Origin of the sequence: Pantoea sp. AN62 (assembly GCF_050432985.1) — a bacterium.
In the GTDB taxonomy this organism is placed as follows: Bacteria; Pseudomonadota; Gammaproteobacteria; order Enterobacterales; family Enterobacteriaceae; genus Pantoea; species Pantoea brenneri.
The window spans coordinates 57672-113709 of record NZ_JBNPYB010000002.1 but is presented as its reverse complement, the minus strand read 5'-3'; the positions used below and the strand labels follow the sequence as shown (position 1 = coordinate 113709).

Annotated in this window: 55 protein-coding genes and 1 pseudogene (1 of these 56 running past the window's edge); 29 read left to right on the top strand and 27 right to left on the bottom strand. The window is 56.0% G+C overall.

Going from position 1 to position 56038, the window contains the following annotated elements; genetic code table 11:
* On the bottom strand, positions 1-151 hold the 5' end (the start) of the coding sequence (locus tag FHW04_RS03520; protein ID WP_089561801.1) for a TIGR04028 family ABC transporter substrate-binding protein. Its footprint begins 1484 nt before the window's first position; the window shows 151 of its 1635 coding nt (coding positions 1-151); the start codon lies at positions 149-151; its stop codon lies off the left edge, out of view.
* A 570-nt stretch (positions 152-721) separates the two neighbouring features.
* Here FHW04_RS03520 and FHW04_RS03515 point away from each other — a divergent pair.
* The 14 genes from FHW04_RS03515 (at position 722) to FHW04_RS03450 (ending at position 15114) form a co-directional block, all read left to right on the top strand.
* Positions 722-1726, top strand: a complete 1005-nt coding sequence (locus FHW04_RS03515) for an MsnO8 family LLM class oxidoreductase (protein WP_069729311.1) — start codon at positions 722-724, stop codon at positions 1724-1726.
* A gap of 23 nt (positions 1727-1749) precedes the next feature.
* Positions 1750-2904, top strand: coding sequence for an amidohydrolase (locus FHW04_RS03510; RefSeq protein ID WP_089561800.1), 1155 nt, complete (start codon positions 1750-1752; stop codon positions 2902-2904).
* 83 nt (positions 2905-2987) lie between these two features.
* Positions 2988-4301 carry an LLM class flavin-dependent oxidoreductase gene (locus FHW04_RS03505; protein ID WP_031377699.1) on the top strand — a complete coding sequence of 438 codons (1314 nt, stop codon included), beginning with the start codon at positions 2988-2990 and terminating at the stop codon, positions 4299-4301.
* Positions 4302-4312: 11 nt separating this feature from the next.
* The gene (locus tag FHW04_RS03500; protein WP_031377698.1) at positions 4313-5254 is read left to right on the top strand and encodes an ABC transporter substrate-binding protein; all 942 of its coding nucleotides are present in this window, start codon (positions 4313-4315) and stop codon (positions 5252-5254) included.
* A 10-nt stretch (positions 5255-5264) separates the two neighbouring features.
* On the top strand, positions 5265-5777 hold the full coding sequence (locus FHW04_RS03495) for a GNAT family N-acetyltransferase (protein ID WP_031377697.1): 513 nt from the start codon (positions 5265-5267) through the stop codon (positions 5775-5777).
* A 9-nt stretch (positions 5778-5786) separates the two neighbouring features.
* Entirely contained in the window at positions 5787-6713 is a 927-nt protein-coding gene (locus FHW04_RS03490) for an amino acid ABC transporter permease (RefSeq protein WP_069729315.1), read from the top strand.
* Positions 6697-7491, top strand: coding sequence for an amino acid ABC transporter ATP-binding protein (locus FHW04_RS03485; protein WP_046289320.1), 795 nt, complete (start codon positions 6697-6699; stop codon positions 7489-7491). The genes FHW04_RS03490 and FHW04_RS03485 overlap by 17 nt, the downstream gene beginning before the upstream one ends.
* An 8-nt stretch (positions 7492-7499) precedes the next feature.
* The gene (locus FHW04_RS03480; protein ID WP_089561799.1) at positions 7500-8405 is read left to right on the top strand and encodes an ABC transporter substrate-binding protein; all 906 of its coding nucleotides are present in this window, start codon (positions 7500-7502) and stop codon (positions 8403-8405) included.
* Positions 8406-8572: 167 nt separating this feature from the next.
* Positions 8573-9133: a non-canonical purine NTP pyrophosphatase gene (locus FHW04_RS03475; RefSeq protein ID WP_031377693.1), complete on the top strand. Its 561-nt coding sequence runs from the start codon at positions 8573-8575 to the stop codon at positions 9131-9133.
* Positions 9130-9924, top strand: a complete 795-nt coding sequence (locus tag FHW04_RS03470) for an SIR2 family protein (protein WP_031377692.1) — start codon at positions 9130-9132, stop codon at positions 9922-9924. The genes FHW04_RS03475 and FHW04_RS03470 overlap by 4 nt, the downstream gene beginning before the upstream one ends.
* Positions 9925-10072: 148 nt before the next feature.
* Positions 10073-10414, top strand: a complete 342-nt coding sequence (locus FHW04_RS03465) for a YebG family protein (protein WP_031377691.1) — start codon at positions 10073-10075, stop codon at positions 10412-10414.
* A gap of 423 nt (positions 10415-10837) precedes the next feature.
* On the top strand, positions 10838-11671 hold the full coding sequence (licT, locus tag FHW04_RS03460; protein ID WP_031377690.1) for a BglG family transcription antiterminator LicT: 834 nt from the start codon (positions 10838-10840) through the stop codon (positions 11669-11671).
* Between the two features lie 170 nt (positions 11672-11841).
* A complete protein-coding gene (gene bglF, locus FHW04_RS03455; RefSeq protein WP_089561798.1) occupies positions 11842-13707 on the top strand; it encodes a PTS beta-glucoside transporter subunit IIABC in 1866 nt (621 codons plus the stop codon).
* Between the two features lie 12 nt (positions 13708-13719).
* A complete protein-coding gene (locus FHW04_RS03450) occupies positions 13720-15114 on the top strand; it encodes a glycoside hydrolase family 1 protein (RefSeq protein WP_089561797.1) in 1395 nt (464 codons plus the stop codon).
* A gap of 170 nt (positions 15115-15284) precedes the next feature.
* Here the strand turns inward: FHW04_RS03450 and FHW04_RS03445 are convergent, their stop codons facing one another.
* On the bottom strand, positions 15285-16415 hold the full coding sequence (locus FHW04_RS03445) for a Fic family protein (protein WP_069729319.1): 1131 nt from the start codon (positions 16413-16415) through the stop codon (positions 15285-15287).
* Positions 16416-16940: 525 nt separating this feature from the next.
* Between FHW04_RS03445 and FHW04_RS03440 the strand changes: the two genes are divergently transcribed.
* On the top strand, positions 16941-18881 hold the full coding sequence (locus FHW04_RS03440) for a methyl-accepting chemotaxis protein (RefSeq protein WP_031377686.1): 1941 nt from the start codon (positions 16941-16943) through the stop codon (positions 18879-18881).
* 51 nt (positions 18882-18932) lie between these two features.
* Here FHW04_RS03440 and FHW04_RS03435 read toward each other — a convergent pair whose 3' ends face one another.
* The 5 genes from FHW04_RS03435 to FHW04_RS03415 are packed head-to-tail and all read right to left on the bottom strand — an operon-like array spanning position 18933 to position 23962.
* On the bottom strand, positions 18933-20015 hold the full coding sequence (locus FHW04_RS03435) for an ABC transporter ATP-binding protein (RefSeq protein WP_069729320.1): 1083 nt from the start codon (positions 20013-20015) through the stop codon (positions 18933-18935).
* Between the two features lie 2 nt (positions 20016-20017).
* Positions 20018-20965 carry a carbohydrate kinase family protein gene (locus FHW04_RS03430; RefSeq protein WP_089561796.1) on the bottom strand — a complete coding sequence of 316 codons (948 nt, stop codon included), beginning with the start codon at positions 20963-20965 and terminating at the stop codon, positions 20018-20020.
* Between the two features lie 2 nt (positions 20966-20967).
* Complete coding sequence (locus tag FHW04_RS03425) at positions 20968-21807, bottom strand: carbohydrate ABC transporter permease (RefSeq protein WP_046289319.1); 840 nt, start codon at positions 21805-21807, stop codon at positions 20968-20970.
* A complete protein-coding gene (locus FHW04_RS03420; protein WP_069729322.1) occupies positions 21797-22705 on the bottom strand; it encodes a carbohydrate ABC transporter permease in 909 nt (302 codons plus the stop codon). The genes FHW04_RS03425 and FHW04_RS03420 overlap by 11 nt, the downstream gene beginning before the upstream one ends.
* 9 nt (positions 22706-22714) lie before the next feature.
* The gene (locus FHW04_RS03415) at positions 22715-23962 is read right to left on the bottom strand and encodes an extracellular solute-binding protein (protein WP_031374466.1); all 1248 of its coding nucleotides are present in this window, start codon (positions 23960-23962) and stop codon (positions 22715-22717) included.
* Between the two features lie 296 nt (positions 23963-24258).
* Here FHW04_RS03415 and FHW04_RS03410 point away from each other — a divergent pair, with 296 nt between their 5' ends.
* On the top strand, positions 24259-25434 hold the full coding sequence (locus FHW04_RS03410; RefSeq protein WP_069729341.1) for an ROK family transcriptional regulator: 1176 nt from the start codon (positions 24259-24261) through the stop codon (positions 25432-25434).
* A 36-nt stretch (positions 25435-25470) separates the two neighbouring features.
* Here FHW04_RS03410 and FHW04_RS03405 read toward each other — a convergent pair whose 3' ends face one another.
* The 3 genes from FHW04_RS03405 to FHW04_RS03395 form a co-directional block, all read right to left on the bottom strand.
* The gene (locus FHW04_RS03405; protein ID WP_089561795.1) at positions 25471-26745 is read right to left on the bottom strand and encodes a Glu/Leu/Phe/Val family dehydrogenase; all 1275 of its coding nucleotides are present in this window, start codon (positions 26743-26745) and stop codon (positions 25471-25473) included.
* Between the two features lie 481 nt (positions 26746-27226).
* Positions 27227-27616: a DUF1090 domain-containing protein gene (locus FHW04_RS03400; protein WP_069729324.1), complete on the bottom strand. Its 390-nt coding sequence runs from the start codon at positions 27614-27616 to the stop codon at positions 27227-27229.
* Between the two features lie 128 nt (positions 27617-27744).
* Positions 27745-28524, bottom strand: a complete 780-nt coding sequence (locus FHW04_RS03395; RefSeq protein ID WP_089561794.1) for a MerR family transcriptional regulator — start codon at positions 28522-28524, stop codon at positions 27745-27747.
* Positions 28525-28887: 363 nt separating this feature from the next.
* On the opposite strand from FHW04_RS03395, the gene FHW04_RS03390 reads away from it, so the two are divergent.
* Complete coding sequence (locus tag FHW04_RS03390) at positions 28888-29283, top strand: hypothetical protein (protein ID WP_031374461.1); 396 nt, start codon at positions 28888-28890, stop codon at positions 29281-29283.
* Positions 29284-29355: 72 nt separating this feature from the next.
* On the opposite strand, the gene FHW04_RS03385 is transcribed toward FHW04_RS03390, so the two are convergent.
* Positions 29356-29829, bottom strand: coding sequence for a DUF1348 family protein (locus FHW04_RS03385; protein WP_031374460.1), 474 nt, complete (start codon positions 29827-29829; stop codon positions 29356-29358).
* Between the two features lie 134 nt (positions 29830-29963).
* Positions 29964-30398: a 6,7-dimethyl-8-ribityllumazine synthase gene (locus FHW04_RS03380; protein WP_089561793.1), complete on the bottom strand. Its 435-nt coding sequence runs from the start codon at positions 30396-30398 to the stop codon at positions 29964-29966.
* 585 nt (positions 30399-30983) lie between these two features.
* On the opposite strand from FHW04_RS03380, the gene FHW04_RS03375 reads away from it, so the two are divergent.
* The gene (locus FHW04_RS03375; protein WP_089561792.1) at positions 30984-31691 is read left to right on the top strand and encodes a phage antirepressor KilAC domain-containing protein; all 708 of its coding nucleotides are present in this window, start codon (positions 30984-30986) and stop codon (positions 31689-31691) included.
* A 120-nt stretch (positions 31692-31811) separates the two neighbouring features.
* Here the strand turns inward: FHW04_RS03375 and FHW04_RS03370 are convergent, their stop codons facing one another.
* Positions 31812-32609, bottom strand: coding sequence for a MetQ/NlpA family ABC transporter substrate-binding protein (locus tag FHW04_RS03370; protein ID WP_031374457.1), 798 nt, complete (start codon positions 32607-32609; stop codon positions 31812-31814).
* 307 nt (positions 32610-32916) lie between these two features.
* Between FHW04_RS03370 and FHW04_RS03365 the strand changes: the two genes are divergently transcribed.
* A complete protein-coding gene (locus FHW04_RS03365; RefSeq protein ID WP_089561791.1) occupies positions 32917-33309 on the top strand; it encodes a cupin domain-containing protein in 393 nt (130 codons plus the stop codon).
* A gap of 23 nt (positions 33310-33332) precedes the next feature.
* Here the strand turns inward: FHW04_RS03365 and FHW04_RS03360 are convergent, their stop codons facing one another.
* The 4 genes from FHW04_RS03360 to FHW04_RS03345 form a co-directional block, all read right to left on the bottom strand.
* On the bottom strand, positions 33333-34016 hold the full coding sequence (locus tag FHW04_RS03360; protein WP_089561790.1) for a molybdate ABC transporter substrate-binding protein: 684 nt from the start codon (positions 34014-34016) through the stop codon (positions 33333-33335).
* Entirely contained in the window at positions 34016-35068 is a 1053-nt protein-coding gene (locus tag FHW04_RS03355) for an ABC transporter substrate-binding protein (protein WP_089561789.1), read from the bottom strand. Before FHW04_RS03355 ends, FHW04_RS03360 begins: the two co-directional genes overlap by 1 nt.
* A gap of 205 nt (positions 35069-35273) precedes the next feature.
* Complete coding sequence (locus tag FHW04_RS03350; protein ID WP_089561788.1) at positions 35274-35618, bottom strand: cupin domain-containing protein; 345 nt, start codon at positions 35616-35618, stop codon at positions 35274-35276.
* A 143-nt stretch (positions 35619-35761) separates the two neighbouring features.
* Positions 35762-36970, bottom strand: coding sequence for an aldose 1-epimerase family protein (locus FHW04_RS03345; protein ID WP_089561787.1), 1209 nt, complete (start codon positions 36968-36970; stop codon positions 35762-35764).
* Positions 36971-37377: 407 nt separating this feature from the next.
* Here FHW04_RS03345 and FHW04_RS03340 point away from each other — a divergent pair, with 407 nt between their 5' ends.
* The 4 genes from FHW04_RS03340 to FHW04_RS03325 are packed head-to-tail and all read left to right on the top strand — an operon-like array spanning position 37378 to position 40445.
* Positions 37378-37941 (top strand): peroxiredoxin, encoded by a 564-nt coding sequence (locus FHW04_RS03340; protein ID WP_031374452.1) that lies wholly within the window; start codon positions 37378-37380, stop codon positions 37939-37941.
* A gap of 24 nt (positions 37942-37965) precedes the next feature.
* The gene (locus tag FHW04_RS03335) at positions 37966-39204 is read left to right on the top strand and encodes a protein-disulfide reductase DsbD family protein (protein WP_069729332.1); all 1239 of its coding nucleotides are present in this window, start codon (positions 37966-37968) and stop codon (positions 39202-39204) included.
* A 58-nt stretch (positions 39205-39262) separates the two neighbouring features.
* Positions 39263-39814, top strand: coding sequence for a sigma-70 family RNA polymerase sigma factor (locus tag FHW04_RS03330; protein ID WP_031374450.1), 552 nt, complete (start codon positions 39263-39265; stop codon positions 39812-39814).
* Positions 39801-40445 (top strand): NrsF family protein, encoded by a 645-nt coding sequence (locus FHW04_RS03325; protein WP_069729333.1) that lies wholly within the window; start codon positions 39801-39803, stop codon positions 40443-40445. Before FHW04_RS03330 ends, FHW04_RS03325 begins: the two co-directional genes overlap by 14 nt.
* 73 nt (positions 40446-40518) lie before the next feature.
* Here the strand turns inward: FHW04_RS03325 and FHW04_RS03320 are convergent, their stop codons facing one another.
* On the bottom strand, positions 40519-40881 hold the full coding sequence (locus tag FHW04_RS03320; RefSeq protein WP_314919458.1) for a VOC family protein: 363 nt from the start codon (positions 40879-40881) through the stop codon (positions 40519-40521).
* A gap of 19 nt (positions 40882-40900) precedes the next feature.
* Entirely contained in the window at positions 40901-42064 is a 1164-nt protein-coding gene (locus FHW04_RS03315) for an MFS transporter (RefSeq protein ID WP_094106297.1), read from the bottom strand.
* A 141-nt stretch (positions 42065-42205) separates the two neighbouring features.
* Here FHW04_RS03315 and FHW04_RS03310 point away from each other — a divergent pair, with 141 nt between their 5' ends.
* Both FHW04_RS03310 and FHW04_RS03305 read left to right on the top strand, forming a co-directional pair.
* The gene (locus FHW04_RS03310; RefSeq protein ID WP_089561786.1) at positions 42206-42976 is read left to right on the top strand and encodes a DeoR/GlpR family DNA-binding transcription regulator; all 771 of its coding nucleotides are present in this window, start codon (positions 42206-42208) and stop codon (positions 42974-42976) included.
* Between the two features lie 98 nt (positions 42977-43074).
* On the top strand, positions 43075-43479 hold the full coding sequence (locus FHW04_RS03305; RefSeq protein WP_089561785.1) for a GFA family protein: 405 nt from the start codon (positions 43075-43077) through the stop codon (positions 43477-43479).
* A gap of 37 nt (positions 43480-43516) precedes the next feature.
* Here the strand turns inward: FHW04_RS03305 and FHW04_RS03300 are convergent, their stop codons facing one another.
* The 4 genes from FHW04_RS03300 to FHW04_RS03285 all read right to left on the bottom strand — a co-directional run bounded on the left by FHW04_RS03300 (position 43517) and on the right by FHW04_RS03285 (position 48500).
* On the bottom strand, positions 43517-44002 hold the full coding sequence (locus FHW04_RS03300; RefSeq protein ID WP_046289318.1) for a DUF1641 domain-containing protein: 486 nt from the start codon (positions 44000-44002) through the stop codon (positions 43517-43519).
* Positions 44002-46974: a formate dehydrogenase subunit alpha gene (gene fdhF, locus FHW04_RS03295; RefSeq protein ID WP_089561784.1), complete on the bottom strand. Its 2973-nt coding sequence runs from the start codon at positions 46972-46974 to the stop codon at positions 44002-44004. The genes FHW04_RS03300 and fdhF overlap by 1 nt, the downstream gene beginning before the upstream one ends.
* 326 nt (positions 46975-47300) lie before the next feature.
* Positions 47301-47804, bottom strand: a complete 504-nt coding sequence (locus tag FHW04_RS03290) for a helix-turn-helix domain-containing protein (RefSeq protein ID WP_082097616.1) — start codon at positions 47802-47804, stop codon at positions 47301-47303.
* Between the two features lie 315 nt (positions 47805-48119).
* Positions 48120-48500, bottom strand: a complete 381-nt coding sequence (locus FHW04_RS03285) for a DUF4354 family protein (RefSeq protein ID WP_031374444.1) — start codon at positions 48498-48500, stop codon at positions 48120-48122.
* A gap of 876 nt (positions 48501-49376) precedes the next feature.
* Here FHW04_RS03285 and FHW04_RS03280 point away from each other — a divergent pair.
* Positions 49377-49997 carry a response regulator transcription factor gene (locus FHW04_RS03280; RefSeq protein ID WP_031374443.1) on the top strand — a complete coding sequence of 207 codons (621 nt, stop codon included), beginning with the start codon at positions 49377-49379 and terminating at the stop codon, positions 49995-49997.
* 144 nt (positions 49998-50141) lie between these two features.
* Here FHW04_RS03280 and FHW04_RS03275 read toward each other — a convergent pair whose 3' ends face one another.
* The 4 genes from FHW04_RS03275 to FHW04_RS03260 form a co-directional block, all read right to left on the bottom strand.
* On the bottom strand, positions 50142-50534 hold the full coding sequence (locus tag FHW04_RS03275; protein WP_031374442.1) for a response regulator transcription factor: 393 nt from the start codon (positions 50532-50534) through the stop codon (positions 50142-50144).
* Between the two features lie 41 nt (positions 50535-50575).
* Positions 50576-50830 carry a XapX domain-containing protein gene (locus FHW04_RS03270; RefSeq protein WP_046289316.1) on the bottom strand — a complete coding sequence of 85 codons (255 nt, stop codon included), beginning with the start codon at positions 50828-50830 and terminating at the stop codon, positions 50576-50578.
* Positions 50827-51057, bottom strand: coding sequence for a DUF1427 family protein (locus tag FHW04_RS03265; RefSeq protein WP_031374441.1), 231 nt, complete (start codon positions 51055-51057; stop codon positions 50827-50829). The genes FHW04_RS03270 and FHW04_RS03265 overlap by 4 nt, the downstream gene beginning before the upstream one ends.
* Before the next feature lie 61 nt (positions 51058-51118).
* Positions 51119-51811 carry a hydrolase gene (locus tag FHW04_RS03260; RefSeq protein ID WP_031374440.1) on the bottom strand — a complete coding sequence of 231 codons (693 nt, stop codon included), beginning with the start codon at positions 51809-51811 and terminating at the stop codon, positions 51119-51121.
* Between the two features lie 302 nt (positions 51812-52113).
* Here FHW04_RS03260 and FHW04_RS03255 point away from each other — a divergent pair, with 302 nt between their 5' ends.
* The 3 genes and pseudogenes from FHW04_RS03255 (at position 52114) to FHW04_RS03245 (ending at position 56031) form a co-directional block, all read left to right on the top strand.
* Positions 52114-53991 carry an amidohydrolase gene (locus FHW04_RS03255; protein WP_089561783.1) on the top strand — a complete coding sequence of 626 codons (1878 nt, stop codon included), beginning with the start codon at positions 52114-52116 and terminating at the stop codon, positions 53989-53991.
* Between the two features lie 2 nt (positions 53992-53993).
* Positions 53994-54416 (top strand): annotated as a pseudogene (locus FHW04_RS03250) (DoxX family protein).
* Positions 54403-56031 carry an MFS transporter gene (locus tag FHW04_RS03245; RefSeq protein ID WP_089561782.1) on the top strand — a complete coding sequence of 543 codons (1629 nt, stop codon included), beginning with the start codon at positions 54403-54405 and terminating at the stop codon, positions 56029-56031. Before FHW04_RS03250 ends, FHW04_RS03245 begins: the two are co-directional and overlap by 14 nt.
* The last annotated feature ends 7 nt before the right edge of the window (positions 56032-56038 follow it).

Genomic DNA, 56038 nt, shown 5'->3' with positions numbered 1-56038 from the left:
GAGGATAGAGATTCGTATGTGCCTGCTGCTCCAGATAAATCAGCGTGCCGCCTTTGACCGGTGCGGCCACGGCATTAAAGGCAAAACTCCCGGCGAGTAAACTCAAAACCAGCGCCGGCGAACGCGGCGCACGGTGAAAAAACGTCTTCATAATGAATTCCTTTGTTATCAATTGTCTCAGCAGACGGAATCATCATCGAATGACGCAACACGCAGATAAACTAATGAATTGGTCAAAGCTTATCTGAAAAAAATCAATGCCCGGACAGGATGGCGTGTTCCGCCTTTATCCACTCGCCCGCTCCAATAATCTTCTGCACCGCACAACAACACCGCTGTTAAACCTCAACGCCGATAGCGGGCGTTAATAAAAAACAACGGGATATTCCCGCCGCCTTTACGGCAGCAGCCTTTTTAACCGCTGTTTTATTTAGCGATAAAGTGATCCGTGATTTGAAGTTCGCTTGTTGACTGCTTAAGACACTTTTCTGCAATCCATTGCCGATAATTTCGCTTTATGCCTGCAATAGCCGATTCATCAATATCTGAACAATTGATCAATAATCATAAGTATCTGTTTTTAATATTATTTATAATCCATTCACTTTCTCTTTTCGCACTGATATGAATAAACTAAAAATAGATAAAACAATATGATGTTTTACCAAATATAAGCCTCGCTCCACACTGGCCAGCAACCGGAATAATAAGGATCAGGTGAATGGCATATCGATTAAGTCTGTTAGACAAAGCGCCCGTCGTTGAGGGGGAATCGCCAGGCGCAGCATTGCAGCGCACCCTGCAACTGGCGCAGTTGGCTGAACAGTGGGGCTATCACCGCTTCTGGCTGGCGGAACACCACAACACCGCGCAGCTGGCCAGCCCGTCACCGGAACTGTTGATCGCGTGGATTATTGCCCAGACCCGGCATATCCGCGTGGGTTCGGGCGGGGTGATGCTCCAGCATTACAGTCCTTATAAGGTGGCGGAAAACTTCAATCTGCTGGCGTCACTGGCACCGGGCCGTATCGATTTAGGTATCGGCAAGGCGCCAGGCGGATTACCACTTTCTACCCGTGCGCTTCAGCTGGGTGTACAGCCGTCAGAGAAGGGCAGCTTTGCCGAACAGCTGCAGCTGCTGGATAGCTGGCTGAAACCCGACAGCCACAGCGGCGCTGATGACGATGAACGTTTGCAGGCGACGCCGCTGCCGTCACGGCCGGTGAACCGTTTTCTGCTGGGTGCCAGTGAAGAGAGCGCCCGACTGGCCGCCAGTCTCGGCTGGCAGCTGGTGTTCGCGGCGCATCTGAACGGTGACCGTCAGTTGCTGGAGCAGGTGCTCGGCACCTATTCCCGCCTCAGCAACGGTCAGCGCGCGCTGGTGGCCGTGCAGGTGGTGGTGGCCGATTCGCCCGCGGGTGCCGATCTGCTGGTGGCTAACCTCCGTCACTACCACGTAGCGGTGAAAAATGGTCCCGGCGTCAATGTTGCCAGCCTCGAACAGGCCGAACGGTATGTGCGCCAGGGGGGTTATCGTGATTACCTGATTGAGCCGCGTACGCCGTCGCTGCTGAAAGGCACCGCCGCGCAGGTTCATGCCCAGCTGGATGCGCTGCACCATAACTTTGGTATCGATGAGTTCATTATTGATACGCCGATCAGCGAACCGGTTGCACGTCACCATTCGCTGGCCCTGCTGGCAACGCATCATCTGGTCGCAGCCTGATCGCCCTTCAGCGGAGAATCATCATGAAGCCGAATGCATCACAACTGATTGAATGGCGGCGCGAGCTGCACACCTGGCCGGAGCTGTCGGGTCAGGAGTTTGCGACCACGGCACGGCTGCGCCACTGGCTGCAGGAGGCCGGCATCCGGCTGCTTGATTACCCGCTTGAAACCGGCGTGGTGGCGGAAATTGGACAGGGTGAAACGGTGATCGCCCTGCGTACTGATATTGATGCACTGCCGATTCACGAGGCGAGTGGCGTACGGTTTCATTCCCGTCATCCTGGCGTCATGCATGCCTGCGGCCACGATCTGCACAGCGCCGTGATGTTAGGCGCGGCGGTACAGCTTCGGGCAATTGAGCCACAACTGGCGGGGCGGGTGCGCATTCTGTTTCAGCCCGCCGAAGAGATCGCACGGGGCGCCCGTCAGTTTATTGACGCTGGCGTACTGGATCAGGTGCAGGCCATCTTTGGCATGCACAATGAACCGACGCTGCCGGTCGGCACATTCGCAACCCGCGGCGGCGCGTTCTACGCCAACGCCGACAAATTTATTATCCGCGTGACCGGCAAAGGCGCGCATGCTGCCCACCCGGAACAGGGTGTCGACAGTATCGTGGTCGCCAGCCAGATCATTCAGGCATTACAGGGACTCACCAGCCGCAGTTTCAGCGCGTTCGACAGTCTGGTACTGAGCATTACCCGGATTGATGGCGGCAAAACATGGAATGTCCTGCCTGGTGGCGTTGAGTTCGGCGGCACCGCCCGTACCCACGATCGCCAGCTGCGGGCCGAACTGGAACAGCGGGTGCGCACGCTGGTGGAAAACTTTGCCCAGGCGAGTGGTGCAGACGCGACGCTGAGCTGGCATCCGGGTCCGCCGGTGCTGGTCAATGATGATGACTGGGCGCACTTCAGCAGTGAGGTGGCGCAACAGCTCGGGTACCGGGTGCAGCCAGCCGGACTGCATCTGCTGGGTGAGGACTTTGCCTTCTATCTGCAACAGGTGCCTGGCGTGTTCGTCAGTATCGGCAGTGCCAGCGATTATGGCCTGCACCACGCCAGTTTCAATCCGGATGAAGCCCTGATCGCCCCTGCGGCAGACTACTTCGCTCAACTGGCCCAACAGGCGCTGCAACAGCTCAATGCGCGATGTCGGGAAGCCATTCTGACCTGATTTCACTATCTGCTGTCATTCCCTTGCGGCTGTCGTGACGACCGCCGTTCAGGCAGCGCTATGACTAAAAAAGAGAGAGCATCATGAGCACAAGACAACTTCGGCTGGGTACTATTCTGCACGGCGCGTCCGGGAACATGTCTGCCTGGCGTCATCCGGCGGCCCAGGCCGATGCCAGCATCAGCTTTGATTACGCCAGAAAGATCGCCCGCAAAGCGGAGCAGGGCAAGCTCGACTTTCTGTTTGTCGCCGATGGTTTATACATCAACGAAAAGTCGATTCCGCACTTTCTCAACCGCTTTGAACCGCTGACGCTGCTGTCGGCGCTGGCGGGCGTCACCGAGCATCTCGGGCTGGTTGGCACGGTTTCAACCTCCTACAGTGAACCCTTTACCGTGGCGCGCCAGTTTGCCAGCCTCGATCATCTCAGCGGTGGCCGCGCCGGCTGGAACGTGGTGACTTCGCCGCTGGAAGGCTCGGCTAAAAACTTCTCGCGTCAGCAGCATCCGGAGCACGCCTTACGCTATCGCATCGCCGATGAGTATCTGCAGGTGGTGAAAGGCCTGTGGGATTCGTGGGAGCAGGATGCCTTTGTGCGCGACAAGCAGAGCGGCCAGTTTTTCGATCCGGCTAAGCTGCATACCCTGAATCATCACGGTGATTTCTTCCAGGTTCAGGGCCCGCTTAACATCTCGCGCACGCCGCAGGGCCGTCCGATTATCTTCCAGGCCGGGGCGTCAGAGGACGGCAAAAAGCTGGCCGCCCGCCATGCCGATGCCATCTTCACCCACCAGCCAACCCGCGAAGAGGCGCAGGCCTTTTACCGTGATGTTAAACAGCAGCTGGTGGCGAACGGCCGTCAGCCAGAGGATCTCCACATCTTCCAGGGCGTGAGCGTGATTGTCGGTGACGACGCCGACGACGTGGAGCGTCAGTACCAGACTACCGCCGCGCTGGTGTCGATTAACGATGCGCTCAACTACCTTGGCCGCTTCTTCGACCATCACGACTTCTCACAGTATCCGCTCGATCAGCCCTTTCCTGATATCGGTGACATCGGGCAGAACAGTTTCCGCAGCACCACCGATGAGATCAAACGCAAAGCGCGTGAACAGGGACACACCCTGCGTCAGGCAGCACTGGAGGCGGCAACGCCGCGTCCCCTGTTCCACGGTACGCCGGAAGAGGTGGCAGATGGTCTGCAGCTTTGGTTCGAAACCGACGCCACCGATGGCTTCATTATCAACGGCGGCACCCCGGATACCTTCGAACGGTTTGTTGACCGCGTAGTGCCGATTTTGCAGGCGCGCGGCCTGACCCGTCGCGACTATCCCGGTAACACCCTGCGCGACAGTTTTGACCTGACGCTGCCGGTCAATCAGTTCACTTCACAATAAGAGCCTGTGCTATGCAAAAAAATAAAAGACTCATCGCCCTGATTATTCTGGCAGCCAGCGGCAGCGCCCTGGCGGACGGCACCAGCGTGGCGTACAACGGCCAGCGGGTCAGCCTCGACGCCAATAAAACGCCGATCCACAGTAGCAAGAACCCACAAGCGGTGGCGCAGTTGCCGGCCGGTCATCGCTTTGCGGTGCCAGGTTCATTTACCGTGGCGGTGGCGGCACAGAACTCTCCGCCGCTGACGGTCTTCTCCGACGACAATAAAACCCTGCTCGGCAGCGAAGTCGATATCGCCCGTCTGGTGGCCGACAGCCTCGGCCTGAAGCTCAATGTGGTGCCGACCTCATGGGAAGACTGGCCGCTGGGTGTCGCCTCCGGCAAATATGATGCGGCGATCTCTAACATCACCGTCACCAAAGAACGTAAAGAGAAGTTCGATTTCGCCACCTATCGCAAAGACTCTCTCGGCTTTTACGTCAAAACCAACAGCCCAATCACCTCGCTGACCAAAGCGGAGGATATTGCCGGACTGCGCATCATCGTCGGTTCCGGCACCAATCAGGAAGCGATCCTGCTGGCGTGGGATAAACAGAATCAGGCGAAAGGCCTGAAGCCGTTTACGCCGATTTATACCAAAGATGATGCCGCCCAGACGCTGGCACTGCAGGCCGGACGGGCCGACGCCTATTTTGGCCCCAACGTAATTGGCGCATGGAAAGCGGCGCTTAACGGCAAAACCCGGCTGGTCGGCAGCGTCGATGGTGGCTGGCCGAAAGCAGCCCACATCGCAGTGACGGTGAAAAAGGGCAGCGGCCTGGCTGAACCGATCAGCACCGCGCTGAACGGCGTAATGAAAAACGGCGACTACCAGCAGGTGCTGAACCGCTGGGGCGAAGGGGTGGAGCGGATCGATCGTTCCGAAATTAACCCGGCCGGACTGGGCGATTAAGGAGCAGACGATGAGTGAAGCCATATTCCGTGAAGTTTCGCCCGAGGCGGCGGAACTGCAACCGATTCTGACCGGCCTGTTTGGCGAATATGCCGCCCGCTACGGCGACTATTTTGCCCGCCAAAAGGAGCAGGAGCTGACCGAGTGGTATCTGCCGCCGCAGGGATTATTCATCGTGCTGGAGCGTGACGGCGAGATCATCGCGATGGGTGCCTATAAGCCTTATGACCCGCAGACGGCGGAACTGAAACGCATCTGGACCCGCAGCGATCTGCGGCGTCAGGGGCTGGCGCTGGTGGTGTTACAGGAGCTGGAGCGGCGTGCGCTGCGGGCGGGGTATCAGCGGCTGTTTCTCACCACCGGTTTCCGCCAGCCAGAGGCGGTGCGGCTTTACACCGGCCATGGCTATCAGCCGCAGTTTGATCTGAGCGGGGATCTGGAACGCTATGGTCAGCCGCCGCACGATGGCCGGCTGCGTTTTATAAAAGTGATTGGCGTGCAGGACGTCGCACAGGCGAGTTAAGGAGGGACGATGAGCAAGCATCAACATCTGCAGGTGGTGCCGGCGCGTTATCCGGCCCGTACCGTTGGGGCGATCGTCGCCCTGTTTATTCTGGCGGGCGTGATCCAGTCGGTCGCCTTTAATCCGCGCTGGGAATGGGGCGTATTTGCCCGCTGGTTCTTCGATCCGGTGATCCTGCATGGTCTGGGTCAGACCCTGTTGCTGACGCTGCTGGGGACGGTGTTCAGCCTGATATTTGGCGGGCTGCTGGCCCTGGCGCGCCTCTCCTCCTCGTGGCTGCTGAGCAGTCTGGCGTGGGGTTATATCTGGCTGTTCCGTTCGCTGCCGCTGATTGTGGTGCTGATCATTCTGTACAACTTCTCTTATCTCTACGACACCCTGTCGATTGGTATCCCGTTTACCACTCTGTCGTGGGGCGCGTTTCAGACCATTAATGTGCTGGGCCAGTTTCCGGCAGCGGTCATTGGCTTAACGCTGGTGCAGGCGGCCTACAGCGCGGAGATCATTCGCGGCGGGATTCTGGGGGTCGATCACGGCCAGGTCGAAGCGGCCTCCGCGCTGGGACTGTCGGCAACCCGCCGCACCTTCCGCATCATTCTGCCGCAGGCGTTACGCGCCATCATTCCCACTGCCTTTAACGAAATCATCAGCCTGGCGAAGGGCACCGCGATGGTGTACGTGCTGGCGATGCCAGAACTGTTTTACACCATCCAGATGATCTACAACCGCAACCAGGAAGTGATCCCGCTGCTGATGGTCGGCGCCGCCTGGTATCTGATTATCACCACCGTGCTGTCGGTGATTCAGCACAGCGTTGAACGCTGGCTGGCCCGCAGTGTGACCCGCGAACCGCAGCCGTCGCGCTGGCGGCAGTGGCGCAACCGCGTCACGCCTCTCAATCCAACCGAGGAGATCAGCCATGTCCGAAGCCATTGATTACCGCACATCACACACCACCGGTGCCATCAGCATTACCGGCGTCAGTAAAAGTTTTGGCAAACACAAAGCGCTGGATGCGGTTTCACTGTCACTGGATCCGGGATCGGTGACGGTGATCCTCGGCCCCTCCGGCTCCGGCAAGTCGACCCTGTTGCGCACCATCAATCATCTGGAGCGGGTGGATGAAGGGTTTATCCAGATTGACGGCGACTACATCGGCTATCAGCAGCGCGGCGATAAGCTCTACGAACTGAAAGAGCAGGCGATTCTGCGTCAGCGCATTAACGTCGGCTATGTGTTTCAGAATTTCAATCTGTTCCCGCACCTCAGCGTGCTGGACAATCTGATTGAAGCGCCGATTGCCCATCGACAGCTCACCAAAGCGGCAGCGATTCAGCGTGCCGGTGAGCTGCTGGATATTGTCGGTCTGCGGCATAAAGCTGACGCCTGGCCGCGTCATCTGTCAGGCGGCCAGCAACAGCGTATCGCCATTGCCCGGGCGCTGATGCTAAATCCACGGGTGATGCTGTTTGACGAACCAACTTCGGCGCTTGATCCGGAACTGGTCGGCGAGGTGCTCGACGTGATCAAAAAACTGGCGCGCTCCGGCACCACGCTGGTGATCGTTACCCACGAGATTGGCTTTGCACGTGAAGTGGCGGATAACGTGGTGTTTATGGTCGATGGCAGGATCGTAGAGCAGGGCAGCACCAGCCAGGTACTGAATAATCCGCGCCATGAGCGAACCCGGCGCTTCCTGGCGCGCGTGCTGTGAGGGTGACGATGAAGCTGAGCCCTCTGTCATTGCTGCTGCTGTCGCTGCTGTCGCCGCTGGCCACTTCCGCCGCTGAACAACGTGACACCCGGCAAAATGAAACGCCGATTCATGCGCCCGCCAATCCGGCAGCGATCGCAAAAATTCCGGCAAACTTTACTTTTATTGAGCCAGGCACCCTGACGGTGGCGACTTCCGCCACCAACTCGCCGCCGCTGTCACTGCTGGCGTCGGATAATGTCTCGCGGATCGGCAGCGATCCCGATATTGCCCGGCTGCTGGCCGACAGTCTGGGATTAAAACTGAAGCTGGTGCCGGCATCGTGGGAGGACTGGCCGCTGGGGATCACCGCAGGCCGCTACGATGTGGCGATGTTTAACATCGCCGTGACCGAAGAGCGCAAAAAGAAGTTCGATTTCGCCACCTATCGCGCCGATAACCACGCTTTCTCGGTGAAAAGTGACAGTAAAATCAGCGCGATCAATGCGCCCGCCGATATCGCCGGTAAACGCATCATCGTGGCGTCCGGCACCAATCAGGAGCGAATCCTGCTGAGCTGGGATCGGCAAAACCAGGCCAAAGGGTTGCCAGCAGTCACGCCGATCTATCTGACCGATGACGCCTCGGCCACGCTTTCCCTGCTGTCGGGACGTGCCGATGCGATGTTCGGGCCGCACTCGATGGCAGCGTGGAAGGCGGCGTCACGCGGACAAACAAAACTGGTTGGCAGCGGGCCGTTTCGCGCCTGGGTCGCGGTCACCACCAAAAAGGGCAACGGTCTGGCACCCGCACTGCAGGCGGCCATTGATGGCACCATCAGCGGCGGTCAGTATCAGCAGGTTCTGACGCGCTGGGGCGAACAGGATGAAGCCATCGCGCACTCCACGGTAAATCCCCCCGGCATTCAGTACTGAACCTTCTCTGGCGCTTCGGCGCCGTTTATTCTGCCTGCCTCGCTCCTCCGGCTGAACGGCCATCACGGCGACGGACCACAGAATTGCGCTACACTCTCCAGCGTTAGTGTTCTATCCTGCCCGCCTGTCGATTCAGCGCGCGGCGGAGCAATTAACCTGGAAGCCCCATGAAAATCAGATTCCTTTCTGCCAATGAGCAAAAGCTGGCGGAGGTGCGCAAAATCCTCGAACCTATCGGGGTCGAAGTATTGCCCATCTCCCGTCGTATCGAAGAAATTCAGACTGAAAACGAACTCGATCTGGTGCGCGATAAGCTGACCAAGGCCTTTTCACTGATTGGACGACCGCTGTTCGTTGAGCATACCGGACTCTATCTGGATGGCCTGAATGGCCTGCCAGCCGGGTTGACCCGCATCTTCTGGAACCGGCTGGATGCGGAGCGTTTTACCGCCCTGGTGCAGGGGCTCGATAGCCAGGCCGTGACGGCTAAGACCGTGCTGGGTTACTGCGATGGTCGCAAAATGTATCAGTTTTCCGGCGAACTGCGCGGTACCATCGCCGCCGAACCGGCCGGCACACGCGGCTTTCAGTGGGATTGTGTCTTTATCCCGGAAGGTTACGATCAGACATTTGCCGAAATGGGTGAACTCAAGAATGAGATTTCGATGCGGCGCATCGCGCTCGATCGCTTCGCCACTTTTTTGAAAACGGCTCGGGGAGTCGCATGAAACCTGAACTTAAACGTGCTTATGATTCCGGTAAGCTGATTCTGTTTGCCGGCGCGGGTATCTCACGCAATCTTGGTTTGCCGGAGTGGCATGAGCTGATTGCCCATCTCGCCAATGAGCTGGGTTACGATCCAAAAATCTTTAACACCTATGGCACCCATCTGTCGCTGGCGGAATATTACAAACAGAAGAAAGGATCGCTCGGCCCGCTGCGCAGCTGGATGGATCGCGAATGGCACCGCCCGGATATTGATGTCCGGACCTCAGAAATCCACACCATGATCACCCAGGGCAACTTTTCCCGCATCTATACCACCAATTACGATCGCTGGCTGGAAGCGGCACACGATGCGCATGGCGTCCCGTATTACAAAGTGGCTAACGCCGCCGATCTGGTGTCGCTGACCGAAGATAAACGCCACATTATCAAGCTGCACGGCGATTTCGATGATGACACCTCTATCGTGCTGGATGAAAGCAGCTACTTTGAACGGCTCTATTTCGATTCGCCGCTCGACATAAAACTGACCCACGACGTGATGGGCAATTCGGTGCTGTTTGTCGGCTACAGCATCAGCGATTTTAATATCCGGCTGCTGTTTTACCGCCTGACTAAAATGTGGGGCCGCACCGGGCTGGCGACGGCGCGTCCGAAATCGTATCTGTTTACCAACCGCAATAATCCAGTGGCAAAAGAGGTACTTGGACAGTGGGGGATTGAGATGATCGTCTCGGAAGAGGATGACCCGCGTAAAGCGCTGGCCGATTTTCTTGAGGCGCTGCTGGTCTAGCCAGCAACGCGCCTTCCCCGACAGAGTGGTTAAAGTTTGTGCCCGGTTAAGGTTATGCCGGGGATAACCGATAAACTCTATTCTCTGCTGGAAAAGCATCATCGTCGTGATATACTGTATGTATACACAGTATCTGAGGGGCAAAAACATGGCTGTCGAAACAAAATTTGTAGTAGTCAGAAAGGGTGAAGAGAAGATGACGTTTGCCAATAAAAAAGAGGCCGATGCCTACGACAAAATGCTCGATATGGCCGAAGCCTTCACCGACTGGCTGTTACAGCATCAACCCGCGCTGGATGAGACGCAGGCGGAAACCCTGGGCCTGCTGATTGCCGAGCAGAAAGATGCCGTGCAACATATTCTGCGCACCAGCAAACTGCCTGAGCCGGTTGCTGCTGATGCCCGTCAGCCTGAGACGGCATCAGACAGCGCCGATGACAAGGCTGAAGAGACTGGCAGTAAAAAAGTCCGCGCGGTAAAAGCAGCCTGACCCCGTTAACGCCGGAAGCGATCCTTCCGGCGTTATTGTTTTGACTGTGTCTGGCACCGATCTTCACCTTATGCCGCTTTGCGCACCTCCTTGTTAAAACGCCTTGCCTGAAAGGCCGTCTCGTCAAACCACTCTGCTTTGAAAATCCTTTCCGCTGAAAGATCTGCGCGTTTATGTCGCGTTCGCCGTAATGACGGCCCTTAAGGCGTCTCGCGGTTTACCTGTAGCGGGTTATATTTTTGATCTCGCCTTGCTGCAAATCACACCAGTAAGAACGATCTGTATCACGTTTCTTTTCGTAAGCTATTGAGGCTGCGATTGAAACTGATACAGTACCGCCACTGGATTGTTACTGCTTCGGCAGGCAAAACCTGATTTTCCGGCTTCTGCCGGAGGTCAGGTTTTTTTGTTTCTGGGGTTCCAATGAAAATCGCCAAAATTCTTAATAATAATGTGGTGGTTGTTCAGGATAAACACGGCGGCGAACAGGTCGTTATGGGGCGCGGTCTGGCCTTCCAGAGACGCGTCGGCGACACGCTTGATAAGGCGCGCATTGAGAAGATTTTCGCGCTGCAAAGCGACGAACTGATGCATCGGCTGGGGGATCTGTTAAGCCAAATTCCGCTGGAGGTGATGACCACCTGCGATCGCATCATCCAGCTTGCCGCCCAGCGGCTGGGGACCTTGCAGGAGAGCCTGTATATCACCCTCACCGACCACTGCCATTTTGCGATTGAACGGCAACATAAAGGCCTGACCATTAAAAATGTGCTGCTGTGGGAGATTAAACGGCTCTACCCGAAAGAATTTGAACTGGGGCAGGAAGCGCGGGCCATTATCGCTCAGCGCCTGAACGTCCAGCTGCCGGAGGATGAAGCGGGCTTCATCGCCCTGCATCTGGTAACGGCGCAGCTCAACAGCGAAATGCCGGAGGTTATGCACGTAACCCGGGTGCTGCAGGAAATCCTGCAGCTGGTGAAGTATCAGTTACAGATTGAATATGATGAAGAGTCGCTGAGCTACCAGCGCTTTGTGACTCATCTGAAGTTTTTTGCCCAGCGAATGCTGACGCGTACCGTGGTGCCGGATGACGATCTCTCCCTCCATCGGGCAGTAAAAGATAACTACGCCAACGCCTGGAAATGTGCCGAAAAGCTGGCGCAGCACCTGCAAAAAAGCTATCAGCGCGAGCTGACTGCGGAAGAAATTATGTTCCTCACCATTCATATCGAACGGGTGAGAAAAGAAGCACGCTAGACGCTATTACTGGATTTTTCTGCAACTGGATTTTTACTTCAACAGGATTGTTACTGCATAACGCAGGCAAAACCTGAGCGCGGCCTGAACACACAGGCTGCTCTCGGGTTTTTTTTTATTTTTTACTCAGTCATCCGGCGCCCGCGGGCCACGGCTATAAGGAAATCGAGATGGAATATCACGCGTTGGCGAAAGATATTCTCGGCCACGTCGGTGGCAAAGAGAATATCGTCAGTCTGGTACATTGCGCCACACGGCTTCGCTTCAAGCTGAAGGATCACGGCAAAGCCGATGCCCGCAGCCTGAAGGAGAATCCAGGCGTGATCATGGTGGTCGAAAGCGGCGGTCAGTTTCAGGTGGTGATTGGCAATCACGTCCACGATGTCTGGCAGGCCGTCAGCAAAGCGGCCGGACTGGCGGAAGACGCACCCAGCATCAATGACGGGAAGGGCGACAAGATCAACCTGTTCAACCGCCTGATTGATATCGTATCAGGCATTTTTACTCCGTTTATCGGTATCCTGGCCGCCTCCGGTATTCTCAAGGGCTTTCTGGCGCTGGCGGTGGTCTGCAACTGGCTGTCCCCCGACAGCGGCACCTATAAGATCCTGTTCGCCGCCAGTGATGCGCTGTTCTTTTTCTTCCCGCTGGTGCTGGGCTATACCGCCGGGAAAAAATTTGGCGGCAACCCGTTTATCACCATGAGCATTGGTGGAGCACTCACCCATCCGACTATGATTGCGGCTTTTGAGGCCAGCCAGCAGGCGGGGGCGGTGACCGAGGCTTTTTTTGGCATTCCGATAACCTGGATTAACTACAGCTCCTCTGTGATCCCGATTATTCTTGCCGCCTGGCTGAGCTGCTGGCTGGAAAAACAGAGCAGCCGCTTTCTGCCTTCCTCCGTGAAAAACTTTTTTGCCCCGCTGATCTGCATAGCGATCACCGTTCCTCTGACCTTCCTGCTGATTGGACCGCTGGCAACCGGGATGAGCCAGTTGCTGGCGAATGGCTATCAGTGGATTTACCAGCAGGCTCCGTGGCTGGCAGGCGCGGCGATGGGCGCACTATGGCAGGTCTGCGTAATTTTCGGTTTGCACTGGGGACTGGTGCCCTTGATGATCAACAACCTGGCGGTGCTGGGTCACGACACCATGGCACCGATCCTGTTGCCTGCGGTAATGGGACAGGTAGGTGCCACGCTCGGTGTCTTGCTTCGTACCCGTGACGCGCGCCAGAAAGTGCTGGCGGGCTCTTCGGTCACCGCCGGGATTTTCGGCATCACCGAGCCGGCTGTCTATGGCGTTAACCTGCCACTACGTCGCCCGTTCTACTTTGGCTGCGTCGCCGGAGCGATCGGCGGTGCCATTGTCGGGTTCAGTGATACCCACGTTTATTCCTTCGGCTTTGCCAATATCTTTACTATTGCCCAGATGATCCCGCCGGGTGGCGTCGACAGTACGCTATGGGGCGGCATTATCGGCACGCTGGTGGCGCTGGTGCTGAGTTTCACAATGACGCTGCTGGCGGGAATGCCGGGTGCGCGCCGTCTGTCAGAGGCCGCGTTGCCCGCTACCCTCAGTGCCAATGAGGTGCTCTCACCGATGACCGGTAGCGTACTGGCACTCGACCAATTGCCTGATGCCACTTTTGCCAGCGGCCTGCTCGGTCAGGGTACCGCCATTATTCCCTCAGGAAATCAGGTTATTGCGCCGTTTTCCGGCATGGTTGCCTCCTTGTTCCAGACCCGACACGCGATTGGCTTGCTGAGCGACAGCGGAATCGAGGTATTGATTCACGTCGGGATCGATACCGTCAAACTCGACGGCAAACCCTTCACCGCCCATGTAAACGTCGGCGACAAAGTGCAGCCGGGTGACCTGCTGCTGACCTTTGACCGTCAGGCCATTATTGACGCCGGATACGATCTGGCGACCCCGATCATTATCAGTAACAGCGATGCGTATCAGCAGGTGGTGACCGTTGCGGCCAGCACCGTGGTTGCCGGTGCGCCATTGCTCAGCGTAAGGCACGACTAAAAGGAGCACGTGATGAAGAGTTTCCCGAGTACATTTTTATGGGGCGGCGCACTGGCCGCAAACCAGGTCGAAGGCGCTTATCGCGAAGAGGGTAAAGGGCTATCCACCTCTGACGTCCAGCCGCAGGGCATATTTGGTCCTATCGTCGAGCGTGCGCCCGGCAGCAGTAGCATTAAGGATATCGCCATCGATTTCTACCATCGCTACCCGGAAGATATCAAACTGTTCGCCGAAATGGGCTTCAGCTGTCTGCGCGTCTCTATCGCATGGACGCGCATCTTCCCGAACGGTGACGATCCGCAGCCGAATGAGGCCGGGCTGGCCTTTTACGACCGGCTATTTGATGAACTGGCGGCGCACCGCATCACGCCATTGGTGACGTTGTCACACTATGAAATGCCGTGGTCACTGGTAAAACAGTACGGCGGCTGGGGCAACCGTCAGGTGATTGATTTCTTTGAACGTTATGCCCGCACCGTTTTTGCGCGCTATCAGCATAAAGTGAAGCGCTGGCTGACCTTCAACGAAATTAATATGTCGCTGCACGCGCCAATGACCGGCGTCGGACTGCCGGACGGCAGCAGCAAAAGCGAAGTCTACCAGGCCATTCACCACCAGCTGGTGGCCAGCGCGCTGGCGGTCAACGCCTGTCATGAGATCATTCCTGACGCTCAAATCGGCAACATGCTGCTCGGCGGGCTGATGTATCCGCTGACCTGCAAGCCCGATGATGTGTTCAAAACGCTGCAGGAAAACCGCAGCTGGCAGTTCTTTGGCGACGTACAGTGCCGCGGCAGTTATCCGGGCTATATGCTGCGTTTCTTCCGCGATAATGGCATCCGACTGGATATCACCGATGCCGATCGCCAGGCGCTGAAATCGACCGTCGATTTTATCTCGTTCAGCTATTACATGACCGGCTGCGTAACCGCCGACGAAGCACATAGCCAGCGCGCACGAAGTAACATCCTGAGCATGGTGCCGAACCCGCATCTTGCCAGTTCGGAATGGGGCTGGCAGATTGACCCGGTCGGGCTGCGTACGCTGTTAAACGTGCTGTGGGACCGCTATCAAAAACCGCTGTTTATCGTTGAAAACGGCCTTGGCGCAAAGGATGAGCCAGATGCAGCAGGCATGGTGCAGGATGACTATCGCATCAGCTATCTTAACGACCATCTGGTGCAGGTCCGCGAGGCGATCGACGACGGCGTTGAGGTGCTGGGCTATACCAGCTGGGGACCGATCGATTTGGTCAGCGCGTCGAAAGCTGAACTCTCTAAGCGCTACGGCTTCATTTATGTCGATCGGGATGACAGCGGGAACGGCTCGCTGGCGCGCAGCCGCAAGAAGAGTTTTTACTGGTACAAAGAGGTGATTAGCACCAACGGGGCGTCGCTGAAACAGTAATTGCAGCAATGCGCCATCGCGGCGAAGACCTTTTCGCCGCGATGCATCTCGCCGCCGCGCTACTCATGCGCAACACCAGGCATTTCATCCCATTTTCTCCGGCTGTTTATCCGGGCGTTGGTTGACGATCTGCTGACGTGATGTTCGTTTGCCAGGATGTCCGCTGATCCTCAGCGTTCTTCTTCTGCGGCTCTGACCTGATAGCGCGTACTGCGTCCGCCGCCTTCCAGCCGGTAAAGACAGCCTTTCTCCAGCAGATCGGCTAAATGACGTGTCGCCGTCGCCTTACTCACTTTCGCCACCTTCTGATACTGACTGGCGCTGATCCCCTGTTCAAAACCCTGTTCGCCGCCGTCTAACAACCGGTTCAGTACTTTTACCTGCTCTTTGCTCAGGGCCAGTCCCTGATGCCGGAGCCAGAAGCGTGCTTTTGCCTGGGTGCGGGCAACGGTGTTAATCGCCTGCTGCAGACTCTCATCCAGAATATCGAGAAACCACACCAGCCAGTCGGTAATATCCAGCCCGCCTTTCTGCGTCTGTTCCAGGATGCGGTAGTAATCCGCGCGGTGGGCCAGAATGGCAGGTGACATCGCGTACAAACGGATGCTCTGACTGTCAGCCTGCGCCAGTGCCAGATCGGTTAAAGCGCGGGTGATACGGCCATTACCGTCATCAAAAGGGTGCAGGGTAACAAACCAGAGATGGCAGATTGCGGCGCGCAGCAACGGGTCCAGCATCACATCCTGTTCGCTGCGGTTGAACCACGCAATAAACGCTGTCAGCTGCGGTTCCAGTCCGCTGCGCGGCGGTGCTTCAAAATGCACCGTCGGACGATCGATGCGTCCGGATATGACCTGCATCGGCTCGCTGCCGCGCAGGGTGCCAACACTCAGACGCTGCACTGACCATTCATCGGCCGGAAATAACCAGCAATGCCATTGGTAAAGACGCGCCAGCGTGAGCGGCTGGCTGCGGTTGTTAATGGCATCCAGCATCATCGCCGCCAGTCCCTCCGATCGATCCGAAACCGGATAAGGCTGTTGTTCGGTCACGCCTAAGCGGCGCGCCAGAGATGAACGCACCGATTGTACGTTTACCCGTTCTTCTTCAATCGCCGAGGAGGAGAGGATATTGCTGAGCAGAGTGTCAAGCGTTTGCGCCTGATCGCCGGGGTGCAGGCTGGCACGGCCCAGCAGTAAACCGCGCTGCTGCTGCAGATGGCGCAAACGGGGTAACAGTGCGGCCTGCTGCCAGTGAAATTGCGGCCAGTCGGCCTGTTGCCATATCCAGTCAGTCGTCATATCCGGCTCATCATCAGGGTAATGAGCCGAATAAGTCTGCTTATTCGGCTCACATAATGAGTCGATTGTAACGAAGATTTGGCTCACAGACCACTTTGTCAGCCACGAGACACAAAAGAAAACAGGACCCGAAGGTCCTGTCTGTTTAGCGGGAGAATTGCAAAAAGGTGTCTGAGTAGTAGTGAACAATCCAGGCGACATACGCTAACCAGATGATCATACCGCCTGCTAAGCCAATTTTACCGGTCATTGATTTTTCTCCACCGTGATGAGGGAACAACAACGTCTGTTTACATAAACTGACATTAGTGACGGCTGCCGGTATTGTTTTAGATCAAATTAAACAGATTCATTGCTGTCGCCATAACCCCTTTGCGATCAACTTCCCGCTTTTATCATCCGGTCTGACCCGCACACTCCAGCCGGTTGCGTAATTAAAGTTCAAAAAAACGGCGCCGATAGATGATGTCAGGAGCACCAGAACCACAGGGAGGTCGCGAAAAGGTAAATTCCAGGGGAATCAACATGGCCAGTCAGTTAAAAGATAAAAAGAAAATGAGTACCCGAGCGCAGATGCTCATTACCGGCGGCTTGACCATTATGCTGGGATTTACCGTGACGATCGGTGTCCTTAGCTGGCAGTCAGGCAAAGAGCAGAAGGCGCTGGCAGAGAAGTATCTGCAGCAGATTGCCCAAAGCCGCGGCTTACAGGTGCAACAGGAGCTGAGTCATGCGCGTGACGTGGCCAGCCATCTGGGACAAAGCCTGATCGCTTTACCCCATGCCGGTATTACCGACCGCAAAGTGGTCGATAAGATCATGGAATATTCACTGCGGGCCAATCCCGACTATCTGTCGATGTCTGTGATCTTTGAACCGAACGCCTTCGATGGTCGCGATGCCGAATTCGTGAACCAGCCGGGCCAGGCTCCACAGGGGCGTTACGCCTGGTTTGTTGACCGCGATCAGGCGGGTCAATTCGCCATGCATCCTCTGCTCTCAATCCTGACGCCAGGTCAGGGTGATTACTATCAAATCCCGCAGCAATCGAAGAAAGATACCCTGATCGAGCCTTACAGCTATGCCTATAACGGCGTGCCGACCTTACTGACCTCGGTCGCGGCGGCAATAATCGAACAGGGCACGCTGAAGGCGATTGTCACCTCCGATATTTCACTCGCGTCATTACAGCAGAAGGTGAATCAAATCAAACCCTGGCAGGGAAGCGGCTATGCGCTGCTGCTCTCCAATGGTGGAAAGGTGGTGTCATCGCCGGTCAAAGATGAGGCCGGTAAGCCGTGGAAAGGGGAAACCGATCATTTCACTTCGGGCGTGGTGCAGCATTTTGATTCAGTGCTGGGAGAAGAGGCGTTGATGACCTGGCAACCGGTGATTATTGGCGACAGCGATAAACCCTGGTACCTCGGGGTGGTGGCGCCGGTGAGTCAGGTGATGGCCGCCGCTAACCGTCAGCTGAGCTGGGCGATTGGCCTGATGATCGTCAGCATTCTGCTGGTCGGAACGGTGCTGGGCCTGCTGTTCAGCCGTAAAGTATTACGTCCGATTGGTGGCGAACCGATTGAGGCGGCTAAAATCGCGCTGGCGGTAGCGGATGGCAAACTCGACAATGCCATCGTTATCAAAGCCGGCGACCGCAGCAGCCTGTTCTTCGCGCTGGAAACCATGCAAAGTCAGCTGCGACAAATCGTCGGCCAGATTAAAGATGCCAGCGAATCGGTGCGTCAGGGCGCGGGAGAAATTGCCAGCGGCAACCTCAACCTGGCATCCCGTACCGAGCAGCAGGCGGCCGCGCTGGAGCAGACCGCCGCCAGTATGGAGCAGATCAGCGCCACCATCCGCCTGAATGCGGATAATGCGCAGCAGGCAACCAGCCTGACGGAAAATGCCACCCACATCGCCAGCCGTGGCGCCACGCTGGTGGGCCAGGTGGTCCAGACCATGGCGCAGATCGATGACAGTTCGAAGAAGATCGGCGACATCACCACCATGATCAACAGCATCGCCTTCCAGACCAATATTCTGGCGCTCAACGCTGCGGTGGAAGCGGCACGCGCTGGCGAGCAGGGCCGTGGCTTTGCGGTGGTGGCATCTGAAGTGCGTAATCTGGCGCAGCGCAGCGCCAGTGCGGTCAAGGAGATCGCGGCACTGATCGAGGAGTCAAGCGTACGGGTTGAAAGCGGCGTCAGGCTGGTGAACGATGCCGGTAAGACCATGCAGGAGATGACGCAGGCGGTTAATTCGGTGCAGGGCATTATCGGGGAGATCGTTTCCGCCTCGGATGAGCAGGCGCGCGGCATTACCCAGGTGACGATTGCCGTTAACGAAATGGATGGCACCACCCAGCAGAACGCCGCGCTGGTGCAGCAGATGTCGGCCGCGGCCAGCTCACTGGAAGACCAGGCGCAACAGCTGGCGCAAACGGTCGAGCAGTTCCATCTGGCTTAACGTAATCCGCTGATGATAAAGAAAACCCGCCGTTGGCGGGTTTTTTATTGATTACTGTTCGGTCAGGCGCTCACCGCTGTGCGCATCGAACAGATGCATCTTGTCCGGATTGACGGTGACCGGCAATGTCCCGCCCGGCGTCGCCTCGCTGCGCCCGCTCTGTTGCATATGCAGGGCGAAACCCTGCCAGTTCAGATGCAGCAGCGTCGACTCGCCGGTAATCTCAACGATACTGACATCGGCTGGCTGACCACCCGCATCGCTGATTAAATCGTGAGGCCGCACGCCGAGCGTCACCGGCTGGTCCGGCTGCTCACCCGCCGCACGGTGCCAGCGGGGTGGTAACGGCAGCCACTGTTGACCACACAGCACGCCCGGCACGCCATCACGCGGCTGAAACTGCGCATCCAGCAGATTCATCGGCGGCGAACCGATAAAGCGTGCCACAAAGGTATTCACCGGACGATCGTAGATCGCCAGCGGTGCGCCCTGTTGCACGATAACGCCATCCTTCATCACTACAATCTGATCCGCCAGCGTCATCGCCTCGACCTGATCGTGCGTAACATACACCATGGTGGTTTTAAAACGCTGGTGCAGCGATTTGATCTCGGCACGCAGCTCCATGCGTAACTGCGCATCAAGGTTAGACAGCGGTTCATCGAACAGAAACACCTGCGGATTACGCACCATCGCGCGTCCCATCGCCACACGCTGCCGCTGGCCGCCCGATAGCGCCCGTGGATAACGTTGCAACAGCTGTCCGATGCCGAGGATGCCGGCAATGCGGGCGATCTTGCTTTTCTGCTCCTCGCGCGCCACCTTTTTAACCTGCATATGGAAGGCCAGATTCTCTGCTACCGTCAGGTGCGGATAGAGCGCATAGCTCTGGAATACCATGGCGATATCGCGGTCAGCGGGATCGAGGTCGTTGATGCGTTTTTTATCGAGCATGATCGCCCCGTCAGAGACGCTATCCAGCCCCGCCAGCAAACGCAATAAGGTTGATTTACCGCAGCCGGAGGGACCAACCAGCACGGTAAAACTGCCGTCGGGGATGGTGAGATCCAGCGGGTGCAGCACGCTCTGCTTACCGTAGCGCTTAGCCACCTGTACAAGTTCAACACTGGCCATAATTAGCGCACCTCATGTGAAAGTTGGAGTTGTTGCCAGTCGGGATAACGGCGCGGTGAACTGCTGATCGCCAGAGAGGCGACATCTATGCCCCAGCGCAGCGCGGTCTGCGTTGGCTGGCGGTAAAGCAGCGCGGCAAGAAAACCGGCGTTGAAACTGTCTCCGGCGCCGATGGTATCAACCACCGTCACCGGTTGCGCCGCCACGTGCAGCGTCCCGGTGGCAGACCACAACCGCGCGCCGTCCGCACCGCTTTTCACCACACAGCCACCGCGACCACTGAGCCGGGCCGCCAGCTGAACCGCGCTTTGCTCCACGGATGCGCCGTTGGCTAAGCCGAGCGTTTCAACTTCGTTCAGCAGCAGCCAGTCGCAATCGGCTAACCAGCGATGAACCTGCTGGCGAAGCTCATCATGCCAGCCGGTGGGGGGCCAGCCGGTATCGACCGCCACAGCAAAACCCCGTTGCTGTAGCGCCGCCAGCAGCGCCGGATACGCCTGATAGAGTTCCAGGCAGAGAAAGGTGCCGCACAGCAGAACGATATCGCCCGGTACGGCCTGCGCGGGCAGCTGGTTCAGCACATCCGCAGCGGTCATTTGCGTGATATGGCCAAAGTTGCTGATAAACGAACGTTCGTTGTCAGGATGGGTGACGCCCACCGTCAGCGAGGTTTCACAGCGATAGCGTGGCCAGTGCGCCGCACTGTGCGGGAAATGACTGGCGAGCCAGTGGCTGAATCCGTCATCGCCCTGATTGGCGATAGCGCGGTGCGGCACCTGCATCGCCTCCAGCGCCAGCGCACAGTTACCGGCTGAGCCGCCCGGACGCAGTTCGCTGTGTTGCAGCATCACTTCGGTACCACGCTGTGGCCAGTCGCTCAGCGTGCCCATAATCAAATCCACATTGATATTGCCCACCACGTAAAGCGTGGATGAAGTCGTGTTTAGCATCGTTATCCCTTACTTCCCCCACTGGCCAGACCGCTAACCAGCGTCTTCTGCAGCCAGATGGCAATAAACAGTGGCGGCACCGAGGCCAGAATGCCGATAGCGGCGATCAGCCCGTCATCGGTGGCCCGTCCGGCCGTAAAGCCGGCAATGGCAACCGGTAGCGTCTGGGCCGAAATATTGCTGGTAAACAGCAGCGCATAGAAAAACTCATCCCACGCCAGCAGCCAGCCAAACAGCGCGGCCGCGCCCAGAACCGGCTTCGCCAGCGGCAGGGTAATGCGCAGCAGCACCTGCCAGAAGCGCAGACCATCGAGGCGGGCGGCCTGCTCGATATCACGTGGCAGCGAATCGAACTGGTTCTTCAGCATCCAGGTGAGAAACGGCAGGATCAGCGAGCAGTAGACCATCACCAGGCCAGGCCGGGTATTCAGCAGATCCAGTTGCTGGAGCAGGAAGTAGAGCGGCAGCACGAAAGCCACCGGCGGCACCATGTAGATGGCCAGCGCGCCAAACAGCCAGCCGTCGCGACCGGCGTAACGGGAGAAGCTGAAGGCCGCCGGAATAGCCAGTAGCAGGGAGATGGCGGTTGCTACGCTGGCGACCAGCAGGCTGTTGCCCAGCGCATGCAGAAAGATGTTGCCCGGCTGATTCGGTGCCAGCGACACCAATCCGTGATAGCGGCTAAAATCCCACTGCCGGGGCAGCCACTCGAGCGGGACGCGCGACAGATCGCTGGCAGAACTGACGCTCATCAGGAACAGCCAGCCCATCGGGGCCAGAATAGTGATCGCCACCAGCAGCGCCGCGCCATAGCGCAACACCCGCCGCAGTTTAGTTTTCATAAGCAGAACTCCGACGGCGCTGACGCCATAACATCAACAGATAGAGGGTGATCAGCAGGGCGCACATCAGGGTCATCAGCATCGCATAGGCCGCACCGCTGCCGGCTCGCAGATAACTAAAGGATTCCTGATAAACGAAGAAGCTCAGGGTCTTGGTGCTGTCTACCGGCCCGCCGCGCGTCATTACGTAGATAATGTCGAAGATCTTAAAGGCATCAATGGTGCGCAGGACCAGCGCCACCCCAAGCGGGGCGACGATCGCCGGGAAGGTGATCGCCCGGAAGCGGCGCCAGGCGGAAGCCCCATCCAGTCTGGCAGCTTCAAACAGATCCTCCGGAATCGATTGCAGCGCAGCCAGCACCAGCAGCGTCACCAGCGGATAGTTCTTCCAGATATCCGCGAACATTACCGCATTGAGCGCGGCATCCGGTGAGCCCAGCCAGCTGCGGTAACCGTCGATAATACCCAGCTGGCTGAGCAGGGCGTTGATGCTGCCATAGTCCGGGTTGAAGTTAAGCCGCCACATCATCGCGTTGACGATGGTTGGCAGCGCCCACGGCAGAATCACCAGCACCCGCAGGATATTGCGTCCGGCAAACTTCTGGTTAAGCAGCAACGCCACCAGCACGCCAATCACGCCTTCAAAGGTCACCGAGACGAGGGTGAAATAAAGCGTACGGCCAATCGATGCCCGAAAGTCGGGATCGCTCAGCGCGTAAACGTAGTTTTCCAGTCCGATCCAGCCTGGCGTTTCCCCGCTGCCAATCAGCGCAGCATCAGTAAAACTCAGCCAGATGGTGCGCAACAAAGGCCAGGCGGTAAGCAGCAGCATCACCAGCAGCATGGGTGCCAGCAGCACCCATGCCTGACGCTGTTCGCGTTGACGCAAACTCAGCATCATGACTCCTTAACGCAGACGCGCAGCGCTTTTATCCACCGCCGCCATCGCATCCTGGGCCGTGGTTTTACCCAGTAACACCTGCTGCAACTGCTGCTGAAGCTGGTTCGAGAGACGCGAATAGTCGGCCGTTTCCGGACGTGACAGCATCACGTTTAGTGACTTATCAGCCGCAGCGATCAGGCTCTCCTGATCTTTTTTCACCGCCGGGTCCTGATAAGACGATTTCCAGATTGGCAGGCTGAGGCGGGCGTACTGATTCTGTACCGGCTGTGAGGTCATATACTGAATGTACTGCCATGCCTGCTCCGGATGGGTGCTGCCTTTGGCGATACCCAGACCCATTGAGCCGTTTACGCCGCCCGCCTGGCCCGGCGCATCACCTGGCGCTGGCATGATGCCAACGTCGCCCGCCACCTTACTCTGCTTAGGGTCGTTGGCCATGTTGTACATATAGGTCCAGTTGAGCGCGAACGCTGCATCACCGTTGGAGAAGGATTTACGCACATCTTCTTCCAGATACTCGCGTGAAGCCGGATTACTCAGTCCGTCGTCGAGTGAACTTTTCATCAGGTTTAACGCTTTAAGCGAGGCCGGACTGGAGAAGTTGAGCTTACCGTTTTGATAGAACTGGCCGCCAAAGCCCGACACCAGTGTGGTGTAGTCACACACCAGCGCTTCGGCCTGCGACCAGCTCCAGACCAGCGGATAGTTAACGATTTTTTTCTGCTTGATGATTTTTGCGTCGTCCAGCACCTGCTGCCAGGTCTGTGGCGGGGTGGTGATGCCCGCTTTGCTCAGCATCGCCTTGTTGTAGTAGAGATATTTAGTATCCAGAATCCACGGCATTCCCAGGGTTTTGCCCTTATAGATCACCGTGTTCATCGCGCCCGGGAAAACTTTATCTTTCTCTTCCGGCGTGATGCGGGCGCTCACATCCTGCAGCAGATCGAAACGGGTAAACTCAGCCGGCCAGATGGCATCGAACAGCACCACATCGTAACCATTGCCACCGGCACCGCGCGCCGCAACAATCTTGTCGTGCAGCGCTTCATACGGCACAAACTCCAGATTGACGCTGACATCCGGATGCTGCTTTTGAAAATTCTGCGTCATGGCGCGAATATCATTTTCGCTGTAGGCCGCCTGAGTCATAAACAGGGCATTGATCTGGCTGGCCGCTACCGCACTGCCGGCGCTGAGCATCAGCAGGGCGGCAACGCCCGCTTTGAGTTGAGGGGTAAAACGCTGTGACATGATCTTCTCCACTATGCAGCAACAGGATGTCGATTAATTAAATCAATTTGATTGATTTAATCAGGGGCGTAATCTGGGGCAGTTATTGCACTGGCCTGGAAAGTAATAAGCAAACGGCGTGCCACAAAAATCGCAGCGGATGAAACAATGCCGTAACAACGCTGAAACTCAGACTGCGCTTTTACGCTAAAACTGCCTATCCTGTTCGCCCGGATTTGTGTGCAGGATCAAAGATATTATTTGCCCGCGCCGCCACAGGGACTAATACTGTCGGTCCCGCTGTAATGGAAAACAACATGACAACCTCGGGCACTAACCTTGAACATGCGCGGGCGCACAATCGACGCGTGGTGATTGAAGCCATTCGTCTGCATGGCGAACTGACGCGCGCAGAACTGGCCCGCATGACGGCGCTGACGCCGCAGACGGTCTCTAACATTGTGGCGGAACTGGAGCAGGCGGAACTGCTGACCAGTCGCCAGCCGCGCCGTAGCGGACGCGGTCAGCCGTCGATTCCGGTAACGCTGAATCCCACCAGCGCCTGGTCGATTGGCATTCATCTCGATCATCAGACGCTGCTGCTGGTGCTGGTCGATCTCAGCGGCGAAGTGCACCTGCGCCGCCTCGTTATGGTGCAAAAGCCCCAGCCCGCTGCCACTCTGGCGCGCATTGCTGGTGTGCTGGATGAGATGCGTACCTTTCTTGGTGCGCAGTGGAGTAAAGTTCTCGGCATTGGGGTGGTGATGCCGGGGCCGTTTGGCGTAGAGGGCATTTCCTCGGTGGGTCCCACCACCCTGAACGGCTGGGAGCAGGTTGATATCGAAGCCGAACTCAGAGCCCTCAGCGGATTGCCGGTCACGCTGGAGAACGATGCCACGGTAGCCGCCATCGGCGAACGCTTTCACGGCGTTGCTCGCCAGCTCAACTCATTTATCTATCTCTACATTGGCACCGGTCTCGGCGCGGGGATCTTTACCGATGGCCACATCTATACCGGCCACGCCCACAATGCCGGCGAGATAGGGCACATAGTGGTTGAACCAGGCGGACGCGACTGTTACTGCGGTAACCAGGGCTGCCTTGAACGCTACGTCTCGCTCCAGGCCGCCTACGAATTTTGCGGACTCGACCCGATGCGCGCGCTGCCGGAAGATCTGTTGCAGATTGAACCCGCACGGTTTGCGGCGTGGATTGACAGCGTGTTGATCCCGTTGCGCCAGGCGATCAATATTCTGGAATCGGTGTTTGATGCTGAAGCGGTGATTATTGGCGGGATGATGCCAGCGCCGTTACTGGAACAGATCGTGCACCGTTTACCGCCGCTTTATCAGTCGGTGCGTGGGCGCTATCTCAATGCGATGCGTCTGAAGACAGGAATGACCGGGAGTGATACCGCTGCGCTTGGCGCTGCCGCATTACCGATCTTTGACGAGTTTAATCCTCAGTTTCAGGTGCTGATGAAGCAGGCGTGAAAACGGGCGCTGCCGGTAACGGCAGCGCCAGCCAGATTAGCCAGGATAGATACCGCGATCTTTACGCGCCATCAGAATGCGCTCACACGCCACGATGTACGCTGCGGTGCGCAGTGAACAATCTTTCTCTTTGGCTTTCTCCCAGACGTGGACCATCGCATCGGTCATGATCTTGTCTGAACGACGGTTGATCTCATCTTCGCTCCAGAAGAAGCTCGCCATGTCCTGCACCCACTCGAAGTAGCTGACGGTTACGCCGCCGGCGTTACAGACCACATCCGGCACCACGATAATGCCGCGCGTCGCCAGCATATCGTCAGCATCGGGATAGGTCGGACCGTTAGCGCCTTCCAGCACGATTTTGCAGCTCAGGATTTCGGCTCGTTCGCGGGTAATCTGACCTTCCAGCGCCGCCGGGATCAGGATGTCCATTTCCGTGGTCCAGAACGCCTCTTTATCGATGGTCTGTGCGCCCGGATAGCCGGCAATCTGCTTATGGGCGATCTGCCATTCAGTCAGCGCAGCCATGTCGATGCCGTCGGCATTGAACAGTGTCGCGGTATGGTCCTGAATCACCACCACTCGTGCGCCAGCCTCATTAAACAGGCGGGCGGCTTCGCTGCCGACGTTACCAAAGCCCTGCACCGCAACGCGGGCGCCTTCAATATCAATACCGGCACGACGCGCCACTTCACGGCCGGTGATAAACACCCCGCGACCAGTGGCTTTTTCACGACCCAGCGAACCACCGAGGTGAATCGGCTTACCGGTGACAACGCCGGTAATCGTAGTGCCGTGGTTCATAGAGTAGGTATCCATCATCCACGCCATCACTTTGCTGTTAGTGCCGACGTCTGGCGCAGGAATATCTTTTTGCGGTCCGATGATGATGCCGATCTCGCTGGTATAACGGCGGGTCAGTCGCTCAAGTTCACCGTCGGACAGTTTGAAAGGATCAACGCGGATGCCGCCCTTAGCACCACCATACGGCAGGTTGACTGCGGCACACTTGATGGTCATCCAGGCGGAAAGCGCCATCACCTCATTGAGATCAACATCCGGATGGTAGCGAATGCCGCCTTTGCCCGGACCGCGTGAAAGGTTGTGCTGTACGCGATAGCCTTCGAAATGGCGGATTGAGCCATCGTCCATTTGCAGAGGAATATCGACAATCAACGCACGTTTTGGATGACGCAGTGTATCTATCCAACGTGAAAGATCGCCTAAATAGGGCGCAACCCGGTCGATTTGTTGTAAGTAGGTGGACCAGGCAGATGTACTGCTTTCAGACGCATAAGATAACTTATCCATAAAAAACCTTTCTTAATGAAGTTATTTATTGTGTGGAGCCGTGGAGACAGAGCGCAAATCACTGCGCCGCTATAATCTAACACTCCTGAAACAAATAAGATGGTGATGTCAGCACCGCAGCAGCGCTGATTGCGCCTTTTTGGCGCATCCGCAGTGAATAATTATCCGCATTCGCTCACCATCATAGGCGAATAATCATGCGCATAGAGCGCATAGTGGCTGCATAGAAAGGGAAATATCGCCATTTTTCAGATCTTTGAAGGCGTTCAAAAAGTTAAATAATTGATCGCAGCCATATTGACTTTACTGCACCAATTAAGTGCATGAGAATAAGTAACCAAAGGATGAGATTAAGTAATGGGTTGCGGCGGGATAGCGCAGGCTAATCAGGCAATTAGCGTTGGCAGCCGTTCAGCGGAAAAGTAACGTGAAGTAAAAGGGGAAAGGGGTGGACCAGCCGGTGCGGCTGGTCCACGTGAGATTATTGCTGCAGCGCCTGTTCCGCTTCCTGCAGTTCCTGACGGGCTTCAGCCAGTTTCTGCTGACGTTTTTCAATTTTACTGGCGCTACGTCCTTCAGCCTGTGCTTTTGCCAGTTCCTGTTGCCGCTCCTGCACCTTTTGCTTTTTCTCAGCGACTTTCTCCTGCCGCTGCTGCAACAGACCGCTGTCGGTACAGTGGGCCTTTACTTCGCTCAGTGCTTTTTCAAGACCGGCAATCTGATGGGTATTATTATGCTGGCGAGCATAGGAGAGCTGGGTTTCAATCTCCTGCTTTTTCGCGGCACAACCGGTCAGGTCATCGGACGCCTGAGCAACGCTAAAGGTGGCAGGCAGCATAAATAAGCTAAGGATAAGCAAGGTTTTTTTCATTATCGTCTCGTCAATGAGTCTGTGTGGTGTCATCAGTATACGCAGCCATCTTAAGAGATTCTTAACCGAAAAAAATATGTGCCTGGGGCGGAAAACAGGGAGGGATTCGGAGAAAATGCTGCCTGCAGTCAGGCAGCCGAGGAGGTTTTGTTCCGGAGAGTCGCAACATAGTGCAGATTACGATCGGGACCGCTAAGCATCACCGGCTCACCTGCCTGGCGCTGCTGTTCAAAATGGTCCTGCATTGTCTGGCTGATGCCCGCGCCACACCACATCACATGATGCTGATGTAAATCGGTTTTCACCGCTGGCTCACCGCTGGTGTGCGAAGCAACATCAACGTTGAAGCCCATCGCCGACAGCCGAATCGCTTCCAGCCAGATTTCGGTTTCATCGCGCACGCTGACCGCTTCGAGAAATAGCGGGATGGTGCTTTCACTGCGTGATGACGCGCGCATCACCTTGTCAGCCTGCTGTTGCACCGACTGCTGGAAACGTCCCAGCCGACGTACCGCACCCTGACGGCGATCGGCACGCAGCCAGTCGCTGAGCGGGCGTAACAGATTAAAGATAAAATCATCACCGCTGTAGTCGCTGGACATTTTGTGCATCTGGCGCGACAACGACAACGGGGTACCAAATTCGAGTTGCCACAGCATATCGCCTTTGCGTGCTGTCCAGCCCGCGGTGGAGATGGCTGATGCGCTCGCCTGTCCCTGTTTAATTTCCTGTAGCGTCGCGCCGGTTGCGGTTAAGGCAACCAGACTGCGGACTTCGCTTAACTGCGCGTCGCTCCATTGATCCTGACGTATCTGCGGTGATAGCAGGCCCTGTTTCATCCAGCTTTTCAGATTCGCCGGATGGGTGCCCGTCATTGCGCAGACTGTTTCAGTAGTATGAGAATACATATCGTGCCCTCTGATGAGGGGAAGGCCGCCGGGATTAACCGGGGATGAACAGCCACTATGAACCTCATAACGACAAATTGATAGGGGGCGATCTGCGTTCAAACAGCAGCATAGCTGCCGTGACGCTGCGCTTATCCGTGGAGTAAAATCGGTTAATTACTGGCTGATCAGGTGGTTATATGATCAGGTATCAGGCGAATGAAAAGCTGTGTATTTATTCAGTAAAATTTATTTACGCTAAAAGAGCATGAATAAGCCGCTATTCAGCCGGTTTTTAAGAGCATACCGACCCGCCAACCCGTTACTTCCGGCAGGCAAACCGCTAAAATAGGCGGCTCAAATGACCAGGAGAAAGACTGCCAAATGCCTTATCGTTTTACACTCGCCGCCGTGACGGCTGCCGTTGTACTCACCGGTTGTGCCCGCCACGCCGCTAACGATGCTCCCAGTGAATTTGCTGCTGGCCCGACGCAGATCGATGTTTCACACATCAAAACCCGTGCAGACGATGGGTCCAACGTTTTTCTGACGGTGGACGGTAAAGATGCCGGCCCGTTACCCAATGGCGAAAGCATGCTGTTGCACGTTCCGGCAGGCAAACATCAGGTTGGTGGCTACGTCCCAACGCTGTTCGGTCTCGGTCGGGTCACCATTGCCCCAATTGAAGTGACAACGTCACCTGATGACGTCAAAAAAGTGGCTTATACGGTCACCCGTAATAAAGCGTCATTTGTCGAAAATCCTGACGAACAGGGTTAAGCGCACCAGTGATGACAGTAATCACCCAGCGGTAAGCCTCGCTGGGTGCATTCAGTCGGGGTAGTCCCGAAACTACAGGCCAAGCTCGCTGAGTGAAGGATGGTCATCAGGACGGCGGCCCTGCGGCCAGTGAAACAGTCGCTGGCTTTCAGTGATTGGCAGGTCATTAATACTGGCGTGACGCTGCATCATTAAGCCGTTGTCGTCGAAAGCCCAGTTTTCATTGCCGTAAGATCGATACCACTGCTGACTGGCATCATGCCATTCATAGGCGAACCGCACCGCAATGCGGTTGTGGTGAAAACTCCACAGCTCTTTAATCAACCGGTATTGCTGCTCCCGCAGCCATTTCTGCTGCAGAAAGGCGATAATCTCCGCGCGACCGGTAATAAAGGTGTCTCGATTGCGCCACTGACTGTCGATGGTATAAGCCAGCGAAACCCGATCAGCATCCCGACTATTCCAGGCATCCTCTGCCAGACGGACCTTTTCGCTAGCCTGTTCGGCGAGGGTAAACGGTGGCAAGGGCGGGCGAGGCTTCTCCATCATATTCTCCTTACTCAGGCTCCGGCAGCCAGAGCCGACGCGGCTGCACCTATTAAAGCACAGCGACTCTCGGTTGATTCTAACCGGCAGGCTGACTGAGAGTGGCATCACCCTCAGCCGCAGTATTTAGAAAATCAGAGTGCGATCGCATGGATCTGGCTGACAGCACGCGCCGCTTCTTTGCCTTTCTTCACGAAATGTTCAGTGTAGAAGTCAATAAACTCCGGTGCTGGCTGGAAGTTATGCGGCGTTAACGACACCGAGAAGATCGGCACGTTGGTGGTCAGCTGGGCCTGCATCAGACCGCTGACAACCGCCTGCGCGACAAAATCATGGCGATAGATTCCGCCATCGACAACCAGTGCGGCACAGACCACGGCGTCAAACTTGCCGGTCTGAGCCAGACGTTGCGCCAGCAGCGGCATTTCAAAAGCGCCCGGAACATCCCATGTTTTGATCTCATATGGCGTACCGCGACTTTCCAGTTCCTGTTCGAATCCGCTCAGGGCCTGAGAAACGATTTCGCTATGCCAGTTTGCTTTGATAAAGGCGACTTTCAACGGCTGCATGACTTACTCCAGTTAAAGTGACATCGGCAGGCTGACGGCTGAGATAAAGCGCCTGTGCCCCGAATCAATATGTTTTGCCCGGATGGCCGCGCGAGTCAATCGATCGGCGGCGATCCGGCAGTCAGTAGATTGGCGCGCCCTGAAACGCTATTCAGGATAGGTCTCATTGTCCTGAATAAGTCAGTAAGCAGGGCGTTCAGCCGCGGCGAAAGGTGGATTCGACCGCCACTACTATACTGTAATGTAAAGAATCTGTGTCCGTCTTTATCGATCATGCTGTGTTTAAAGCTGAAACGCGCGGGGCGATGCTGGCAACATCGCGTTGCATAAACAGCCACAGTGTCCTCATCGCCAGACAGCGACAGCATCCTCACTGCTATCCGCTTCATCCGTATGGCTGCATCGTTAAACCACACCCCAGCGAAACCGCTATCTCCCCGGTAAAAATTCCTCTGCAACCGCCGTTTTGCGTAACGGGTTCCGGTTAGGCAATTGTTCAAATAAAATACTGGATATTTGAACAGGTGTTTGTATAATAAATCTACTGCCCGCTGGGTATTGGTAGAGTTAGTGAGGGGTTAACCCATGATGATTTCGACTGAAAGCCTCAAATCACTGGAACAATCGGTCACAATGAGCAGCCGTGAACTGGCTCAGATGACCGGCATCACGCATGGAGAAGTTAAGCGGTTAATTAAAAGTCTGGAGACCGCCCAGCGCCTGTCGCAACCGATAATCGTCAATGATTATGAGCGGGAAGGGGAAGTGCGCCAGGAGTACCGCCTGAATAAACGTGATTCGCTGCTGGCCGTGGCGCGCCTGTCACCGGGCTTTACCGCTGAAGTGCTGGATCGCTGGCAGGATCGCGAAAGAACCACTCATCTGCCCGATTTCACCAATCCGGCGGAAGCTGCACGCGCCTGGGCTGAGCAGTTTGAACAGCGCCAGGCCGCTGAGCAGCAGCTGGCGCTTTCTGCCCCAAAAGCGGCTTTCTTTGACAGCTTTATTGAGGTTGAAGATTCGCTGGGTTTTCGCCAGCTGTGCAAAATGCTGAAGGTCAAAGAGCCTGAATTCCGTCAGTTCCTGCTGGAACGCAACATTATGTATCGTGCAAAAGGGACGCTGACACCACAGCATTACCACCTGCAGGCCGGTTATTTCACGCTGCATTCCGGTGTGGGTGAAAACCAGCACGCCTTCTCCCAGGCACGTTTTACCTCAAAAGGGGTGAAATGGATCGCCAGCCTGTGGGCCGGTCATGTTTCAGCGCAGCCTAAGGGCGCCGCCGCCTGACCGCTGCTTTGCTGAAATAATGCCAGATGCAGCCGGAAATCATTAAGGGTATGCCTCAACGCCGGGCATAAAAAAGGCCGCAACACTGTGCGGCCTTTTTACGTTTTGGCGTAAAGTTAATTACCAGCCTTTAATGGCATCGCCTTTATAAACTTCTTCTGCCTTGGCCGCTACTTCAGGTGATTGCAGTGCCGATTTCAGCTTCTGAATTTTATCACTGTCTTTATTATCTTCGCGTGAAACCAGCGCGTTGACATAAGGAGAGGCCGCACTTTCCATAAATAAGCCGTCACGGTGCGCTGATAATCCAGCCTGCGCCGAGAAATTGGTATTAATGATCGAAAGGGTAACGTTAGGATCATCCAGCGTACGGGTCAGCTGCGGCGTATCAACTTCAACCAGTTTCAGATTCTTTGGATTCTCAGTAATATCCAGTGAGGTCGGTAAATAGCCGACACCATCTTTAAGCTTAATCAGGCCCTGTGCCTGCAGCAGTAACAGGCTGCGTCCGAGGGTGGTCGCTTCGTTAGAGATGGTGATCGTTGCGCCATCCTGAAGCTCGCTGATATTTTTGATTTTGTGCGAGTAGGCCGCAATCGGGAAGACAAAGGTCTTACCGACCACAGCAAATTTGTAGCCACGTTCTTTAGATTGATCTTCCAGATAAGGCAGACTCTGGAAGGCATTAGCATCGACTTCTTTATTATTCAGCGCTTCATTAGGTAACACGTAGTCGTTGAAGTTAAGCACTTCCACATCCAGCTTATATTTCTCTTTCGCTACCTGCTGTACCACCTGCCAGATCGCTTCATCCGGCCCGGTATTAATCGCCACTTTTACTTTGTTGTCGTCATCCTGGTTACAGGCGGATAATAATAAAACAGAACTGGCGAGTAACGCCGTGAACAGACCTTTCATTATCAAATATCCCTTAGGTTGTAGATGGCATCAAAGATAATACAGAATTGTTATGATGCGTACTGGCTGACGGATATATCTTATAACCACAAACACCAATATTGTTCATAAATTAAGCACAACAAAACCGACGCTGCCGTTTTGATGAAAGTATCACTGTCGAGGAGCTGTGCAATATTCTTCCTGCCACGGCAATGGCGCGCTGCACAAGGCCGATTGCGCCGGAGCGGCGAATTTCTTCTATGCTTATCCCGCTAAGCAGGCCAGATCGTTCTGCTCACAGTTGAATTATTAACAGGGATTTACCATGTCAAAACAGGATAACAACGCTTCCGGGGTTAACGCAGTCGAAGTAATGCGCAGCAGTCAGGCCTGGAACGGTGAGGAAATAGAATGCTACCCGGCGGGCCAGCCCGAACTGACCGTGATGCGGCTGTCACTGCCTGCCAACACCTCATTAACCTGGCATACCCATCCGATGCCCAATGCGGCGTTTGTGCTGTCCGGTACCTTAATTGTTGAAGATAAACAGAGTGGCGAACAACAAACTTTTAAGGCCGGAGAAGCGCTGAATGAAACGGTTAACAGCGCACATCGGGGTTTTACCCTCGACCAGCCAGCTGAACTGGTGATCACCTACGCCGGGGTGAAAGGGCAGCAACTGACTGAGCCGCTGCCAGGTGAACCGGAAGAGTTTTAAGACTTAAACAGCAGGCGCTGCGGCTAACCACCAAATCCGGCCTGACGCAATACGGCTTTTGCCTGTGCCGACGCTAAAAATTGCGCCAGCCGCTCCGCCTCGGGCGTGATGACTGCACAACCATAGGCGACGCGCGGGTTATACGCTGCCGGGATATCGATCACTGTCAGCCCGGCAACCTGGCGCAGGGCGGTCCGGTAGCTGGAATATCCAATAAACAGATCCGCCTGGCCCTCGATAAGCAGCCATTCCGCCGCCAGCCTGCCAGCCGGCACCGGTACAGAATCAGGTCCACCGACCAATGGCATTGCACGCTGACGTACCGCCACGCCAGCCGGACTCATCCGGCTAAAAAGCGCCTGAGTATAGTCACCTGAAGGATCGCTTACCGGCGTTGACGTTGCCAGCCGCAGTTCATGGCGGGTGAGCAGGGTGAACCAGTCGTCACCGGTTTGCAGCACGTCGTTACGCACCGTCAGGCACAGCGTATTGCTGGCAAACGGGCTTACCGACAGCGCTCGTCCGTCATCCAGCAATCGCTGCGGATGCGCCATATTGGCGGAGGCAAACAGGTCACAGGATTCTCCCGCTTCGATGCGTTCGCGCAACAGTCCGGCAGGGCCAAATACGCTGTCGACAGCATGCGGAAAGTGGGCCATCAGCGCGGGCCATACGCTTTTCAGGCTACCAGCCGCCAGCACGCGCATCAGTCATTACCCTGCCAGGAGGTGCGGTAGAATCGCTGATACCAGTCGTTCGCCAGTTTGCGCATATCCACGTCCTGAAACTTCGCCGGGTAGAGTTTTTTCGCCATCCACAGTTCACCAATACCCATCGCTTCCGGCATCGGATAGCCCCAGGCTTTCGCGTAATCTGGCATCAGATAGACCCGATGGTTTTTCACCGCCGAAATGGTCTGCCACTGCGGGGAATGCTGGATTTCAGCGACCACCGACGGATAACGATCCTGGACAAAAATCACCTCAGGATCCCAGGCGATCACCTGTTCCATTGAGACGGTTTTGAATCCGGTCACAGTTGCCGCCGCCACGTTGACTGCGCCCGCATGCGCCATCATCAGACCGGTATATTTACCTGAGCCGTAGGTGGTCAGCTGCGGGTTTGCCATATATGCGCGAACGCGTTGGTTGGCCGGAATTGCTTTCAGCCGGTCACTGACCATTTTACGGCCCCGATCGGTGGCTTCAATCAGTGCTTTCGCTTCCGCCGGTTTATTGACGATCTCTCCGATAAGGGTGATTCCTTCGCGTAATCCGCTATCGTAGGCGGTTTCTTCATCGGCCAGAGTCGGATTGAGTTTTGCTTTTTCGCCCGTCCGATCGTGGCGCAGGGAGATGGCCACCACCGGCATGCCCAGCGCGCTGATGCTGTCGATCATCTCCTGAGGCGCGTAATTGGTCACAAACACCACCTGTGGATGGAGCGCCACCAGTTTTTCAGGGTCGACATGGGTGAGATCACCCAGCGCCGCTTTCTGGCTCAGCGTCGGTGCCAGACGGGCATAGCTGTCGCCAAGCTGCTGCTTCCAGTTCGCCATCACGCCAACGATTTTGTCGGTGGCATTCATTTGCACCAGCAGATTCAGCGTCTGATGCTGAAGTACGACTACGCGATCGACGCGATCGGGAATCGTGACCTGACGACCAAGCTGATCGATAATTTGTCGCGATGCCTGCGAGATGAGCGGAAGAACTATCAGTGAACCTGCAATCAGTAACTGTAAAACGCGCTTAATCATAATGTCCCCGGATTTTCGATATGCAAAAGATTATACAGCGCTAGCGGCAAAAGGTCCTGATGCAAATCAGCATATTCTGGCGGCGGGACGGAAAAACAGGATAAAATGAAAAGCCTTATCAGGTGCGCATAATCTATCTTATGTTAAATTAACACTCTCACACAGAGAGTCAGACTCTCGCACCTAACCCCTGCTGCTCTTTGCTTTATTGCTCCGCCACATCAGAGCGGTCACCGCGCGTGGTTGGATGAGAAATGACGATAAACTCAACTGCGCTATCGGACTCATTTCGCGCCTGATGCTTTGCCGCAGGAGGAATTTCAATCCCCTGCCGTGCGGCAATCTGATGCTTCTCACCTTCAAGCTCCATGGTGAGCACGCCGTCGAGTACAAAGAAAAACTGGCGTGAGAGCGAATGAAAATGACGTTTTTCCTGCGTATCGGCCGGCATTTTTTCATGAATAATCAGCATATCCTGACGCTTCAGCAGATACCATCCATCGCAGGCATCGCCCCAGTGATAGTGCTCTGCATTCTCTTTTGAAATCATTGCGCCCTCGAATTCCGCTATAAAAGAACCTGCTATTATCTGCTCAACGCGGCAGCCCGCGCTGGCTGATGAATACTGCAGATTATCAGTAGAAAAAAATCCCGCAACGGCAACTGACGTTAGCGGGATTTTTATCTTACCGGTTACTCTTTGGCTATTGGCGTCGCAATTTCATCAATTTTGGTCTCGCCCTGAATAGTTTTGATCCGTTGCTCAACGTCTTTTACCTGCTCACTGTTATGCAGCAAGGTATAGGTCAGATCAAATGCGGTGCTGGCACCAGGTTGCAATTGCTTAACACGTTTTTGTTCACGTTCAATGGTAACCGGATAGGCGTAACTGGTGCCGGGTTCAATACCGGTCACATAGCCTTGCTTCAGCGTATCACTATTTTTCCACAGCGACAGCACCGGTAACTGGCGGGTATCAAACTGAATCGACGCGCCGTTGTTACCCGCTTTATTCACCACCGCAGCGACCGACTGATGATGATCATCAGCCAGCGGTTTGACGTTAAACACCATCTCGTCGAAATCTTTGGTTGGCCCCTGATAGGTTTGCCAGGTTTTCAGGCCGGCTTTAGCATAGTCATTAAACGGACTGATGCTGGACATCGGCGCGAGGAAACGCGCACCTTCTTCCAGAATCGGTGTGCCAAAGTTACTGTGGTAAATGATCTGATAATCGTGCGGGTAGTCACCGTGGTTGGTTAATACGTCATGCAGGCTGAAACTATTGCTGCCCGGCACGTAGCGCAGTTCGGTCTGGGTCTGCAAATCGGCTTTTTTGAAGGTGCTTTCCTTAATTAAGCCGCGAATGCGGATTTCATGCGGCGCCGCGTCTGCCACCTCCACTTCCAGCTGTGAAACCGGGGTATTACCGGCTTTACCATGCAGCGTATAGATTTTACCGTCGGCGGTAACCGGGTGGCCGGTCCATTCATAACCGCAGCGCACCATCATCTCATTGAAACCTTCCAGCCAGCCCAGGCCGTTACGGCTCTCCAGATTAATAAACGCCGGGTTTACCACCTCTTTCACTGGTGAATCCCAGCCCATCCGGCTGCCAAAGCCTTCGACACGTAATAAATTCATGCCGCGGGTCGGACTCAGGGTAATGGTCAGGCCATCCTGACTGCGGATCACCAGAATTTTACTGCCTTCCTGCTTACCACCATGCAGCACCTTCTGCTCAATGCTGAACGGTTTGCCTGACAATTTCAGCTCACTGCTGGAAATCTGCCAGTTTCCTTTATCCGTGCCCTGTTCAGCACTCGTCAGCACCCAGCTTTTCGCTGTAGCAGAGCCCGAAACCAGAACCGCCAGTACCGTTAACGCCAGTTTAATTTTCATTATTCATCCCTTTTGCTGAATCGGTTTACCTTGATTTAAGGCAAATCTAGGGATTTAACGCCTGAAGAAACGTGACACGCCTCACCTGCTGAAAAAAGCGCGGATATTTGCTTCATTAATGCGCGTTAAATCACAAAAGCATGGGATCAAATGTCGGGTTACATCCGGATACGTGAACCTGAAAGCCGTTAGCTTTATTCGATTCAGCGCCGAATACGCTCTGCACCATTATTCGATTGCGATGCGGTTTATTACGTCAGCGATATTCAATTTTCTTTGCGGCTTTTGGTCGCCTGATAGAAAAAGAGAAAAATAATTATCCTGGCGCGCAACTTTTTCGCCAGACCAGCGAACCTGTTAATAAGGTCATCAGGCGACACCGCCTGCCTGTTAACGGAGAGAGAATGATGCCAATGCAAAAATCCCTGAAAACCCTGGCTGTCGCCACCCTGATGGCGCTGAGCGTGCCGGTCAGTTCTGCCTTCGCCGCTCTGCAGGTCGGTGAAAAAGCGCCTGATTTTAAGCTGGAAGCCGCGCTGGCGGGTAAAGCCACTACCTTCTCATTGCAGCAGGCGTTGCAGAAAGGTCCGGTGGTGCTCTACTTCTTCCCGGCGGCCTTCAGTGCTGGCTGCACGCTGGAAGCGCACGACTTTGCTGAAGCAACCGATGAATTTAAAAAACAGGGTGCGACAGTGATTGGCGTAACCGCAGGCAATACCGATCAGATTGCCAAATTCTCACAGCTGGAATGCCGCGATAAATTCACCGTTGCAGCCGATCCTGGCGCAAAAGTGGCGGCCGAATATAAAAGCACCATGGAGATGAAGGGCCAGAAGCTTTCTGACCGTACCTCTTACGTCATTGCGCCTGATGGCAAAATTCTGCTCAGTTACACTGACAAAAATCCGGATGCTCATATTGAGAAAGCGATGGACGCAGTTAAAAAATATCGTCAGGCCAATCCGGCTTAATTTCACCCTCTGAGTAGGTTCATCATGCTGACAGCCATCGCGGCCGCCTTTCTGGGCGGCATTATTCTCAACTTAATGCCCTGCGTGTTTCCGGTTATCTCACTGAAAGCGCTGAGCCTGATCCGCCATCACGACAAACCTGCCCATGCCCGAATGGAAGGGCTGGCGTTTCTGCTCGGCGTGGTAGTTACCATGGTTGCACTGAGCGCCGTGCTGCTGCTGGCGCGTGCCGGTGGTGCCTCGGTGGGTTGGGGATTCCAGTTACAGTCACCGCTGGTGATCGCTGTGTTGATACTGGTGATGCTCGGGTCAGCACTGAACCTGCTCGGTCTGTTTGAGGTCGGGCTGTCGGTTCAGCGGGTTGGTGGCGTAGGAAGTGACCGTGGCGGCCTGATGGGATCGGCACTGACCGGTGCGCTGGCGATTATTGTCGCCACGCCGTGCAGTGCGCCCTTTATGGCCAGCGCCGTTGGTTATGCTCTGACCCAGCCGCCGCTGGTCAGCCTGGTGATTTTTATCGCGCTGGCGCTGGGTTTTGCTGCGCCCTTTACCCTGATCTCGTTTTTCCCGCTGCTGGCCCGGATCTTACCGGCCCCCGGCGCCTGGATGATCACCCTTAAACAGGGTCTGGCTTTTCCAATGCTGGGCGCAGTTGGCTGGTTAATATGGGTGCTGGAACGTCAGGCGGGATCGGCGGCGCTGGCAGCGATTCTGGCCTGCTGTCTGTTATTCAGTTTTGCTGCTTGGCTGTATGGCATGGCGCAGAAACGCCGTATGATGGGTCGGCGTCACTGGGCGCTGCACCTCGCGACCGTCTTTTTCCTGGCGTTAGTGGTTCCGCCACTACTTAACCTGAACAGCTTCGCCGCAGCACCACAAACTGAAGAAGCCTCGCAGGCCGCCGCAGCCGTAGCCTGGTCACCGCAGAATGTCGACGCCATTAAAGGTCAGGGCAAACCGATTCTGGTTAACTTTACCGCGTCGTGGTGTATTACCTGTCAGGTCAACGATCGTACCTCGCTGTCGACGCAGGCGGTTAAAGCAGCGATGGCACGCACCAGTACCATTTACATGGTGGCGGACTCAACCAAATATAATCCTGATGTCGAACAGGCGCTGAGTGACTTTGGTCGGGGCGGTCTGCCGCTGTATGTGGTCTATCCCGCCAACGGCGGTAAGCCGGTGGTATTGCCTCAGGTGCTGACGCCAGGTATCGTCATTTCAGCTCTGGATCAGGCAACGGAGAACGGAAAGAAAACGTGAATTCCATGATGAATCGACACCGTGGCAGCCCGCCAGACGGTTAATCTGCTGATAATGAATGCCAGAAACTGATAACCGCGCGCTGCTATGGCCCCATCTGATGGCCCGCGCGCAGGAAGGCGACAGAGACGCCTATAACCAGTTGTTAAAAGCGATGGTCCCGGCCATCCGCGCTTTAGTGTGCAAAAAAATCAGTGACGCTGCGCTGGTCGAAGATGTGATTCAGGAGACGCTGCTGGCGATTCATCGGGTACGCCATACCTACGATCCCCGTCGCCCGATATTGCCCTGGGTGGCGGCTATCACTTCTGCCAGGGCGATAGATGCACTGCGTCAGCGCGGTCGCCGTCAGGAAGTACAGGATGAGGATGCGCTGAACCAGCAGCCCGCCGACAGCGCTGATAGCGCCACGGCGACAGATGAACTCACCGGCTATCTGGGTACGCTGCCGCTGCGACAGCGTGAAATCGTTGAATCGGTCCATCTGCGTGAACAAAGTCTGGCGCAGGCGGCCGCCGAAACCAATCAATCGGTATCAGCGGTCAAATCCCTGCTGCATCGTGCAATGCTTAACCTACGAAAATATGGAAGCAATCATGAGAAATCATGACCCGTTTATTGATCGGCTGAGCCAGTCCGCTCAGCCGGTACGGCGTGTCTGGCCGACGCCCTGGCGCGTCACCGGCTGGATAGCCGCGGCGTTGCCCTGCGGCGCGCTGAGCAGTTGGGCGTTTCATACCCGGCTGACCGACTGGTCACAGCCTGACGCGACGATCGCGCTGATCGCCCTGCTGCTATCGCTGATCATTGCTGGCAGCAGCCTCGCTGCGGCATTTACCCTGAGTATTGCCGGAAGAAAAGTGTCCGGCATGGGCTGGCTGTTGCTGCTGGCTGGCGTATGGCTGACGCTCAATCTGCTCAACATGTCCTCATCACGACCGCCTGCAGGCGCGGGTCGTTTTGGTGAAGGCATACACTGCTATCTGTTTATGCTGTCCGCCAGTCTGCCGATGATGCTGCTGTCGGTGATTGCGTTGCAGCGCACCCGCTCCCTGCATCCGGGGAAAAGTCTGGCGCTGGCCGGCTGCGGCAGCGCCTTCAGCGCTTCGATGCTGCTGTCGCTGTGTCATGATACCCATCTGCATATGATCGATTTCTTAATGCATCTGGCGGCTGGTATCACGATTGTCGCTATCACGGTACTAGTGGGACGGCGCTGGGTACGGTTAGCTCAGGCCTGATGCCCCCACGCCGCCGCCGGTGAGCCACGCGGCGGCGGCACAGTTCTGCTCAGCCGCCGATGAAAACGTCGCACTATTCCGCGACAAGCTCAATCAGATTGCCATCAGGATCGCGGATAATTGCCTCATCGAAACTATCGCCAGTCCGGCGCGACGGCGCGATTAATATGCCACTCTCAGCCGCGCGAACTGCCATCTCATCCACCTGATGCTCATCGCCTGGCGCAATGGCGATATGCGCCCAGCCCGTCATTTCCTGGCCGGTCTGCCCCGCTTCCACCTCGGGTAGCGTCATCAGTTCGATTGTCGCCCCTTCACGCAGGCGCATAAAATAAGAGGCGAAGCCGGGACGGTTTTTGTTGAGATGACGCTGATTACTGTTGGCACCAAACATCGCCTGCCAGAAAGCGCGCTGCGCTTCTGATCGCGGGTCCACAGCGCGACGTGGAGAATCTTCATGCGTTATTCCCCTTCGCGGTTCTTTGTCCCAGGTCCAGCGTCATTGAGATCGCGCCGACAACCAGCATCAGCAGAATAATCAGCGAGAAGGCGAACGACAGATGGGTAAAATGCGCCACATAGCCAATCACGGCGGGGCCGCTCAATACGCCCATATAGCCGAGTGTGGTAATCGCCGGCACCGCGACGGATTGCGGCATCACCGTCTGCTGCCCTGCGGCTGAAAACATCACCGGCACGATATTGGCGCAGCCCGCGCCCACCAGGGCATAACCCAGTAACGCCAGCGGCCAGGCGGTGATAAAGGTGACGATAGCCAGACCTGCGGCAGCAATTAACGCGCCGCCCAGCACCACCGGAAAGCGTCCCAGCGACAAAATAATCCGATCGCCGGTCAGGCGCGCCACCGTCATTGCCACCGCAAAAAAGGTATAGCCCAGTCCGCCCAGCGCCTCCGGAATAGCCCGGACATCGGTCAGATAGACCGCACTCCAGTCCAGCACCGTGCCCTCGGTCAGGAACACCGCGAAGCAAATAATACCAATAATCAGTACACTACCACGCGGTATCGCAAAAGCGGGGCCTTCAGAAGGATTCGCATAGGTCAGCAAACCGGCCGCGCTGTAGAGCGTCATGACCACCACCGCCGCAATGACCAGTAAGCAGCTGGCCAGCACGCTTAACCCCATTGCCAGCAACAACGTCATCAGCCCGGCGCCCGCAATTCCGCCAACGCTGTACATGCCATGGAAACCGGACATTAACGGTACCGCAGACTGCTTCTCCACCAGAATCGCCTGGATGTTCATGGCGCAATCGGTGACGCCGATACCCACGCCAAACACTAACAGCGCCAGCGCCAGCCACAGCGGATCGCTCAGTACCGACAGCCAGGGCGTACTGACAATAATCAATCCAATCGCCACCAGAATCACCCGCCGGCAGCCGAACCGGCTGGTCAGCAAGCCGGTAACCGGCATTGCGATCAGCGCCCCCATTCCCAGACACAGCAGTAGCGTTCCCAGTACCGCTTCATTGACACCGGTATTGGCACGCGCAAACGGGACAATCACCGCCCAGGTTGCAGTAACAAAACCGGCAAGAAAAAAAACGACCCGCGTCGCCAGCGTCGGGGATACTGCAGTTTCGCGAAGAGCCATACCGATCCTTTTTAAAAATGAATGCCAGAGGCCAGCCATCTGCCCTGATCAAAGCCTGCCCGCCTCTGACCCTATTGACAGCAGTCAGCGGCGGCGTGATGATGCTCACTATAGCTCGATTGTGATTATTCAGGAGTATTAATGCTCGATTATGCAGCTTTCCCACAGCAGCGACAAGCGCTGATCCGTGAGATTTTGCAGCAGAACGGACGCGTGGTCTGCGCGGATCTGGCACGCCAGATGGCGGTCTCGGAACACACTATCCGCCGGGATTTGCATGAACTCAGTAAAGAGGGCTTGTGTAAAAAGGTCTATGGCGGAGCGGTATTGCCGCTGCCGGATGCAGGCAGTTTTACACATCGAAAAGAGCAGGATCATGCAGTAAAAGCCCTGATCGCGCAGCGCTGCGCCAGCCTGATCCACAGCAACAGCTGCATTTTTATTGATGCCGGCACCACCAATCTGGCGCTGGCGCGGGCTCTGCCGGCAGATCTTGCCTTAACCGTAGTAACCAATGCGCCTGATATTGCGGCGGTGCTGTTAGCGCATCCGCGCGCGGAGGTGATCATGCTGGGCGGGCAGATGCAAAAAAGCACCGGCGGCTGCGTCGGGCAAAGCGCTATTCAGCAGGTGCGAGGCATGCTGTTCGACCAGGCCTTTATCGGTGGCTGTGCAATGAGCCCGGAAGCCGGACTGACCGGTTTTGACTATGCCGATTGTGAATTTAAAAAAGTGGCCATTGAGCAGAGTAATCAGGTGATTGTCGGCCTGACGGCCGAAAAAATCCCTGCGGTGGCCCGGTTTAAAATCGCGGAATGTCATGCGCTTTCGCTACTGGTGGTGGAGAAAAAACTGGATAAAGCGTTGCTGAGCGCCTTTGAGGCGGAGGACCTGACGCTGATTACCGTTTAATCTACAGCGCGTCATTTTCCCGCGCTACACTGTTGTGACGGCGTAAACGTGGCAGACGCTATCACGCCAGCCGCTACGCACTTATCCAGGAGATCGCGATGCAAAATGACATATCGGCACAATGCCATTGTGGCGCAGTGGCGTTCAGCGTGACGCTGAAAGATGGATTTAACACGATACGGCGCTGCAACTGTTCGTTCTGCCGGATGCGGGGCGCGGTTGTGGCCTTTGCCAGCCAGATTGAGGTGACGCGCGGCAAAGAACAGCTCACCGAATACCGCTTTAACAGCAAGCAGGTCGGCCATTACTTCTGTTCAGTCTGCGGCATTTACACCTTTCATCAGAGCCGTTCACAGCCCGATCAGTATGGTGTCAACGTTGCCTGCCTGGCGGGCGTTTCCCCGTTTGATTTTACCGATGTTCCGGTCAGTGATGGCATCAACCATCCCAAAGATGGCGGAGCCGGCGGCGTCGCCGGACATCTGATCTATAAACCGGCCTGACTCGCAGAGGGTGCGGTCACGCACCCTCTGCGGTGGATTACTCCAGACTGCTCTTGCCGCTGAAACGCGTGATCGGCTTCTGCTCTTCCCCGTCGATTTGCTGCGAGAAAACCTTGAGGGCCGATAAAACCGGACTCAGGCCACGCCACAGTTCATCATCATTCAGCAGCCGGATAATGCCGCGGATCCCTGGCGCGGCTTTGCCGCTATTGGCTTCTTCCCTGGCCGGTTTAATCGCCATCGCCGCATCCCGCAGGGCGAGCAGCAGGTGGTTAAACCTTTCCGGCGGAACGCTGCCCAGCGTCATCATCAACAGCGATAGATTTTGCAGGGCGCTCTGGGTGCCAGGCTGATTCAGACCTGACACCAGAATCTTGCCGATCTCACTATTTGATTTCACCAGATCGTTCGCCAGTCGCAAAAATCCGTGCTGATGCAGGCTTTCGATTAACTCATCCATCGCTTCTCTGGCGGTCTGCTCAGTACGGGTCGGCGTAACCTGATATTTCATCCTTTCTGCCATCAGAATTTCTCCGGTTTTTCAACGTGTTCTGGCGGTTCGCGATAGCCCTGCTGCTGCCATTTCTGTTCCACCGGCAGGTGATCCAGCGGCGTGCGTTGGCCATAGCGAAAATTGTGTAACGGTAGAGGATTCGGCTGGATGCGCCGCTCCACACGCTTCATGTTTACCGCCACCTCTTTATAGGCGGGGGTGTTTACGTCCGGATCATGGTGTTCACCGGTCAGCGTATTGACGCCATCCTTTCCGTGGTGGATCGGCATAAACAGCACGTTACCGGCCACCCGATCGGTGATCACTACCGGAACATCCATCGAGCCGCGCCGGGAGGAAATGCGAACCCACTCGCCTTCGGTCAGACCGCGCTCGGCGGCCAGCTGCGGCGAGATTTCCACAAACGCATTCGGTGACAGCGACATAAAACGGCCACCCTGCCCGGTCTGGTTGGTGGACTGGAAATGCTCCAGCATCCGGCCATTGTTGAGCAGCAGGTTATATTCGGCATCTTCCTGCTCGGCCGGCGGCTGCCAGCGTAAGGGATAGAGCCGCGCTTTCCCGTCCGGGAAGTGAAACTGTTCGGTATAAAGCAGCGGCGTGCTTTCACCGTTGGCGTTCACCGGCCAGATTTGCGACTGCCAGCCCACCAGTTGCTCGTAGCTGACGCCAGCAAAGATCTCCGCGATGCCGGCGGCTTCAGCCATGATTGCGCCTGGATTCGGGTAATACCACGGATGCCCGAGCCGCGCGGCCAGATCGGTGAAGATTTGCCAGTCTGGCCGGCTGTCGCCAAGCGGTGCCATGGCAGGCGAGAAATGCTGGATGCGCCGCTCGGTATTGACGAAGGTGCCCTCTTTCTCCACGCTCGGGCAGCCCGGCAATACCACGTCGGCGAACTCTGCGGTGCGGCTCATAAAGATATCCTGCACCACCATGAATTCCAGGTTACTGAAGGCTTCATGCACGTTGGTGGAATCCGCATCGGAAAACGCGGTTTCTTCGCCGGTGATATACATGGCGCGCAGTTTGCCTTCATGGGCATGCTGCACCATCTTGAAGTTATCCGCGCCCGGCTGATCGGACAGCGCTTCAGGATCGACGCCCCAGGCGCGCGCCCATTTTTCCCGTACCGCAGCATCGCTGACTTTTTCATAGCCCGGATAAACATTACTCAGGCAACCGAAGTCACTGGCACCCTGCACGTTATTATGGCCGCGCATCGGATAGCCGCCGGTACCGGGCCGGCCATAGTTGCCGGTCACCAGCAGCAGGTTGGATAACGCGGTGCTGGTGTCCGCGCCGTGGCTGTGCTGGGTGATGCCCATCGCCCACAGAATACAGGCGCTGCCAGCCTGGCCGATCATCTCGGCTGCCGCTGTCAGCTCTTCCTCACTCAGGCCGCAGGTCTCGCTGGCAAACGCCAGGGTAAAGGGGGCAAGCGATTCACGGTATTCTTCTACCTGATTAACCCGCTGTGCCAGGAAAGCCTGATCGGCATAGCCGTGATCAAACATATATTTCGCCATCGCAGATGCCCACACCAGGTCGGTGCCGGGTCGGATGCGCAGATAGCGGTCAGCACGCTCGGCCATTTCATGACGACGCGGGTCAACGACCAGCAGTTTCTGCCCCTGATGTTTGTGGCTCTGCTTAATGTGCGAGGCGATAACCGGATGGTTCTCCGCCAGATTGCTACCGACGATAACGATCAGTTCAGTTTTTTGCAGATCGCGAATAGTGCCGGCATCACCGCCGTAGCCGACGGTGCGAAACAGCCCTTCTGTCGCCGGGTTCTGACAATAGCGCGACGAGTTATCAACGTTGTTAGTGCCGAAGATCAGTCGGGCAATCTTCTGTGTCAGATAAGCTTCTTCATTGCTGGCTTTACTTGAGCCAATAAACCCAATCGCATCGCCGCCATACTGCTGGGCAACCCGGCGTAAACCGTCGGCGACGCGCTGCAGCGCTTCGTCCCAGCTGGCGGGCCGGAAGCGGCCATTTTCACGAACAAGCGGCGTGGTCAGACGCTGCGGGCTATTAACGAAGTCCCAGCCAAACTTACCTTTCACGCAGGTTGAGATGCCATTTGCTGGCGCATCCGCCACCGGTTGAACTTTCAGGATGTGACGATCGCGGGTCCAGATCTCAAAACTGCAGCCGACGCCGCAATAGGTGCAGACGGTTTTGGTGCGTTTGATTTCGGCCTGGCGCAGCGCCACATCGATTTTTGACACGCCGGTGATCGGTTCCATGCCGATACTGTTTTCCAGCGTTTTGACGAAGTCGATCAGCGGACGTTTCAGCCCTTCATCCATGGCGGTGAACGGGCCTGCATCCGGCTGCATGGTTTTTTCCAGCAGCGCGTTACACGGACAGACCGTGACACAGTGTCCACAACTGACGCAGCTTGAGCCGGCAATCTCGGTACCGCCATCCCACAGCACCCGCGGATGTGCCTGCGTGTAGTCTATCGACAGCGTTTCATTAACCTCAACGTTCTGGCAGGCCTCCACGCAGCGGCCACATAAAATGCACTGGTCAGGATCGTAGGTATAAAACGGATTGGAGTGATCTTTGGCGTACGGCTTGGGCTGGTGTGGATAGTACTGAATCGGAATCTGCATATCCGCCACAGCATTATGTAATGTGCAGTCACCGGTATTGTGTTCACACACCGTGCAGTAGAGTTCGTGGCGGTTAAGCAACCGATCCATCCCCTCCTGCTGCGCCACTTGCAACGCAGCGCCTTCACTCTGCACCTCTAATCCGTCATGGGTACGCAAGGTGCAGCCACGCACCCGCTCGCCATTGGCATCGACCCAACAAACATCGCAGCTCTGTAACGGTGTCAGCGCCGGGTGATAACAGACATGGGGCAGTTTTTTTCCCTGCGCATCAAGAAAATCAATCAAGGGTTGATCAGCTAACCCGGTTAGCCGTTCACCATTAAAAATAATGGTGCAGTGTTCTCCGCTCATATAAGCCTCATGAAGACATTGCGAATAGCTTCCAGCCGAAAAATATCCCTGTATTTATAGGGTTGACTCTTCAGCTTAGTGAGGATTAACAGCCGTGCCACGGATACCGCTACGCTTATTGCGGTTACTCTCTGAATCGTAAACTGTTTTAAAATGTAATGACTTTTTACTGAGCGGCAAAAGCCGACAGCCGCCACTGACGCAGCTGTTTCTTTTGATTAGAGTTATTGCTGAAAACCGCAGAGAGAGAGTAAGCCAGCAAAGCGGTGATTGCGGCGCTGCTGTCGCAGCAAAACAGCGCGTCTGGTGTTTGACCTGACCGCCCTTCAGGCGGCACAGAACAGCGGCGAGCCATACTGATGTGACGCCAGCGCAAGCCGCAGCCAGGGCGCGGTGTCTGGACTCAGCCGTTCAGACAGGAAACGCTCACAGGCGGGCAGATCGTGACCGTATTGGTTGCGAAACGCGCCGGGCGTCAGGGTGAGATATTTACGAAAGGTGCGGGTGAAATTCTGCTGGCTGGTAAAACCGTTTTCCACCGCAATATCCAGCAGACCTTTGTTGGTGGCGATCACCGCCACTGCCGCGCGCATAACCCGGCGCAGACGGATATATTCGCCAAGGTTATAGCCGGTGCGATCGCGGAACGCGCGTTGAAAATGCCAGTGACCGTAACCGCTTTTGCTGGTGATGGTTTTCACCCGGACCCGTTCATCAAACAGGTTTTGTTCAATCCACGGCAGAATATCGCTGACCACGGCATCCATTGCCCTGACGCTACTGCTGCCTGTCGCAGGCAATGTTGCCTGTCTGCTTACCTCCTCACACATAGGCCCTCCGCGCTGAAAGTGACTGAATCGCAACCGGCATGCTGTCCGGCTGGTGCAGCCACGATTATTCCGCTCAGCGTCGAAGATGGATAGTTATACAAACGGATAAGTCACGGGCTTACCGGCCCGATATTCCGACTTTAAAGCCACAGTTCGCTGCGGAGTTAAGGCCGGGATTGTTTCACTATTTAGTATGTTGTAACTATGTGGCGCGATGTGAATTATGCCGGGCGGCTGCTTAGAGCAGGCATTTTGTCGCGAGAGCTAATCAGGCGAGTTCCAGCGGAAAAGCAGCCCGCAGGCTGCCTTAGCGGATTATTTGCATTCGTCGGAGATTTTAACCAGCGCCGCTTTGAGTACAACATCCTGCTCATCAGCAAACACAGCGATTCCCTTAACCGGCTTGCCTTGTTTCAGAGAGCCGGTGGTTAACGCTTCATCAACAGTATCGATTTTAAATTCTTTATTATCAGGCGTGTAAGCCTTCAGGCAAATCGTTGATAAATCAACAGGATCGCCGGATAAATTGGCTATCGAGACTTCAAAGGTTTTAGTGTAGGAAGTTTTATCACCAATGGATACGGACCCCTGAGATTGTTCGGTCGCATAGACGGCAACATTGCCAGGCGTAACTGCGTTTGCGGCAAAACCCATACCGGCCAGAGTCAGAGATGCAACGATAGTAGAAAACTTCATATTAATACCTGTTTGTCTGTTAAACGTCTAAATTACTGCACTTAAGCAAAATACAGTGCTGCGATGTTACTTAACCCAAACTAAACAGTACCTAAATGTAACAATAGTGAATGGAATTTTGAGGTTACGTGACGAAAATTTGCCAGGCCCGGCTTATCACGACGTCCAGGTGTGCCTGGGCAGTGGCAATCACTGACTCTCCACGCGCTGTACCTCACTCAGTCCGTTCAGCATGATAAGGAGTCAGGATTCATCGGGTCACCCTTGAGGCGCTTAAGCCGTATGGCTGGCTGGATTAATCAATCTAATCTGCGCGCGCTGGTCAATACGCGATAAACACCTGCCGCCCTCTCCCGCCCGACATCTTTAAAATTAACTGGTCCTGTTTTTATCCTGCAATAGAAACGCCGCCGCCATTTAAACGTCTGACATAATAAAAAGTAATTACGTACCGGCAGAATCTTTTGTCAGAATGCACGGACACTACATGGTCTGATCAATTTATTACGCTGACATTCAATATGGATTATTTCTACGGGTGAGTTGCACTATTCAACTGACGATTCTTCTGACACTAAAAAATGACCAAATGATGGCAGAATTAATCGGCTTTGATGACCGCTACACGGCGGTTGAAACACTGTTTCAGGAGGTTAACGGCGCCACTCAGTTCATCATTTAACCATTATTTTCAGTTATTTATCTGAATTTCATCAAGGGCGTAATTTATAGATGATAATGAAAATTGTTATGATAAGATTCTGTTAACACCGGTGGTTTTCCGTGGCTGACAGGCTAAGAGTGAAATAACTGCTGATCACTTTACACCACCCAGGTTTGAAACTTTTCTGAACTGCTGGCTGGAATGAGATCTCTATGAATCACATCGTATATATCGTTGATGACGACGCTGCGGTAACCACAGCCCTGAGTAATCTGCTCAGTTCTGACAATTACGACGTTATTTCTTTTTCTTCCGCTGATGATTTCCTCGCGCACGACTTCGCCCCGCTTCCCTGCTGCCTGATTCTGGATATTAATATGCCGGGCGCGGATGGGTTTGAGGTCGCTCAGGTGTTGATTGATCGCGGATTCACCATCCCCACCATCTTCTTAACCGGTTTTGGCACCATTCCTGTTACGGTGCGGGCGATGAAAACCGGCGCTTACGAGTTCCTGACCAAACCGGTTGATCCTGACCGTATTCTGCAGGCGGTATCAGAAGCCATGCGTATTGCGGAACAGAATATGGCGACCTCGCAGGAAAAACGTGAGATGACTCTGCGCCATCAGACGCTGACACCGCGTGAAAGTGAGGTGATGTTACTGGCAATTAGCGGACTGCTGAATAAACAGATCGCCGCAGAGATGGGTGTCAGTGAGATTACCGCCAAAGTGCATAAACGGCGGGTGATGGAGAAGATGAATGCCCGGTCGTTATCCGATCTGGTGCGGGCAGCGGAACGGTTGAATATCGCCAACACCCGACGCCGCTAAGGCATTCGGGCAGCCTGTTACTGTAAGGTTGCCCGGTTCAGCCGCGCTCTGCCTTGCCCGATGCAGAACGAGCGCACAAAACCCGAGTGCTGAACGCGGCCAGATAATCCCCAGCGACGGCAGCCAGCTTACCATCGGTTACGGTTACTCTGCGCAGTTGCCTTGGTCGTCAGACAATTCACTGCGGATCAGCTGCAGAAAAGCATCAACATCGATCGGTTTGCGGAAAAAAGTGAGCGCACCCAGCGCAATGGCATACCACAGGGTAGTCTCTTCCAGGTCGGCAGAGATGAAGATTACCGGCGGCAGAGCGGGTCGCTGTTTCAGCAGCGTGAACAGCTCAAAACCGCTCATCCCTTTGAGTCCGACGTCAATGATCAACATGCTCACCTCAGAAAGCGCATTGTCATCTGCCAGTAACGCTTCTCCCGACTCGAATAATCGTGTGGTGTAGCCGTCAGAATGCAATAAATTACTCAGCCCACTCCGGACTGAGCGTTCATCATCAACAATGACAATACGCTGTGACAGCGTCATGCAGTTATCCTCTGAAAGCCCTTACCTGCCTGGTGAAGGACTTAGGGTGCTTTATCGCCGCCCGGTGGCGGTGTACCACTGATTTTGGGGACACATTCGTGGCGGAACCACGCCAGCGTCACCGGTTGTCGGCGGATTAAGCGTTTTCCCAGTGGAATCAACTGCTCACCCACCAGCATGCCAAATAGCCCCACCAGCGCGATCACCGGAGGTGCCGGGGAATTCACATCGATCAGGGCATAGACTACGCCGGCGAGCAGCCCGACAATCAGAGAAATAGCGTACGATTTCATCATGATCGGCCTGCCTGATGTGAAGTGAGAGTGGCTGGATCGGCCGGCTGCAGCAGCGCGGTCGCCGGTCTGGCGGCGGGCAGCCAGGCATGCATCAACGCGCCGCCCAGTAACATTCCCAGCAGGCCGACCAGCGCAATCGCTGGTGGTGCGGGCGAACGGACATTGAGCAGCGCATACAGCAGGCCGATCAGCACGCCTGCGCCGAGTGAAATAATGAGAGGAAACATATCAGGCTCCTGTTCTGCGGCAGTGCTGACCGGCATCAAATGCCGATCAGCAGGCTGCAACTTAGCGTACAGGCGCGTGAACAGGCGCCAGCGTGCGGTGCTCGCTCTTCTGACGTGATGGCGCTTTATGCACCATGGTGTAGGCGTAATCCACGCCAATGCCGTAAGCACCAGAGTGCTCTTTCGCAATGTTCATTACCGCGTCATAGGTATCGCGGTTAGCCCAGTCACGCTGCCACTCCAGCATCACCTGCTGCCAGGTAACCGGCACCACACCGGCCTGAATCATGCGCTGCATGGCATAGTCGTGTGCCTCTTTGGTGGTGCCGCCTGACGCATCAGCCACCATATAAATCTCATAACCGCCTTCCAGCATCGCGCACAGCGCAAAGCTGTTGTTACACACTTCGGTCCACAGACCGGAAACCACCACTTTTTTCTTGCCGTTGGCCGCCAGCGCATCACGCACTTTCTGGTCATCCCAGGAGTTCATTGAGGAGCGCTCTAAAATGTCCTGACCCGGAAATACATCCAGCAGCTCCGGATAGGTGTGACCCGAAAAGCTTTCGGTTTCTACAGTGGTGATGATGGTGGGAATGTTGAAAACTTTGGCCGCTTTCGCCAGCGCAACGGTGTTGTTTTTCAGGACCTGACGATCAATTGACTGCACGCCAAACGCCATCTGCGGCTGCTGGTCGATGAAAATGATCTGGCTGTTATGTGGCGTCAGGACTTCAAGCTTAGCGTTGGACATGTGTTCACCCATAGAGGTTAAGTAACTGGATTTCCGCAAACCGGAACGGAGCAAAATGAACAGCCAGAACGTGTTAATGCAGGCTTTCTCTTCAGGCTGCTGGCTGTCTGGTCGCAGTGTAGGACGGTCGGCGAAACCAGACTATTATCTCTGCGTATAACTATACGAAGGTATAGGTATCCCTTCGTATAACTAGACGCTCCGACAGACCTCTCACCATAATCCGTTCTATTCGTGCCCTGCTCCCTGCAGCGCACTTCCCTGTCCCGCGGCAAGTCGGACAACCCCATTCAGGAGGATCTATGGTTACGCTGGGTAAAGCAGAACTGATATTAACCAATGGCAAATTTCACACCGTTGACCGCAGCAATCCGTTTGCCGAAGCCGTCGCCATCCGCGAAGGCAAATTCGTCGCGGTCGGCTCGCTGGCGGAAGTGATGGAATACCATTGCGACGGCACCAAAGTGATCGATTTGAAAGGTCACACCGCCGTGCCGGGTCTGAACGACTCACACCTGCATCTGATCCGTGGCGGTCTGAACTACAACCTCGAATTACGCTGGGAAGGCGTCCCTTCGGTTGCCGATGCGCTGCGTATGCTGAAGGAACAGGCGCTGCGTACACCGTCGCCACAGTGGGTGCGCGTGGTGGGCGGCTGGACAGAATTCCAGTTTGCTGAACGCCGGATGCCGACGCTCGATGAGATCAACGAAGCCGCGCCGGACACGCCGGTGTTTGTGCTGCACCTCTACGATCGCGCCCTGCTTAACCGCGCCGCGTTAAAAGTAGTGGGCTACACCAAAGAGACACCTAACCCGCCGGGCGGCGAAATTCAGCGCGACAGCAACGGTAATCCGACCGGCATGCTGATTGCCCGCCCCAATGCGATGATCCTCTACGCCACGCTGGCCAAAGGGCCGAAGCTACCGCTGGAGCAACAGATCAACTCCACCCGCCAGTTTATGCGTGAGCTGAATCGCCTCGGCCTGACCAGTGCCATCGATGCCGGCGGCGGTTTCCAGAACTATCCCGAAGATTATCAAGTGATCGCCGAACTGCATCAGAAGAAGCAGATGACCCTGCGTATCGCCTATAACCTGTTTACCCAGCGGCCAGGCCACGAACTGGAAGATTTCGAAAAGTGGACCGATATGCTGACGCCGGGCCAGGGCAGCGACTATTTCCGCCACAACGGCGCGGGCGAAATGCTGGTGTTTTCGGCGGCAGACTTTGAGGATTTCCTTGAGCCGCGTCCTGACTTAGCGCCAGGCATGGAAGATGAGCTGGAGCGCGTGGTGCGTCATCTGGTCGAGCATCGCTGGCCGTTCCGCCTGCACGCCACCTATGACGAATCGATCAGCCGGATGCTCGACGTGTTCGAGAAGGTCAACCGCGATATTCCGTTTAACGGGCTGCACTGGTTCTTCGACCATGCGGAAACGGTCACCCAGCGCAATATTGATCGTATCAAAGAGCTGGGCGGCGGCATCGCGGTCCAGCATCGCATGGCGTTTCAGGGTGAATACTTTGCCGAACGCTACGGCATTGAAGCCACCCGGCATACGCCGCCGGTGGCGCGGATGCTGGAAACCGGCGTGCCGGTCGGACTCGGTACCGATGCCACCCGCGTCGCCAGCTATAACCCGTGGACCGCACTTTACTGGCTGGTATCCGGACGCACCGTCGGTGGAATGCAGATGTATGACGTTAACGCCCGCCTCGACCGCGAAACCGCACTGATGCTCTGGACCCAGGGCAGCGCGTGGTTCTCCAGTGAACAGGGTAAAAAAGGCCAGATTAAAGCGGGTCAGCTGGCGGATATGGCCGTGCTCAGCAAAGACTTTTTCAGCGTGCCTGAAGAGGAGATCAAAGGCATTGAATCGGTGCTGACCGTGGTGGATGGCAACGTCGTCTATGCTGCCGGTTCATTCACCTCCGAAGCGCCGCCTGCCATTCCGGTTCTGCCCGAGTGGTCTCCGGTGGTTAACGTGCCGGGTCATTACCGCAGCGCGCCGCCGGTAGCGCAGAGCCGCGTCGGCATGATGCCTGCGGCTCACCACTGTAGCGGTCCGTGCGGCGTACACAGCCACTCGCACGATATCGCGCGCGGCTCCAGCGTGCCGGTCGCCGAAGACAACGCCTTCTGGGGCGCGCTCGGCTGCAGCTGCTTCGCGTTTTAATCATGAAGACCTTATTCACTCAGCCGCCCCGGGTTAACGCGGGGCTGTTCTTCCTGCGACTGGCGGGCAGCCTGCTGCTGTTACATGTGCACGGGCTGCCTAAGATCCTGCATTTCAGTGAAGAACTGACGCGTATCGAGGACCCGTTTGGACTGGGTCCGATGATGAGTCTGCTGCCGGCCATTCTGGCGGAGGTAGTGTGTCCGATATTTATCATCCTCGGCTGGGGTACCCGCCTCGCCTGTCTGCCGATCATTGCGGTGTTGCTGGTGGCGATGCTGGTGGTTCATCCCGGCTGATCGATTGCTGAAGGCCAGTTTGGCTGGCTGTTGCTGATTATCTTCACCACGCTGGCATTAACCGGGCCAGGCGGCTGGCGGCTGGGTGCCAGTGCTCAACAGGAGGTGCGCCATGGCGCAGGTTAATGACATTCACCAGCTCGATCAGGAGGTCAGCGACGCGCCGAAAGCAGGCGCCGTTTCTCCGATGCAGCCGCTGCATCAGCCGGTGTTTCGGATGTTGTGGATTGCCACGGTAGTCTCCAATATCGGCTCGTGGATGAACGATGTTGGCGTCAACTGGACCATGCTAACGCTCAGCGCCGATCCGCTGGCGGTGGCGCTGGTGCAGGCGGCCAGCAGCCTGCCGATGTTTCTGTTCGCCCTGCCGTCGGGCGTGATGGCGGATATCGTTGACCGTCGCAAATACCTGCTGTTCTCCCAGCTGTGGACCTTTATCGCCGCCGCCGGGCTGACGGTACTGGCCTATACCGGCCACGTTACGCCAACGGTATTGCTGGCCGCCGCCTTCCTGCTCAGCGCCGGTGCCGCGATGAGTTCGCCACCGTTCCAGGCGATCGTCCCGGATCTGTTGAGCAAATCGGAGCTGGGTCCGGCGATTGCGCTGAATTCGCTGGGTATCAATATCAGTCGCGCTATCGGCCCGGCGCTGGGTGGATTGATCCTCTCCTTTACCGGTCCGTGGATGGTGTTTCTGCTGAATGCGCTGTCGGTGCTCGGCGTGGCATGGGTGCTCTATCGCTGGAAGGCGGAACCCAGCGTCCAGCGCCTGCCGCCGGAGCACTTCTTCCCGGCCGTTCGCGCCGGACTGCGCTATGTTCACGCCGCGCCGGTATTACGCAACGTGCTGGTGCGCACGGTCGCCTTCTTCCTGTTCGGCAGTGCCGGCTGGGCTTTGCTGCCGCTGGTGGCACGTCGGGAACTCGGCCTCGGTCCGGGCGGTTACGGCATTATGCTGGCCTGTATCGGCATTGGCGCGATTACCGGTGCGGTGATGCTGCCGCGCCTGCGCCGCCGCTTCAGCTCCGATCGGCTGATGGTGCTGGCCAGTCTGTTGTTCGCCCTGACCATGCTGGCGCTGGCATTTGTCCGTCATTTCTGGCTGCTGAATGCCTGCGAGTTCTTTACCGGCTTCGCCTGGATTGCGGTGCTGTCAACGCTGAACCTGGGCGCGCAGCGCAGCGCAGCGAAATGGGTTAAGGCCCGTGCGCTGGCGGTCTACCTGACGGTTTTCTTTGGCTCAATGACGCTCGGCAGCACCCTCTGGGGACAGCTGGCTTCCCACTTCAGCATTCCGGTTTCACTCTGTATCGCCACGCTCGGCATGGTGCTGGCCAGCAGCACGGTGTGGCGCTGGCGGCTGGATCAGGACCCCGATCTGAATCTCGATATGATCGGTGATGGCGTTAACGCCCCGGTGCTGGATATTCGTCATGAACGCGGTCCGGTGATGGTGAATTACGAATACCGGATTAATATTGATGAAGCCCATGCCTTTGCCGTCTGCATGCAGGATATGCGTCGCGTCAGGCGTCGGGGCGGTGCCATCAACTGGTCAGTCTACGAAGATATTCTCCAGCCTGGCATTTTCGTCGAAACCTTTGTGGTGGGCTCCTGGGTAGAACATTTACGCCAGAAAGAGCGCTACACCATCAACGATCAAAAAATCCAGCGTCGGGTTAACGCCTTTCATCAGGGTGAAAATCCGCCTGAAGTTCGATACCTGGTGGCACCAGCCTGACCGGCTG

What these genes read in the sequence shown, in the direction of transcription:
- FHW04_RS03390 (WP_031374461.1), top strand. Translation starts at nt 28,888, where the DNA reads ATGCCTTATCGTTTTACACTCGCCGCCGTGACGGCTGCCGTTGTACTC.
- FHW04_RS03280 (WP_031374443.1), top strand. Translation starts at nt 49,377, where the DNA reads ATGAATCACATCGTATATATCGTTGATGACGACGCTGCGGTAACCACA.
- FHW04_RS03300 (WP_046289318.1), bottom strand. Translation starts at nt 44,002, where the DNA reads ATGGCAGAAAGGATGAAATATCAGGTTACGCCGACCCGTACTGAGCAG.
- FHW04_RS03475 (WP_031377693.1), top strand. Translation starts at nt 8,573, where the DNA reads ATGAAAATCAGATTCCTTTCTGCCAATGAGCAAAAGCTGGCGGAGGTG.
- FHW04_RS03430 (WP_089561796.1), bottom strand. Translation starts at nt 20,965, where the DNA reads ATGCTAAACACGACTTCATCCACGCTTTACGTGGTGGGCAATATCAAT.
- FHW04_RS03360 (WP_089561790.1), bottom strand. Translation starts at nt 34,016, where the DNA reads ATGCGCGTGCTGGCGGCTGGTAGCCTGAAAAGCGTATGGCCCGCGCTG.
- FHW04_RS03450 (WP_089561797.1), top strand. Translation starts at nt 13,720, where the DNA reads ATGAAGAGTTTCCCGAGTACATTTTTATGGGGCGGCGCACTGGCCGCA.
- FHW04_RS03470 (WP_031377692.1), top strand. Translation starts at nt 9,130, where the DNA reads ATGAAACCTGAACTTAAACGTGCTTATGATTCCGGTAAGCTGATTCTG.
- FHW04_RS03445 (WP_069729319.1), bottom strand. Translation starts at nt 16,415, where the DNA reads ATGACGACTGACTGGATATGGCAACAGGCCGACTGGCCGCAATTTCAC.
- FHW04_RS03465 (WP_031377691.1), top strand. Translation starts at nt 10,073, where the DNA reads ATGGCTGTCGAAACAAAATTTGTAGTAGTCAGAAAGGGTGAAGAGAAG.
- FHW04_RS03510 (WP_089561800.1), top strand. Translation starts at nt 1,750, where the DNA reads ATGAAGCCGAATGCATCACAACTGATTGAATGGCGGCGCGAGCTGCAC.
- FHW04_RS03255 (WP_089561783.1), top strand. Translation starts at nt 52,114, where the DNA reads ATGGTTACGCTGGGTAAAGCAGAACTGATATTAACCAATGGCAAATTT.
- FHW04_RS03245 (WP_089561782.1), top strand. Translation starts at nt 54,403, where the DNA reads ATGGCGCAGGTTAATGACATTCACCAGCTCGATCAGGAGGTCAGCGAC.
- FHW04_RS03420 (WP_069729322.1), bottom strand. Translation starts at nt 22,705, where the DNA reads ATGCTGAGTTTGCGTCAACGCGAACAGCGTCAGGCATGGGTGCTGCTG.
- FHW04_RS03395 (WP_089561794.1), bottom strand. Translation starts at nt 28,524, where the DNA reads ATGTATTCTCATACTACTGAAACAGTCTGCGCAATGACGGGCACCCAT.
- FHW04_RS03425 (WP_046289319.1), bottom strand. Translation starts at nt 21,807, where the DNA reads ATGAAAACTAAACTGCGGCGGGTGTTGCGCTATGGCGCGGCGCTGCTG.
- FHW04_RS03335 (WP_069729332.1), top strand. Translation starts at nt 37,966, where the DNA reads ATGCTGACAGCCATCGCGGCCGCCTTTCTGGGCGGCATTATTCTCAAC.
- FHW04_RS03315 (WP_094106297.1), bottom strand. Translation starts at nt 42,064, where the DNA reads ATGGCTCTTCGCGAAACTGCAGTATCCCCGACGCTGGCGACGCGGGTC.
- FHW04_RS03285 (WP_031374444.1), bottom strand. Translation starts at nt 48,500, where the DNA reads ATGAAGTTTTCTACTATCGTTGCATCTCTGACTCTGGCCGGTATGGGT.
- FHW04_RS03345 (WP_089561787.1), bottom strand. Translation starts at nt 36,970, where the DNA reads ATGAAAATTAAACTGGCGTTAACGGTACTGGCGGTTCTGGTTTCGGGC.
- FHW04_RS03495 (WP_031377697.1), top strand. Translation starts at nt 5,265, where the DNA reads ATGAGTGAAGCCATATTCCGTGAAGTTTCGCCCGAGGCGGCGGAACTG.
- FHW04_RS03415 (WP_031374466.1), bottom strand. Translation starts at nt 23,962, where the DNA reads ATGTCACAGCGTTTTACCCCTCAACTCAAAGCGGGCGTTGCCGCCCTG.
- FHW04_RS03355 (WP_089561789.1), bottom strand. Translation starts at nt 35,068, where the DNA reads ATGATTAAGCGCGTTTTACAGTTACTGATTGCAGGTTCACTGATAGTT.
- FHW04_RS03435 (WP_069729320.1), bottom strand. Translation starts at nt 20,015, where the DNA reads ATGGCCAGTGTTGAACTTGTACAGGTGGCTAAGCGCTACGGTAAGCAG.
- FHW04_RS03330 (WP_031374450.1), top strand. Translation starts at nt 39,263, where the DNA reads ATGCCAGAAACTGATAACCGCGCGCTGCTATGGCCCCATCTGATGGCC.
- FHW04_RS03340 (WP_031374452.1), top strand. Translation starts at nt 37,378, where the DNA reads ATGCCAATGCAAAAATCCCTGAAAACCCTGGCTGTCGCCACCCTGATG.
- FHW04_RS03265 (WP_031374441.1), bottom strand. Translation starts at nt 51,057, where the DNA reads ATGTTTCCTCTCATTATTTCACTCGGCGCAGGCGTGCTGATCGGCCTG.
- FHW04_RS03365 (WP_089561791.1), top strand. Translation starts at nt 32,917, where the DNA reads ATGTCAAAACAGGATAACAACGCTTCCGGGGTTAACGCAGTCGAAGTA.
- FHW04_RS03480 (WP_089561799.1), top strand. Translation starts at nt 7,500, where the DNA reads ATGAAGCTGAGCCCTCTGTCATTGCTGCTGCTGTCGCTGCTGTCGCCG.
- FHW04_RS03375 (WP_089561792.1), top strand. Translation starts at nt 30,984, where the DNA reads ATGATGATTTCGACTGAAAGCCTCAAATCACTGGAACAATCGGTCACA.
- FHW04_RS03290 (WP_082097616.1), bottom strand. Translation starts at nt 47,804, where the DNA reads ATGTGTGAGGAGGTAAGCAGACAGGCAACATTGCCTGCGACAGGCAGC.
- FHW04_RS03515 (WP_069729311.1), top strand. Translation starts at nt 722, where the DNA reads ATGGCATATCGATTAAGTCTGTTAGACAAAGCGCCCGTCGTTGAGGGG.
- FHW04_RS03370 (WP_031374457.1), bottom strand. Translation starts at nt 32,609, where the DNA reads ATGAAAGGTCTGTTCACGGCGTTACTCGCCAGTTCTGTTTTATTATTA.
- FHW04_RS03270 (WP_046289316.1), bottom strand. Translation starts at nt 50,830, where the DNA reads ATGATGAAATCGTACGCTATTTCTCTGATTGTCGGGCTGCTCGCCGGC.
- FHW04_RS03485 (WP_046289320.1), top strand. Translation starts at nt 6,697, where the DNA reads ATGTCCGAAGCCATTGATTACCGCACATCACACACCACCGGTGCCATC.
- FHW04_RS03405 (WP_089561795.1), bottom strand. Translation starts at nt 26,745, where the DNA reads ATGGATAAGTTATCTTATGCGTCTGAAAGCAGTACATCTGCCTGGTCC.
- FHW04_RS03505 (WP_031377699.1), top strand. Translation starts at nt 2,988, where the DNA reads ATGAGCACAAGACAACTTCGGCTGGGTACTATTCTGCACGGCGCGTCC.
- FHW04_RS03310 (WP_089561786.1), top strand. Translation starts at nt 42,206, where the DNA reads ATGCTCGATTATGCAGCTTTCCCACAGCAGCGACAAGCGCTGATCCGT.
- FHW04_RS03385 (WP_031374460.1), bottom strand. Translation starts at nt 29,829, where the DNA reads ATGGAGAAGCCTCGCCCGCCCTTGCCACCGTTTACCCTCGCCGAACAG.
- FHW04_RS03275 (WP_031374442.1), bottom strand. Translation starts at nt 50,534, where the DNA reads ATGACGCTGTCACAGCGTATTGTCATTGTTGATGATGAACGCTCAGTC.
- FHW04_RS03350 (WP_089561788.1), bottom strand. Translation starts at nt 35,618, where the DNA reads ATGATTTCAAAAGAGAATGCAGAGCACTATCACTGGGGCGATGCCTGC.
- FHW04_RS03260 (WP_031374440.1), bottom strand. Translation starts at nt 51,811, where the DNA reads ATGTCCAACGCTAAGCTTGAAGTCCTGACGCCACATAACAGCCAGATC.
- FHW04_RS03410 (WP_069729341.1), top strand. Translation starts at nt 24,259, where the DNA reads ATGACAACCTCGGGCACTAACCTTGAACATGCGCGGGCGCACAATCGA.
- FHW04_RS03325 (WP_069729333.1), top strand. Translation starts at nt 39,801, where the DNA reads ATGAGAAATCATGACCCGTTTATTGATCGGCTGAGCCAGTCCGCTCAG.
- FHW04_RS03500 (WP_031377698.1), top strand. Translation starts at nt 4,313, where the DNA reads ATGCAAAAAAATAAAAGACTCATCGCCCTGATTATTCTGGCAGCCAGC.
- licT (WP_031377690.1), top strand. Translation starts at nt 10,838, where the DNA reads ATGAAAATCGCCAAAATTCTTAATAATAATGTGGTGGTTGTTCAGGAT.
- FHW04_RS03490 (WP_069729315.1), top strand. Translation starts at nt 5,787, where the DNA reads ATGAGCAAGCATCAACATCTGCAGGTGGTGCCGGCGCGTTATCCGGCC.
- FHW04_RS03400 (WP_069729324.1), bottom strand. Translation starts at nt 27,616, where the DNA reads ATGAAAAAAACCTTGCTTATCCTTAGCTTATTTATGCTGCCTGCCACC.
- FHW04_RS03380 (WP_089561793.1), bottom strand. Translation starts at nt 30,398, where the DNA reads ATGCAGCCGTTGAAAGTCGCCTTTATCAAAGCAAACTGGCATAGCGAA.
- fdhF (WP_089561784.1), bottom strand. Translation starts at nt 46,974, where the DNA reads ATGAGCGGAGAACACTGCACCATTATTTTTAATGGTGAACGGCTAACC.
- bglF (WP_089561798.1), top strand. Translation starts at nt 11,842, where the DNA reads ATGGAATATCACGCGTTGGCGAAAGATATTCTCGGCCACGTCGGTGGC.
- FHW04_RS03440 (WP_031377686.1), top strand. Translation starts at nt 16,941, where the DNA reads ATGGCCAGTCAGTTAAAAGATAAAAAGAAAATGAGTACCCGAGCGCAG.
- FHW04_RS03305 (WP_089561785.1), top strand. Translation starts at nt 43,075, where the DNA reads ATGCAAAATGACATATCGGCACAATGCCATTGTGGCGCAGTGGCGTTC.